General features: G+C 67.9%; 50 protein-coding genes and 1 pseudogene (2 of these 51 cut by a window edge). 28 read left to right on the top strand and 23 right to left on the bottom strand.

Going from position 1 to position 57671, the window contains the following annotated elements; all coding sequences use genetic code 11:
• Together AC56KW_RS17150 and AC56KW_RS17145 are read left to right on the top strand one after the other, a co-directional pair.
• Positions 1 to 806: the 3' portion of a hypothetical protein gene (locus tag AC56KW_RS17150; RefSeq protein ID WP_497171882.1), read on the top strand. Its footprint begins 766 nt before the window's first position; only the last 806 of its 1572 coding nucleotides appear in the window; its start codon lies beyond the left edge, outside the window; the stop codon is at positions 804 to 806.
• Between the two features lie 8 nt (positions 807 to 814).
• A complete protein-coding gene (locus AC56KW_RS17145) occupies positions 815 to 1294 on the top strand; it encodes an SH3 domain-containing protein (RefSeq protein ID WP_497171881.1) in 480 nt (159 codons plus the stop codon).
• 4 nt (positions 1295 to 1298) lie between these two features.
• Here the strand turns inward: AC56KW_RS17145 and AC56KW_RS17140 are convergent, their stop codons facing one another.
• The 3 genes from AC56KW_RS17140 to AC56KW_RS17130 form a co-directional block, all read right to left on the bottom strand.
• Positions 1299 to 2045, bottom strand: coding sequence for a hypothetical protein (locus AC56KW_RS17140; protein WP_497171880.1), 747 nt, complete (start codon positions 2043 to 2045; stop codon positions 1299 to 1301).
• A 45-nt stretch (positions 2046 to 2090) separates the two neighbouring features.
• Entirely contained in the window at positions 2091 to 2813 is a 723-nt protein-coding gene (locus tag AC56KW_RS17135) for a MarC family protein (RefSeq protein ID WP_497171879.1), read from the bottom strand.
• A gap of 452 nt (positions 2814 to 3265) precedes the next feature.
• Positions 3266 to 3751 carry a GNAT family N-acetyltransferase gene (locus AC56KW_RS17130; protein ID WP_497171878.1) on the bottom strand — a complete coding sequence of 162 codons (486 nt, stop codon included), beginning with the start codon at positions 3749 to 3751 and terminating at the stop codon, positions 3266 to 3268.
• A gap of 171 nt (positions 3752 to 3922) precedes the next feature.
• Between AC56KW_RS17130 and AC56KW_RS17125 the strand changes: the two genes are divergently transcribed.
• Positions 3923 to 4897: a PP2C family protein-serine/threonine phosphatase gene (locus tag AC56KW_RS17125; RefSeq protein ID WP_497171877.1), complete on the top strand. Its 975-nt coding sequence runs from the start codon at positions 3923 to 3925 to the stop codon at positions 4895 to 4897.
• A gap of 140 nt (positions 4898 to 5037) precedes the next feature.
• A complete protein-coding gene (locus AC56KW_RS17120) occupies positions 5038 to 6600 on the top strand; it encodes an FHA domain-containing protein (RefSeq protein WP_497171876.1) in 1563 nt (520 codons plus the stop codon).
• Between the two features lie 223 nt (positions 6601 to 6823).
• Here the strand turns inward: AC56KW_RS17120 and AC56KW_RS17115 are convergent, their stop codons facing one another.
• The 8 genes from AC56KW_RS17115 to AC56KW_RS17080 form a co-directional block, all read right to left on the bottom strand.
• Positions 6824 to 7714 carry a pirin family protein gene (locus AC56KW_RS17115; RefSeq protein ID WP_497171875.1) on the bottom strand — a complete coding sequence of 297 codons (891 nt, stop codon included), beginning with the start codon at positions 7712 to 7714 and terminating at the stop codon, positions 6824 to 6826.
• A 45-nt stretch (positions 7715 to 7759) separates the two neighbouring features.
• Positions 7760 to 10039, bottom strand: a complete 2280-nt coding sequence (locus AC56KW_RS17110; RefSeq protein ID WP_497171907.1) for a bifunctional serine/threonine-protein kinase/formylglycine-generating enzyme family protein — start codon at positions 10037 to 10039, stop codon at positions 7760 to 7762.
• A gap of 10 nt (positions 10040 to 10049) precedes the next feature.
• Positions 10050 to 12116, bottom strand: a complete 2067-nt coding sequence (locus AC56KW_RS17105; protein ID WP_497171874.1) for a coiled-coil domain-containing protein — start codon at positions 12114 to 12116, stop codon at positions 10050 to 10052.
• A gap of 144 nt (positions 12117 to 12260) precedes the next feature.
• A complete protein-coding gene (locus AC56KW_RS17100) occupies positions 12261 to 13274 on the bottom strand; it encodes a hypothetical protein (RefSeq protein ID WP_497171873.1) in 1014 nt (337 codons plus the stop codon).
• Complete coding sequence (locus AC56KW_RS17095) at positions 13271 to 14368, bottom strand: hypothetical protein (protein ID WP_497171872.1); 1098 nt, start codon at positions 14366 to 14368, stop codon at positions 13271 to 13273. The genes AC56KW_RS17100 and AC56KW_RS17095 overlap by 4 nt, the downstream gene beginning before the upstream one ends.
• A 27-nt stretch (positions 14369 to 14395) precedes the next feature.
• Positions 14396 to 14956 (bottom strand): hypothetical protein, encoded by a 561-nt coding sequence (locus AC56KW_RS17090; RefSeq protein ID WP_497171871.1) that lies wholly within the window; start codon positions 14954 to 14956, stop codon positions 14396 to 14398.
• On the bottom strand, positions 14953 to 16209 hold the full coding sequence (locus AC56KW_RS17085) for a hypothetical protein (protein WP_497171870.1): 1257 nt from the start codon (positions 16207 to 16209) through the stop codon (positions 14953 to 14955). Before AC56KW_RS17085 ends, AC56KW_RS17090 begins: the two co-directional genes overlap by 4 nt.
• 148 nt (positions 16210 to 16357) lie before the next feature.
• Entirely contained in the window at positions 16358 to 19498 is a 3141-nt protein-coding gene (locus tag AC56KW_RS17080) for a penicillin-binding transpeptidase domain-containing protein (RefSeq protein ID WP_497171869.1), read from the bottom strand.
• A gap of 224 nt (positions 19499 to 19722) precedes the next feature.
• On the opposite strand from AC56KW_RS17080, the gene AC56KW_RS17075 reads away from it, so the two are divergent.
• Positions 19723 to 19959: a hypothetical protein gene (locus AC56KW_RS17075; protein WP_497171868.1), complete on the top strand. Its 237-nt coding sequence runs from the start codon at positions 19723 to 19725 to the stop codon at positions 19957 to 19959.
• A gap of 198 nt (positions 19960 to 20157) precedes the next feature.
• Entirely contained in the window at positions 20158 to 20682 is a 525-nt protein-coding gene (locus tag AC56KW_RS17070; protein WP_497171867.1) for a YXWGXW repeat-containing protein, read from the top strand.
• A 23-nt stretch (positions 20683 to 20705) separates the two neighbouring features.
• Here AC56KW_RS17070 and AC56KW_RS17065 read toward each other — a convergent pair whose 3' ends face one another.
• On the bottom strand, positions 20706 to 22655 hold the full coding sequence (locus AC56KW_RS17065; protein ID WP_497171866.1) for a S9 family peptidase: 1950 nt from the start codon (positions 22653 to 22655) through the stop codon (positions 20706 to 20708).
• An 87-nt stretch (positions 22656 to 22742) separates the two neighbouring features.
• On the opposite strand from AC56KW_RS17065, the gene AC56KW_RS17060 reads away from it, so the two are divergent.
• The 3 genes from AC56KW_RS17060 (at position 22743) to AC56KW_RS17050 (ending at position 25410) form a co-directional block, all read left to right on the top strand.
• Positions 22743 to 23408: a ribonuclease HI family protein gene (locus tag AC56KW_RS17060; protein WP_497171865.1), complete on the top strand. Its 666-nt coding sequence runs from the start codon at positions 22743 to 22745 to the stop codon at positions 23406 to 23408.
• Positions 23405 to 24073: an HD domain-containing protein gene (locus AC56KW_RS17055; protein WP_497171864.1), complete on the top strand. Its 669-nt coding sequence runs from the start codon at positions 23405 to 23407 to the stop codon at positions 24071 to 24073. The genes AC56KW_RS17060 and AC56KW_RS17055 overlap by 4 nt, the downstream gene beginning before the upstream one ends.
• 74 nt (positions 24074 to 24147) lie before the next feature.
• Positions 24148 to 25410, top strand: a complete 1263-nt coding sequence (locus tag AC56KW_RS17050; RefSeq protein WP_497171863.1) for a TCR/Tet family MFS transporter — start codon at positions 24148 to 24150, stop codon at positions 25408 to 25410.
• Here AC56KW_RS17050 and AC56KW_RS17045 read toward each other — a convergent pair.
• Positions 25392 to 27560, bottom strand: a complete 2169-nt coding sequence (locus tag AC56KW_RS17045; protein WP_497171862.1) for a TonB-dependent receptor plug domain-containing protein — start codon at positions 27558 to 27560, stop codon at positions 25392 to 25394. The two genes, AC56KW_RS17050 and AC56KW_RS17045, sit on opposite strands and share 19 nt — an antisense overlap.
• Before the next feature lie 286 nt (positions 27561 to 27846).
• Here AC56KW_RS17045 and asd point away from each other — a divergent pair, with 286 nt between their 5' ends.
• Positions 27847 to 28701, top strand: coding sequence for an archaetidylserine decarboxylase (asd, locus tag AC56KW_RS17040; RefSeq protein WP_497171861.1), 855 nt, complete (start codon positions 27847 to 27849; stop codon positions 28699 to 28701).
• On the opposite strand, the gene AC56KW_RS17035 is transcribed toward asd, so the two are convergent.
• Positions 28691 to 29674, bottom strand: coding sequence for a LysR family transcriptional regulator (locus AC56KW_RS17035; RefSeq protein ID WP_497171860.1), 984 nt, complete (start codon positions 29672 to 29674; stop codon positions 28691 to 28693). The genes asd and AC56KW_RS17035 overlap by 11 nt on opposite strands.
• Before the next feature lie 110 nt (positions 29675 to 29784).
• Between AC56KW_RS17035 and AC56KW_RS17030 the strand changes: the two genes are divergently transcribed.
• The 3 genes from AC56KW_RS17030 to AC56KW_RS17020 all read left to right on the top strand — a co-directional run bounded on the left by AC56KW_RS17030 (position 29785) and on the right by AC56KW_RS17020 (position 31868).
• Entirely contained in the window at positions 29785 to 30381 is a 597-nt protein-coding gene (locus tag AC56KW_RS17030) for an FMN-dependent NADH-azoreductase (RefSeq protein WP_497171859.1), read from the top strand.
• Between the two features lie 43 nt (positions 30382 to 30424).
• Positions 30425 to 31294, top strand: coding sequence for a pirin family protein (locus AC56KW_RS17025; RefSeq protein WP_497171858.1), 870 nt, complete (start codon positions 30425 to 30427; stop codon positions 31292 to 31294).
• A 103-nt stretch (positions 31295 to 31397) separates the two neighbouring features.
• Positions 31398 to 31868: a hypothetical protein gene (locus tag AC56KW_RS17020; RefSeq protein ID WP_497171857.1), complete on the top strand. Its 471-nt coding sequence runs from the start codon at positions 31398 to 31400 to the stop codon at positions 31866 to 31868.
• Positions 31869 to 31935: 67 nt separating this feature from the next.
• On the opposite strand, the gene AC56KW_RS17015 is transcribed toward AC56KW_RS17020, so the two are convergent.
• Positions 31936 to 32226 carry a hypothetical protein gene (locus AC56KW_RS17015; protein WP_497171856.1) on the bottom strand — a complete coding sequence of 97 codons (291 nt, stop codon included), beginning with the start codon at positions 32224 to 32226 and terminating at the stop codon, positions 31936 to 31938.
• Positions 32227 to 32256: 30 nt separating this feature from the next.
• Positions 32257 to 32904, bottom strand: coding sequence for a hypothetical protein (locus tag AC56KW_RS17010; protein ID WP_497171855.1), 648 nt, complete (start codon positions 32902 to 32904; stop codon positions 32257 to 32259).
• Between the two features lie 169 nt (positions 32905 to 33073).
• Here AC56KW_RS17010 and AC56KW_RS17005 point away from each other — a divergent pair, with 169 nt between their 5' ends.
• The 8 genes from AC56KW_RS17005 (at position 33074) to AC56KW_RS16970 (ending at position 42020) form a co-directional block, all read left to right on the top strand.
• Complete coding sequence (locus AC56KW_RS17005) at positions 33074 to 34048, top strand: M14 family metallopeptidase (RefSeq protein ID WP_497171854.1); 975 nt, start codon at positions 33074 to 33076, stop codon at positions 34046 to 34048.
• A gap of 139 nt (positions 34049 to 34187) precedes the next feature.
• A complete protein-coding gene (locus AC56KW_RS17000) occupies positions 34188 to 34484 on the top strand; it encodes an ArsR/SmtB family transcription factor (RefSeq protein ID WP_497171853.1) in 297 nt (98 codons plus the stop codon).
• 9 nt (positions 34485 to 34493) lie between these two features.
• Complete coding sequence (locus AC56KW_RS16995) at positions 34494 to 35558, top strand: alkene reductase (protein ID WP_497171852.1); 1065 nt, start codon at positions 34494 to 34496, stop codon at positions 35556 to 35558.
• Between the two features lie 238 nt (positions 35559 to 35796).
• Positions 35797 to 38457 (top strand): aminopeptidase N, encoded by a 2661-nt coding sequence (gene pepN / locus AC56KW_RS16990; protein WP_497171851.1) that lies wholly within the window; start codon positions 35797 to 35799, stop codon positions 38455 to 38457.
• 13 nt (positions 38458 to 38470) lie between these two features.
• Complete coding sequence (locus AC56KW_RS16985; RefSeq protein WP_497171850.1) at positions 38471 to 39214, top strand: hypothetical protein; 744 nt, start codon at positions 38471 to 38473, stop codon at positions 39212 to 39214.
• Positions 39215 to 39631: 417 nt separating this feature from the next.
• Positions 39632 to 40069, top strand: coding sequence for an acyl-CoA thioesterase (locus AC56KW_RS16980; protein WP_497171849.1), 438 nt, complete (start codon positions 39632 to 39634; stop codon positions 40067 to 40069).
• A 122-nt stretch (positions 40070 to 40191) separates the two neighbouring features.
• Positions 40192 to 41388 (top strand): right-handed parallel beta-helix repeat-containing protein, encoded by a 1197-nt coding sequence (locus AC56KW_RS16975; protein ID WP_497171848.1) that lies wholly within the window; start codon positions 40192 to 40194, stop codon positions 41386 to 41388.
• 56 nt (positions 41389 to 41444) lie between these two features.
• On the top strand, positions 41445 to 42020 hold the full coding sequence (locus tag AC56KW_RS16970) for a hypothetical protein (RefSeq protein WP_497171847.1): 576 nt from the start codon (positions 41445 to 41447) through the stop codon (positions 42018 to 42020).
• Positions 42021 to 42024: 4 nt separating this feature from the next.
• Here the strand turns inward: AC56KW_RS16970 and arsC are convergent.
• Positions 42025 to 42369: pseudogene (gene arsC, locus AC56KW_RS16965) on the bottom strand (arsenate reductase (glutaredoxin)); the annotation flags it as partial.
• Between the two features lie 192 nt (positions 42370 to 42561).
• Here arsC and AC56KW_RS16960 point away from each other — a divergent pair.
• The gene (locus tag AC56KW_RS16960) at positions 42562 to 43197 is read left to right on the top strand and encodes a 1-acyl-sn-glycerol-3-phosphate acyltransferase (RefSeq protein WP_497171846.1); all 636 of its coding nucleotides are present in this window, start codon (positions 42562 to 42564) and stop codon (positions 43195 to 43197) included.
• 2 nt (positions 43198 to 43199) lie between these two features.
• On the opposite strand, the gene AC56KW_RS16955 is transcribed toward AC56KW_RS16960, so the two are convergent.
• From AC56KW_RS16955 to AC56KW_RS16940, 4 genes are all read right to left on the bottom strand, one after another.
• On the bottom strand, positions 43200 to 44888 hold the full coding sequence (locus tag AC56KW_RS16955) for a SulP family inorganic anion transporter (protein ID WP_497171845.1): 1689 nt from the start codon (positions 44886 to 44888) through the stop codon (positions 43200 to 43202).
• A 13-nt stretch (positions 44889 to 44901) separates the two neighbouring features.
• On the bottom strand, positions 44902 to 45375 hold the full coding sequence (locus AC56KW_RS16950) for a HupE/UreJ family protein (RefSeq protein WP_497171906.1): 474 nt from the start codon (positions 45373 to 45375) through the stop codon (positions 44902 to 44904).
• Positions 45321 to 45584 carry a hypothetical protein gene (locus AC56KW_RS16945; protein WP_497171908.1) on the bottom strand — a complete coding sequence of 88 codons (264 nt, stop codon included), beginning with the start codon at positions 45582 to 45584 and terminating at the stop codon, positions 45321 to 45323. The genes AC56KW_RS16950 and AC56KW_RS16945 overlap by 55 nt, the downstream gene beginning before the upstream one ends.
• A gap of 412 nt (positions 45585 to 45996) precedes the next feature.
• Positions 45997 to 47475 carry a diguanylate cyclase gene (locus AC56KW_RS16940; RefSeq protein ID WP_497171844.1) on the bottom strand — a complete coding sequence of 493 codons (1479 nt, stop codon included), beginning with the start codon at positions 47473 to 47475 and terminating at the stop codon, positions 45997 to 45999.
• A gap of 154 nt (positions 47476 to 47629) precedes the next feature.
• On the opposite strand from AC56KW_RS16940, the gene AC56KW_RS16935 reads away from it, so the two are divergent.
• The 4 genes from AC56KW_RS16935 to AC56KW_RS16920 all read left to right on the top strand — a co-directional run bounded on the left by AC56KW_RS16935 (position 47630) and on the right by AC56KW_RS16920 (position 51546).
• The gene (locus tag AC56KW_RS16935; protein WP_497171843.1) at positions 47630 to 48598 is read left to right on the top strand and encodes an SDR family oxidoreductase; all 969 of its coding nucleotides are present in this window, start codon (positions 47630 to 47632) and stop codon (positions 48596 to 48598) included.
• Between the two features lie 22 nt (positions 48599 to 48620).
• Entirely contained in the window at positions 48621 to 49709 is a 1089-nt protein-coding gene (gene ku, locus AC56KW_RS16930) for a non-homologous end joining protein Ku (protein WP_497171842.1), read from the top strand.
• 2 nt (positions 49710 to 49711) lie between these two features.
• Entirely contained in the window at positions 49712 to 49945 is a 234-nt protein-coding gene (locus tag AC56KW_RS16925; protein WP_497171841.1) for a hypothetical protein, read from the top strand.
• Positions 49946 to 50082: 137 nt separating this feature from the next.
• A complete protein-coding gene (locus AC56KW_RS16920) occupies positions 50083 to 51546 on the top strand; it encodes a catalase (protein WP_497171840.1) in 1464 nt (487 codons plus the stop codon).
• Positions 51547 to 51699: 153 nt separating this feature from the next.
• On the opposite strand, the gene ligD is transcribed toward AC56KW_RS16920, so the two are convergent.
• Positions 51700 to 54303, bottom strand: a complete 2604-nt coding sequence (ligD, locus tag AC56KW_RS16915; protein ID WP_497171839.1) for a DNA ligase D — start codon at positions 54301 to 54303, stop codon at positions 51700 to 51702.
• 224 nt (positions 54304 to 54527) lie between these two features.
• On the opposite strand from ligD, the gene AC56KW_RS16910 reads away from it, so the two are divergent.
• Positions 54528 to 54815 (top strand): hypothetical protein, encoded by a 288-nt coding sequence (locus tag AC56KW_RS16910; RefSeq protein WP_497171838.1) that lies wholly within the window; start codon positions 54528 to 54530, stop codon positions 54813 to 54815.
• Between the two features lie 159 nt (positions 54816 to 54974).
• Entirely contained in the window at positions 54975 to 55916 is a 942-nt protein-coding gene (locus AC56KW_RS16905; RefSeq protein ID WP_497171837.1) for a D-2-hydroxyacid dehydrogenase, read from the top strand.
• A 25-nt stretch (positions 55917 to 55941) separates the two neighbouring features.
• Here AC56KW_RS16905 and AC56KW_RS16900 read toward each other — a convergent pair whose 3' ends face one another.
• On the bottom strand, positions 55942 to 57671 hold the final stretch of the coding sequence (locus AC56KW_RS16900; protein WP_497171836.1) for a two-component regulator propeller domain-containing protein. Its footprint extends 2152 nt past the window's final position; the window shows 1730 of its 3882 coding nt (coding positions 2153-3882); its start codon lies off the right edge, out of view — the gene reads right to left on this strand; its stop codon occupies positions 55942 to 55944.

Below are 57671 nucleotides of genomic sequence, written 5' to 3'. Positions count from 1 at the left end.
CACCGAGCGTCCCGCCGCAGCGCAGCCCGGCCGTGTGGAAGGCGCGCACCGTGACGCCGCCCGCCGCCGACCTGACCGCGATGCCGCTGGCCGCGACCGCACCGACGGCGAAGGCGGCGCCGGTGTCCGAGCTCGACGCCACCTATGCCCCGGTGGCCCGCCACCGCATCACGCTGGCCGGATTGGCCCTGCCGCGCCTGAGCCGCTACCGCGAGACCGGCGCCCAGGCGCTGGAGGTCGGCCTGAACGCCCAGCTGCTGCCCAGCGCGCCGGGCAAGGACAACGTCATCCATTTCGCGGTCGACGACGCCGACGAGCTGCATGCGATCACCCCGGCCGGGCGCCAGCGCATCGCCGTGCCGTCGCAGTTTTCTCCATTGGACAACGCCTGCATCCGCCTGCTGGCGGTCCAGCAGCTACTGGCCGAGCGCTATAGCGCGCTGCTGGTGCTGCCCGAGGGACCATCGCAGCCGGCGGCAGCTGGCACGCGCCTGACATTCGGACGCGGCATGCCCTCGCTGGGCGCTTTGCGCGTGCTCGACACGCCGCAGTTCGTACGCCAGGGTGATGGCGGTCCAGGCGCCAGCGCAGACCGTCTCGGCCTGTCGCGCAACGCCTTCAGCTGGGAAGCCTCCGGCGACGGCCTGCGCGTGGCGCGCCTGTCGCCGACCCAGGCGCTGTACCACCTGGACGAAGAGCTGGCCCTGGTGGCCCAGATCGAGGCCGCGACGCCAGAGCAGCCCTATGTCATCCCGTCGGGCCAGCACCTGGTGGCCGGCCACTACGTGCTGCGCTTCGACGCCTGAGGACGACGATGCTCTCCCTCCATCAAGGGGCGGCCTACGGCGGCGCCCTGGTGCTGACCCTGTGCGCCTGCGCCTGGCTGACGCCGCGCGCCTGGTGGCGGCGGCCAACTGCGCGCGCCCTCGGCCTCCTTGGACTCGGAACGGCCGCCGGCGGGACGCTGTTGCTGGCTCTTATCGGGAACCCGGCACGGAATCCAGCAGCGGTCGCGCCGCCGGTGCAGACCGCCCGGGCGCAGGATGCGACCGGGACCGACCTGCCGGTAGCCGGCGCACGCTATCGCGCCCACGATGCGCTCAACCTGCGCGTCGCCGGTGGCGTCGGCGCCGAGCGTTTATTGGTGATGCCGGCGGGCGCGCGGGTGGAAGCGACCGGCCGGCGCGACGGGGACTGGTGGCAGGTCCGGGCCACGGTCGATGGAAAGCAGGTCGAAGGCTGGGCCAGCAGCCTGTGGCTGCGGCGCGCCGACGAGGGCCACGGCGCCGGCTAGGGAATCAGTCGCGTGCGGTGCGCCAGACTTGCTGCTTGGGCGGCGTCTCGTCCCTGGGACAATTGGTGAAGCGCTGCTTGCCGTGCATTTCGATCATCTCGATATTGGTCGTCGGCGCCCGTTCGGTGATGCAATAGGTGCCCCTGCCCGTGATGACGCGGGAGCGGCGCGCACCGTCGCCCGTGTTATTTACCAGCTCCTCGACCTTGGGCGCTTCCCACAGGCGCGGCGGTGCCATGGCGCGGGCGTGTTCCATGCCTTCGCGCATGCGGATCTGCGGGCTCTCTAGCGGTGCGACGATCAGGGGCTTGTTTTCCTTGCGCAGCGCGCGGTCGATCTCGCCGACGCTGCGCCGCGCACTGGCAAGGATGTCCGCGGCGCCAGGAAGCGCACGGGGCTGCTCTTCCATGGCCGCAGGCGCCGCTGCGGCCGCTGGTGCCTCCTCGAGCGCCGACACCGGCGCCGGTTCGGTCCGGGCCGGTCGGGTCGGCGCGGCCACCGCTGCAGGCCGTACTGCCTCTACCTGCAAGGGCGCCGCCGGTTCGATGCGCGGGGCGGGCCGCGCCAGCGGGGGCAGCAACAGCCACTGCATCGCCTCGTCGCTGCCTTCCTGCGGCAGCGAAGGAAGCTTGCCGGACATCTGCCAGCCGAGGACCAGGACCAGGTGGAACGCCAGGGTAACGGCAGCGCCGGTGAAGCGGTCATTGCGCGCAGCTAGCGGCGGCGCGAACCTTGGAGAGGTGGGGGACATGGGCCAGCAGTATAGCGAGCCGGCGCATCGACACGCTCACCAATTCTATCCATTGCCGGCGATGGCCCGGATGGCCGCCAGGTGCGTAGTGACCGATGTGACCTCGAGCAGCAGTTCGCGCAGGCCATCCCAGACGATCTGCACGCCGAGGCAGAGCAGGATGAATGCGGTCAGGCGCAGGAAGACGGCGGTACCCGCCTCTCCGATGAAGCGCAGGAAGTGCTCGCCATAGCGGAAGGCCAGGTACAGCAGCACGCCGATCAGCGCCAGCGCCACCAGCGCACCACCCATCCGCGCCAGAGAAAACACGATCTGCACGTCGTGCAGGGCCACGCCCACCGTGATGGCGACCGCGATCGAGGCCGGGCCGCAACTGATCGGGAACGTCAGCGGATAGAACGCCTGGCGCTGCGCATGGTCCGGCGTGAAGGCCTCGGCCAGCGAGGCTCGGCTGTCCGGCGTCGTCGGAGTTGCTCCCAGCAGGCGCCAGGCGACCGACGCCAGGATCAGGCCGCCGCCGACACGGACGATGGGCAGCGCGATGCCGAAGAAGTCGAGTACATACGAGCCGATGAGCATCGAGCCCGTCATCAGCCAGAACATATTGCGCGCGATGCGGCGTGCCAGCAGCGTGCGCGTCGCGGGCGACGCGCCTTCGGTCATGCTCAGGAAAATCGGTGCCGTGGCGGCCGGATTCAGGATCGGCAGCATCGTCACCAGAACGAATAAAAAACTCCTGGCCGCAGCCAGTATCAACTCGATTGTCATGACGTAGTGTGATCGATCCGCGCAAGCGCTTGACGCCCGCGCGGGAAGCAAGAAGCAGGAAGCAGGAAGCAGGACTCCAGGTTCGCCACTGTACATGATGCGCCGCGCAGGCGAACGCACCGCTGGCGAGAACCTGCCGTCCCGGAACGGCATGCCGCCTTGCCAGGCTGGCGCCGTGCCGCCAGGGCAGGCCGGCCCCACCAGCACACGGTGTATCCGGGTGGCGCCCAATACTCCTGTTCCACGAAGGCCAGGGCCAGCCAGGCCGCGGCGATCGCGGCGCCACCGCCAGCCATTGCCTGGGCTTGGACCGCACGCAGCAGGACGCCGCAGGCCGGCGACGCCACGAACAAGAGATCGTGCGCGACGATCACCGCAATGATTCCGTAGACCGCCCATGGCGCCGGTACCAGCAAGCCGCATGGTCGGCGGCATGCCGTGCCGCCATGCGCCTAGTCCTGGCAGTCGTTGGCCCAGCTCAGCCGCATCGGATTGAAAGACAAGCCTTTCGCGCACTGGGTCGGACCGACCCGGACGAAACCGAAGGCCTCGTACGCCGGTACCCCGTGGTTCGACGAGTTGACCGTGAAATTCCCGTCACCACCACGTGCGATGGCCGCGGCCCGGGCTACGTCCCATAGCTTGCGCGCCAATCCTTGCCCCTGCCAGCGCTTGCCGACAAACAGATGGAACAAATGGCTGTTGTCGCGGATCGCGATGAAGCCTGCCAGTTGTCCCTCGTCGAGCGCCACGTGGTACACATGCCCCAGCGCCAGGAACTTGCGCACGCCCATCTGGTCGTTCTCGGCCAGGAACGTCGCCGCGCCTTCACGCGTCGATTCGTGCACGATGAATTCGAGCGCCAGGTCGCGCAATAGCGACGCGATGGCGGGGGCCAGCGTCGGAATATCCGCGTTGGCCAGCGGTCGGATGTCCATGATGTATTGACACTGCAGTACGGGACACCAACATACCACAATGTTGATGTTCTACAAGGCAATTTCCGAGGATTGTCTTTGTGGCTGAAGGCAGGGCAAAAACCGTCCAATCGTGGCATCGACGCCCTAAATCAGTAGTACAGTGTCGGCATTCACCTGATCATTTTGCCAATGCCAGCCACCATCGCCGATTTCCGGTTCGCTCCCCTGTTCGATGTCGCTGTTGCCAGCCGGGTCGGTTGCGGTCCCACCACCCGCGCCGAGAACCAGGACAACTTCGCCATCATCGATTTTGATGGCCGCGCCTGCCGGCTGCAAGACCAGCACGCGCTCTGCACGACCGTCGACGGCTGGCCGGCCGGGCACGGGCGGCTGGCCGTCCTGGACGGCATGGGCGGTCATGGCCACGGGCGCGAGGCGGCCGAGGCGCTGGCGGCGGCGCTGCTCGACATGCCGGCCTGTACCACGGCGGACGAGCTCGCCGACCGGCTCGATGCCGTGCACGCCGGCCTGCAGGCGCGTTTCGCGCTCGACGCCGTCGGCGCTGCCCGGCCCGGCACCACGCTGACCCTGCTCGAGCTGCGCCCAGGCGCTCCGCCGCTGCTGTACCACGTGGGCGACTCGCGCCTGTACGAACTCGACCCTTTGCATGCCGCCCCCTTGACGATCGACCACGTGCCGGCCACCGCCGCCGCCCTCGTCGGCCGTCTCGACGAGGCACACTGGTGGCGCCAGGTGCATGCTCGCCACGCGCCCCAGATTGCCCAGGCTTTCATCCTGGGCAACGCGTTCGCCAATCCGGCGCGCCTGTCCGATCCACTGTTCGCGCTGACGCCGGAAAACCTGCCCTGCTGGCTGGGCCACCTGGCCGACCGCCGCCCGCTGGTGCTGCGGCCCGGCGCGGCCTATGTGCTTGCCACCGACGGATTCTGGTCGTGCGCGCAGCCCGACGGCTTCGTTGCCGGCTGGCCCGCGCTGATGGCCGATGCGCCAGGCGCGGCGATGCTGGTCGAGCGGCTGTTCGGCTTGCTGGAGAACGATCCGCCGCCCGGCCTGCAGCCGGACAACCTCACCGCCCTGGTCGTACGTCCGCTGGCGCGCCATGCCGATGAAACGGTGCTGCCGGTCGAGGCCGGCAGCAACTGAGCACCGCGCCAGGCCGCCAACCTACCTATTGCTTCTAGAAAATAATGTTGTTAATCAATGATCTTGGTGCGCCGTACGGTGCGAAAACAGCGTAAGCTACCAATGTTTATTTCGACCATCATTCAACTTGTCTCTCTGACATGAATCGCTGCCGCAACCCCGCGCATCCGCACTGCACCGTCTGGGTCCTGCCCGGCGACGCACTGTGTGCGCACGGGCATGCCCAGCCAGAGGACGGACCTGCCGCGCTGGCGGCGGCTGCGCCTGAGGCGAGCGCTGCATCCGGCCTGCCGTCGAGCTTTGACGTCATCACCGGGCTGCGCAGCCGGCGCAACACCGAGATCGCGCCGGCGCCGGTCGAGCGCGCCGTCAACCTGCAACGGCCCCAGCTGCACATCAGCGGTTTCGACCCGCGCGCCGCTGGCGGCCGCCAGGCGATCCGACTCGAACTGCGCGGCATGCCGATGGATTGCGCGCCCGAAGTGCGCATGCTGGTGCGCTCCGCGCTGCGCCTGCACGGCGGCGAAAGCTACGGCTTCCAGCGCACCTCGCGTGGCGACTGGCGTCCGCTATTTCTCGAGTTTTCGTCGCGCGGCCTGGAACACGGCCAGTACCGCATCGAGGTCGAGCTGCACAGCCGCCACCCGCAGGCGCCTGAATCGAGCCGTACCTGGACCTGTTCCCCCGTGATCCTGGTGCCGCGCCAGGACGCCAGCCTGGGCGAGATCCACCAAACCTTCCTCGCCACCCACAAGAACGTGCGGGTGACGGCGGACGACGCCGGCATCGCGCGCATGCATGCGGCCGGCGGTGCGCTCGGCGGTGGACGGATCGATATCGACGTCAATGCGCGCAACGCCTCGATCGCCCAGCTCAACCTGGATGGCGGCGGCGGCAAGATCGACCTCGGCATGTCGACCATCGCCTGGGACGAAGACCTGATCGAGATCGACATGCCGCTCGAGGCGGCGCCCCATCCCTGCCCGGCGAGTGGCGCCTGCCTGGTGTATGCCGAGGCCGACTCGGCCACCCAGCGCCACGTGCGCCTGTTCGCGCTCGACGAGTGCGTGCTGGGCCGCTTCGAGACCATCGCCCCCGAAGCCGACCTGCTGCTGGGCCACCATGGCGAAGCCGGCATGGAATACGGCGGCCTGACGCGGCGCCTGTCGGGACGGCACGCCATCATCCGCCGCAGCCGCCATGGCTTCGAGATCGAAGATGTATCACGCTACGGCCTGCTGCTGGACGGCGTCTGGCCGGGCAAGCACATGCCGGTGCAGCTGCGGCTCGGCATGCGGATCGAACTGACGGCCAGCATCAAGGGTATCGTCACGCTCGAGGTGACGGCCCTGATGGCCCACGCGGTGGTGCTGCACCGGCTCGACGCCGGGACGCGCGCCGAGTGTTTCTATCTGATGGCGCCAGATTCTGTCCCAGCCAGCCGTGCGCCGCAGCAAGCTTCCAGCATGCCGCGCGCCGCCGCGCTGCCGTTGCTGTTCCATCACGACGGCGGCTTCTGGCAGCGCGACCGCAACAGCGGCCGCGACACGCCGCTTGCGCCAGAGGCGGGTCTGGGCCGCCTGTGGCAATCCGGTCTTGGCATTGGGGCCCGTTTCGTGGCGCAGGCGTATCCCGAGGCGCACACCGCCCCCGGCGGCATCGGCGACAGCCGCAGCAAGATACTGTCCACACTCAGCGCCTGAGCCGCCTGCCGGCGGCGCAAGCTCAGCCGTGTGGCGGAATCAGTACCAGGAAGACCAGCGCTGCGCCGGCCAGCAAGGCAGCCTGCAAGGCGAATACGATCGCCGGCGCCCGCAGGTGTTCAGGAATCTTCATGACGTCACCTCCCGTATGCAACAAGCCCACGTTGGTGACAACAGCTTACGCCTTTCCGACGCGCCTTGCGAGCGCTGGCCATGCGGCAAGTCAGTCGTCGCGCCAGGCCGCCGGCACGGCCGGCAGCGGGATGCGTTCCGTTTCGCCGGGCACAGGCACGAAGCGGTCCGCCTCCCAGTCGTGCGCCGCCTGCTCGATGCGTTCGCGGCGGCTCGACACGAAATTCCAGAAGATGAAGCGCTTGCCGTCGAGCGGCGCACCGCCGATCACGACGAAGCGCGCCCCCGCACTCGAACTTACCCGTACCGCAGCGCCGGGCTCGAGCATGGCCATCGTGTTGGCGGGGATCGGCTCGTCGTCGACCTCGACGGCCCCGATCGGTGCATACAGCGCGGCCTCTTGCGGCAAGTTGTCGAGCGCGATCGTGGCACCGGCGGCCAGGTGCACGTCGAGGTACAAGGTCTCGGCGAAGGTCGGCACCGGCGACGCCTTGCCCAGCGCGGCGCCGACCAGCACCCTCACCTTGGCGCCCTCGAGCAGGATCTCGGGGATCTGGCTGGACGGCGTATGGCTGAAGGCGGCCGGCGTTTCTTCGTGCTCGCGCGGCAGCGCGGCCCACAATTGCAGGCCGTGGGTACGGCGCGAGCGTTCGAGCAGGTCTTCGGGAGTGCGTTCGGAATGCACGATGCCGCTGCCGGCGGTCATCCAGTTGATCGCGCCCGGCTCGATCCGCTGCTCGGTGCCCAGACTGTCGCGGTGCATGATCGCGCCTTCGAACAGATAGGTCACCGTCGCCAGGCCGATGTGCGGATGCGGACGCACGTCATGGCGCGTGCCGGGCGCCGCTTCGACGGGGCCCATATGGTCGAAGAACAGGAAGGGGCCCACCGACTGCCTGGCCGCTGCCGGCAGGATACGGCGCACGGTGAAGCCGCCACCCAGGTCTTTGTCGTGGGATTTGAACAGGTGTGCGATGGCCATGGCGAGGTCCTGGTTGAAAAGGCGATGCTCGACTGTACACCGAAGTCAAAGCTCGCGCACCACCCGGAAGCCCACGATATCGTTCGACAGCACGGCCGAGAAGCCGTTGCGCAGCGCCGAGCGCAGATAGCGCGGGTTGTACAACCAGGACCCGCCGCGCAGGATGCGCCGCACCTGGTCGCCGCCGAGTTCCCAGGCGCTGCCATCAACGGGCGCGCCTTCGTAGTTGTCGTGCACCACGTCCTGCACCCATTCCCAGACGTTGCCGTGCATATCGTGCAGGCCCCAGACGTTGGGCGGGAAGAAAGCGACCGGCGTGGTCCCATGGCGAAAGTCGCCGCGCGGGCCGCCGTTATACGTGAAGCTGCCGTCGAAGTTGGCCTGGGTGGTCGAAATGGTGTCGCCGACGTTGAACGCCGTCCTGGAGCCGGCGCGGCAGGCGTATTCCCATTCGGCCTCGCTCGGCAGACGATAGCGCTTGCCGGTCGCCTCGCTCAGCCAGGCCACGTACTGCAGCGCGTCGAACCAGGTCACGCCGACCACCGGATGCGTATCTTGCTGCGGGAAGCCGGGAGATTCCCAGTCCACTTCGCCATGCCGCTGCCAGCCGCTCGCCTGCACGAAGACGCGCCATTCGCCGACCGTGACCGGATAGCGGCCCATGGCGAAGGCACGCTCGATCCCGACCCAGTGCTGCGGGGTCTCGCGCGCGATCCAGTTCTTTTGCGAGCCGGCCGCCATCGCGATGCGGCGCTCGTGTTCGGGGGAACCCATCTCGAAGCGGCCGGCCTGGATCAGGACCAGGGCCGGGCCGGCGCCGCTGCCGTCGAGGAAGGGGTCGTGCAGGACGCCGTGCGCGTCGGCGGCCGGCATGGCGGGCGCTGGCGCGCACGGCGCCCCCTCTGCCGCAGCAGCAGGCGCCTGCTCCGCCGCGCGCGCCGTTTCTTCGTCGCGCGCCTTCTTTTGCTGCGCGACATACGCGGCGGCGGCCCTGGCCTGGGCCGCCTTGCGCGCTGCCTCTTCTTTCGCCGCCTGGGTCTTCGCGACCTCTTCGTCGCGCTTGGCCAGCAACTGCTGGCGCAGCAATTCCTTGCGCGCCAGGCGCGCTTCCTCGGCCGCCGCGCGTTCGCGGCGCTGCTGTTCGCGCAGCTGCAAGCGGCGCTGCTCGTCCAGCCTGGCCTGGACCACGGCCGCCGCCTCGGCCTCCACCTTGCGCCGTGCGGCCAGTTCGCGCGCCTCGTGCTCCTGTTCGGCGCGGCGCGCCGCCTCCTGCGCGGCCAGTTCCTCGGCCGACGGGCCGGCCGCGGCGCGGATGGCCTCGAGCAGCGCATGCACGGTGGCCGGGCGCGCGGCCGGTTCGCGGCCGAAGCCGGCGCGCAGCACTTCCCACTGACGCGCGCCCAGGGTCTCGGGCACTTTGCCGCCCGGCTCGCCCGGCAACACGCCGGTCAGCAGCTGATGGATCATCACCGAGACCGCGTACACGTCCAGCGTCGGTTCCGGGATCACGCCCTCGCTGGCCGCTTCCGGCGCGCGGTAGCCGGCGGTGCCGGAGGTCGTCGGCGCATCGAGCGGCGACATGCCGCCGCTGGCGCGGGCGCGTGCGGCGATGCCGAAGTCGAGCAGCTTGACCTCGCCCTTGTGGGTGACGAAGACGTTGCCGGGCTTGATGTCGCGGTGGACCAGGCGGTGCTTGTCCCAGGCGTAGTCGAGGGCGTCGGCCACCGGATCGAGCAGCGCCAGCACGCGCGCCAGCGGCAGGCGCTGGTCCCGTTCCAGCGCCCGTGCCAGCACGGCGTCCAGGTCTTCGCCCTCCAGGTACTCCATGATGATGAAGTAACTGGACGTGGCCGGATCCTGGGCCCATTCATACACGCGCACGATGTGCTCGTGGGCCAGGCGCCGCGCGCGCGTGGCTTCCTGGATCAGGAGCTTGGCGTGGCTCGCGGCCTGGGTCAGGTGCGGCGGCAGGATCTTGAGCGCGACCTGGGCGCTGTGTCCCAGTTCCGCATGGGTGGCAAGGTCGGTCGCCTGCCAGACCTGGCCCATGCCGCCATGGGCGATCAGGCGCTCGAGCCGGTAGCGGCGGGTCTGCGGACCGATTTCCTGGCCCGCCATCAAGCCGATTTCGGTACCCGGACGGGTCAATGCCGCGGCCGGCCCGGCGCCAGGCTCGGCACTGGTCGCCGGGCCTGCGGCGCGCTGCTCCGGGGTGTATGCCGCGTCCAGGATCGCGTTCTTGCGCAGGTCGAATTCCTGACGGCTCAACAGGCCGTCTTCGTGCAGCGCGCGCAGTTCGCGGATCTTGTCGATGGCAGTCTGCATCACGCTCGATTCAGGCAGGGAGCGTCGATCCGCAAGCGGCGCAGAAACGGTCTTCCGGCTTGGCCGGGTGACCGTGCACGCACTGGCGCGCGCCGGCCGCCGTCAGCGCAACGCGGCCCGCCAGCGCGGCCTGCGACGTCAGCGCCGACTTGTTGACATCGTTCTGCATGGCCAGCAGGTCGATCTGGTGGCGGCGGTCCTTGTCGACTTCGTGCTCGCGGCGAGCCTGCTCGGCGGCCAGGCGCGCCTCTGCCACGACCGCATCGATCTTGCCGACACCCGCTACGCCGGCCAGCGCCGTCAGCTGGTCGCCATCCATCGACGCATGCACCCGCGTCTTGAGGTAGTCGGCCAGTACCGCGGCGTTGGGCGGCTCGGCCAGGGCCAGCTTGGCGGTATCGTCCATGCCTCCCAGTGCTTCGGCGCGCGCCATCGCCAGCCGGGCCAGCTCGATCTCGTGGGCGCGGTCGGCCGCGCGTGCGCCCTCGAGAATACCGGCGCGGCGCGCGTCGGCATCGAGGGTGACATCCTGCATCCGCCGCGCATGGGTGGCATCGGCTTCGATCGTGCGCAGCAGCTTTTCGTGCTGGGCCTGGGCGTCGGCCCGGCTGGCGCCGCGGCGCACGCCGTGGATGCGCTGGCGCGCCTGCTCGTCTTCCCATTCCTGCGCCCTTTCGGCGTCGCGCCGGCGCGCTTCGTTGGCCAGGCACAGGGCCTGGTAGCGCGCCGCGTGTTCGGCCTCGTCGATGTCGCGCAGGCGCCGCGTCGCATCTTCTTCGCTCGCGCGCAGGCGTACGAGTTCGGCGCGCTGGCGCGATGCATCCTCGATCTGGCGCGCCTGCTCGATCTTGTTGCGGATCTGCTGCTGCAGCAGTTGCTGCGAGAAACGCTGCTGCGCCAGTTGGCGCGCCTGGGCCGCCTCTTGCTGGGCGCTGGCGACTTCGGCGCGCATGCGCACGCCGGCCAGCGCGCGCAGATGCTGCCACTCGGCGGCTTCGTCGGCGCGCTCGGCGTTCTTTTGCGCCATCTCGTGTTCGAGTTCGGCCAGCACTTCGGCCGCGCCATTGGCCAGCGCCTGCCTGCGCGACTGGGCTTCCAGGATGCGGCCATACAGCTCGATCTGGCGCGCCCGCACGCCGTGCGCGCGGTCGGCCCCCTGGAGGGAGAGTTCGGCACGTGCGATCGCGTCATCCTGGCGCAGCTCGGCGCGGCGTAGCCGCAGCCTGCCCTCCTCTTCGCTGCGCTTGATGCGCTGCCATTCCTCGGCCGTGTACAGTTCGTCGAGGTGGCGGCTGTGCGCCAACTGCACGCGCTGCTCGTCGGCCGCCAGCCACAGGCTGCCGATGCGGGCGCGGTTGGCGTCGTATTTGTCGTGACGAAGTTCGAAGGTCTCGACCGCCGTCACCGCCAGGCCGTAGCCGGCCAGCAGCACCTTGAGGCCGCCCTGCAGGCGTTCGTCGAGTTGGGCGCGCAATTCGCCATTGGCCGCCATCTCGCGGATCGAGCGCGCGCCGATGAACTCGAGCGCCAGCTGGCGCACCGGATGCGACAGCAGCTCGCGCAACTCGCCGGCGCCGACGGTGCCCGGCGTGGTCATGAAGTGGCGGGCAAAGGCCGGCACGTTCTCGATCCTGACGCTGACCGTGAAGCGCAGCGCGATATCGAGGTGCTCGCAAGTGGGAATGTCGTCGAACTCGAACGGCACCGGCAGGGCGCCGGTGCGGGTGACGAGGATCTCGGCATGCTGGTCGCGCAGCAGGTGGTTCAGGCGGGTGAAGAAGCCTTCGATCTCGTACTCGCCCTGCGGCACCTCGGTGGCCTTGTCACCCTGCAGGATGAAGCCGCGCGCGGTGGCCGGCACCCGCAGCGTCTTGACGAACAGGCCGGATAGTTCACGCACGCCGAAAAACACCGCCAGCTCGTCGGGACCGGGCACCCAGCGGTTCTCGACCAGTACCGGCTTGTTGCGCGGCGCGCCCAGGATGACGCCACAGCCGGCGCAATAGCGCGCCTCGGACGCATTCCTGCATTCGCACCGCGGGCAGCTGGCGCCTTTTACTCCGAACATCTGCAACATATCCGACTCCGTTCTATCTCGTACTGCTCGTCACTTCCAACGACGAACCTGCCGTCCAACCCGTGGATTCTAGCAGGGCCACGCGCGCGGCACGGATCGTTCCCGTGCGCGGGCGCGATCCGGTCAGATTTGCTGCCGCTGCCCCTAGATGATGCCGATCCGGTCGACGCAGGCGAGGCTGGCGCCGCGCGCTCGCAGTTCTTCGCGCAGGCCCTGCGGCAGCGCCGTTTCCCACTCCCTGGGCAGCAGGACGCGGTCACCGGGAGCGGCTTCGCGTGCGATCAGCGCGCATTTCGGCGCCAGCGCCTCGACCGCCTCGACCCGGCCCGCATGCCAGGCGCTCGACTTGCCGGTCGCGATGATGCGTCCGCGCGCCGCGAATTCGCGCCCGCGCGCCATGCGGTCGGCCATTACCAGCGCCAGCTGGTAGGAGTCGCCCGAAAAGCGTGGCTCGCCGAATCGCACCGTGGTGCGCCACTGGCCCTGGCCGCGGCCATCGAAATGGCGCGCGCCCGCCAGCACCGCCGCGACCTGCGCCTGGCGCACCGCATCGACATCCGGCACGCTGACCGGGTCTTCCTCGACCTTGTCCTCGCGGCCCGCCCGCGCCAGGGGCCGCACGCTGACCTCGACCCAGCCCAGGCCATCGTGCTCGCCGCCGCTGTGCATCGGGAACCATGCGCGCGCGCTCGAGAGCGCGGCGCCGGGATCCGGCCGGCCGTTCAGGGCGCCCAGGTGGGGCAAGGCGTCGGCGCCGCCCAGCAGCACCCCGCCGGGTGTGCCAGCCAGCCGGCGGCCGTCGATGCGGCCCAGGTGCCAGGCGTCCGACCAGCCATTCGCAACCACGTCGCCCTTCGGCGCGAAGACCCCGCGCACCATGCGGTCGGCCAGCACCGCGGCGAGCTCCCAATCACGGTCGCCCGCGCCCGGCGCACGGTCAAGGCTCAGCACCACCTGGTCGCGGCTGTCGAAGCGCGCCTCGGTATGGCGCGCCAGCCGTACCACCTGCTGCATGCGCTCGGCCACGCCGGGCGCCCCCGGCACGGCGCACTTGACGTCGGCGCGGCCGGCGCGTGCCCGGCGCGTCGCGGTAATCGTCAGCATGCCGCCGTCGACGGCGATGCTGCGGCAGGCGATCGTGCTCACCCCGGCGCTCACGCTTCCTCCCGTTCCACTTCACTGGCCGAGACGGCGCGCCTGGCGCCGGCTTCGGTCTCGAGATTGGCCACGATGCGGTCGGCCTCGTCGAACAAATCGTCGAGCGGGCCTTCGCCGGCGACCTTCAGGCGCGCCAGCAGGGCCCATGCCTCGTCGAGCGCGGCGGCGGCGCGGCCGCTGTGGCGCGCGCGCCGCAGTTGTTCATCCTGCGCCAGCGGCTGATTGGGGGCCGCGAGTTCGAGCGCCGGCATGGTGCCGACCGACAGGCTGACCAGGTCGAGCCGGCGCAGCAATTCCTGGTGCTGGCGGAAGCGCCCCTGGTCGGCCGGCATCACCGCCATGCGCACCGCGCACATCAGGCACGGCAGCTCGAGGAACAGGCGACGCAGCGCGCGCGCGTCTTCGCAAGCCGGCACGAATGCTTCCTGCGGCGCGGCGGCGCCGGCAAGCTGCGCGTGTGCTGCGGCAGGCGGCGGGGCCGCTTCCAGCCGCGCCTCAAGCGTGACCGCGTAGTCATGCGCGGCGCCCAGGTCGACCGGCACGCAGTCGTCGACCGTGACGCCAAAGCGCGTGTACATCAACTGGTTGAAACCGGAACGGAAGGCATTCCACTCTTCCAGCGTCGTGCAGGGCGGCAGCTCCAGGTTGCCCTGGGCCAGTTCGCGCTGCAGCGCGCTCTGCGCCAGCAGGGCGAAACCGTCCAGCGCCACCATGCCGCCGGCCTCGCTGGCCAGGAACAGGTCGAAGCGCTGATGGGTCGCGCGCGGGTCGCTGGCGTCGATCGCGAACTGCACGCGCAGGCCGATCTCGGGGGCGTCCGCGAACGGCACCAGCGTGCAGGCATAGGGCCCTGGATGGACGCACCAGGCGGCCTCTCCCTCGAGGACGGCGATGCGGCTGCCGGCCGCGAGGCGCCGGCTGCGTCCGCCCCGGTCGACCAGCACGGCGGCGCAGGCCGCGGGGACGGTGAGGCCGTTCGGCGCCGGCAGCGCGATCGCCACGCTGCCCAGGCCCGTCGCGTCGAAGTCGGGTTGCCGCAGCGGACGTCGCAGCGTGCCCTGCAGTGTGTTTTTGAACAGCGAACCTAGCATCATCGTCCTTCCGGGTAGTTCGGACCTACACTATGTAACCTGTGTCGCCCGAGGGATGACCTCGAAGCGCGCTCCTTGCTGCTGAAAATGCGCCGCCGGCAGATCCGCGAAAGGCCACGGGCCTTCGCACTCGCCGTCGGCGTCGAGGCGTCCTTCCAGGACCAGCGCGCCGCGACCGTCGCGTACCTGGATCGCCGGCCGCGCCGCCAACAGGTCGGCCGCCCCCGCCGCTTCCGGGTCGAGCTGCGCGATCACCGCCAGTGCGCCTCCGGCATCGACAAAGTGCAGGCGCCACATACCGTCGTCGGTGCGCAGCAGGTCGAGGGCCGCGCCGCTGTCGGCTGCGCGCAGCAGGCCCCGGCTGCCGCTCCAGGCGACTGGACCGGTCTGCCCGCGCCGGGCGGTGGCCAGGTGACGCAGGCGGCGCAAGGTAAGTGGCGACGCCTGCAGCGTGGCGCGCTCGCGGTGCGTCAACGGCCGGCTGCCGTCCAGCGCCTGCACCAGCACCTCGTCGGCCAGGACCAGGCGGTCGCCCTCCACCCGGCGGCCCAGCAATGCCCCGGCCTGCAGCTTGCGATCCAGTTCAGTCATGCCCATCGTCTTTCCTCCTCCATTCCCGCCATCTGGTTCAGGCGCGCGATCGCGGCGTCGCGCCGCTTGCGCAAAGTGGGCAGCGAGATCCCGTCCAGGCCAGCCAGCTGCTGCATCGTCGGCAGTTCGCCCTTGTCGGGATCCAGCCATTCGGACGGATAGCTGTCGTCGAATGGACCGAGCAGCTTGAGGTACACCGCCAGCCGGACGGGCAGCGATTCGTGCGCCATCCGGCGCGCCGCCCAGCTGCCGCGATCCTCGCCCAGCGCCGCCAGCAGAGAATAGTTGGGGGGGAGTGAAACCTGCTGCGCGACCAGGGCCAGGCGGGCCGCCTCTTGCCCGTCGGCCGGGGCCGGGTCGACATCGGGCGCCTCGGATTCGGCGACATCCAGTGCATCCTGGTGCGCTTCGAGGATCAGGTCGGGGCCGGGCGTGCTGCCCTGCTCCGATTCGCCCAGCACCCGCCAGTAGTCGTCCAGCCAGGCGGTCGCATCGCCGGCATCGTGCAGCCAGTCCTGGTCAAGGTTGGCCGACAGCAGTTCGTATTCGCCGATTTCACGCAGCATGGCGCCGATCTTGTCCGGGCTGTTCTTCAGGCTGGCGAAACGCTTGGATCGGGTATGGAGCGGCCCCGGCGCGCCGGTGTAGCGCTCCAGGCTCTCGCTCCAGCGCATGATCCATTCGCTCTTGCAGTCGCCGATGGTGCGCAGCTGGCGCGCCTCGATCGGCATCGCCGCCACCTCGCGGCCCAGGATCGCCCCGACCTGGGCCGCGTGCTCGCGCCAGCGCTCGAACAGGCGGGCGACTTCGTGGTAGGCGGTATCGAGCATGCGGTAGGCATACATGCGGTTCGGACTGCAGGGGCGGCCGCACGCGGCCTGGTAGTTATCACTGTCGACCTTGTCGCGCAGTACGGCGTAGAGGTCGTTGAATTTCTTGCGCAGCGGCGCTTCGCCGCCGGGTTGTTCCCAGAACCGGCCGATGCGGGCATGCTCGGCCGTGACCGCGGCGCACAGGGCAGCCCAGTCGGCGGGACGGGCCTGGAGTTCGTAGACCAGCGTCAGGGCCAGTTCGCCGCTGGTATCGCCGTAGCTGTTGCCCGCGGTACTGAACAGCTTTTCGGCGCGGGCGCCGGATGCATGCAGGGCCTGGCCCACCGCGTCGACGTAGGCGCCGAGCGATTGCTCCGTATCCGGATCGAGCAGCGTGGCCGGCCCGAACCGAGCGCACGCGTGCAGGGAGCATTGTCCCAACAGCTTGCGGACCTGCTCCCAACCATGCTCCTGATACCGGGTTCCCGGCAAACGCATACCTGCCCCATCCTCTGTTTCGCCCCGCTGCCGTAGCGGATTGAAATAGATGATGCCATACAAACACGCCCTTGAGGCGCGCAAGAGAGCGCTATTTGTCCCTCTTTTCCAACGACTGGACTTGCATCGATTGCAACAGCGCTGCAATGACGGGGGCGGCATGGCTTCCGCCGGTGGCCGGCGAATGGCTGACAAAGGCCGCGAACGCCAGCCGCCGCGCCTGTCCGGGCAGGCTGCCCGGCTCGAGCCAGCCCATGAACCAGACGGTCGCCAGGTCGTCCTGGCCGACGGGCGCCGTGCCCGTCTTGCCATAGAGGCCGGGCCGCAGCCCATCGAAGCTGGCGGCGCGGAAGGCGCCGGCGGCGGTGCCGCCTTCGATCACGCCCTTCATGCCGGCGCGTACCCGGTCGAGGCGCACATCGAGCGCCTCGCGCCGGCCGGCTTGCGCCACGCGGCCGTCGAGCGAGAGCAGCAGGCGCGGGGTCACGGTCCGGCCCTCCCCGACCGCCGCCGCGACCAGCGCCATCTGCAGCGGCGTGGTCTGCATGCGCAGGCCGATCGCCATCTGGCGCAGCTCATGGCGGCTGCTGACTGGATCGAGGCGCGCGGCGCTGGCCTGCAGCGCATCCCACTCGCCCCAGCGGTAGTCGGGCGGCAGCAGGCCGCCATCGAGCCGCAGCGGCTGGCCGAAGCCGAGCCGGCCCGCCATCGCCGCCACCGGTCGCACCGTGTCCAGCGCACCCGGCTCCAATGCGCGCGCGCCGGGCATGCCGCCATCGGGCTGCCCCATCAGGCTGCGGTCGCTCAGTTCTGCGCTCCAGGCAAACCAGGTGTTGACGCTGTGCGCCATCGCCTGCGCCAGGCCCAGGCGGCCGTCTTGTGCGCGGGTGCTGGTGATCTGGTCACGGAAATTGGTGATGCGGGCGCGCTTGCCGTCGAACGGATAGCTAGGCGCTCCGGTACGGAAGCCGTAGCCGCCCTGGCGCGCCAGCCGGTCCACGTCAAGCAGGGGCAAGCCTTGCAGCAGTCCATCCAGGCGGGCGTCGTCGCGCGCCGCCCGTTCCAGCCCCAGCGCGCTGATCACCTTGAAGGTCGAGCCGGGCGCCCGGTGCGCGCCGCCGTCGTGCTGGAAGGCGGCAATGCGCAGCGGGCTGCGGGCCGGATCGGCGCGGTCGAAGTCGCGCAGCTCGCTCCAGCGCGCCGGGTCGGCCTGGCCGGCGCCGCTGGAGGCCGCCGCCAGGATGTCGCCACTGCCGGCGTCGAGCAGCACCAGGCCGGCGCGCCGTGCTTCCACGGGTTCCGCTGCGCCGCTGCAGGCCTGGCCATCCCATCGGCCGCCGCGCAGGCCGATGCAGTCGAGCAGCAGCTGGGCCCGGGCCTGCAGGTCCAGGTCGATGCTCAGCTGGGCCTCATGACCGGCGCCGCCGAGCCGCGCCAGCATCCCGGCCACGCTGCCGTCGTGCTGGCGGTGCACGCCCAGCAGTGGCGCCAGGCCGGCGCGCTGCGCCGCTTGCGCAGGCGCGCCGTCCGCCCACAGCGTCGCGCCGTTGCGGTCGCGCAACTCGACCGGCGCCGCGGCCGGCCGCTTGTCCGCGCCGCCGGGAGGCAGGGCCTGCCAGGCCAGGCGGCCATGGTCGACAACCAGGTGGCGGTAGGCGGCGTCGGCGCCGCCTGCCATCGCCGCCAGGTCGAGTGGCTCGACCTCGACCGAGATCGACGCCGCACCGGCCAGGGGCGCCAGGACCAGTTGCGCCACCGCCTCGCGATCCGGACAGGCGCGGCCATCGCAGGCGCCCTGGGCCAGCACGCGCGCGCCGGTCACGGCGCGCACCCGGCCGGCCACCAGCAGTTCGACCGGGCGCCCGCCGGCCGACGTGTTCAAGGTCACCAGCGAGCCGCCATGGCCGCCTTCCCAGCCGCCGACCCGGCTCCACGGCTCCCACCCTTCCGGCAGGCGCGCAAACAGGCGCATCGCGGCCACCGGCAAGCCCGCTTCGCGCAGCGCCGGCGCACCGCCGACGAGCGCGTGCCAGACCCCGTCGGCGCCTGGACGGGTGCGCCAGGCCACCAGCCGGCGCTCGCTATTGAAGACGCGCACCTGTTCACGCACATAGGCGCCGTCGGCGCGCTGATGCAGCCGCTCAAGCAGGCGGCGGTCACCCGGCTCCAGCGCGAGATCCTCCCAGCCCGGCAGCGGCGCGCGCGCTTCCTGGCCGGCCTGTCGCCAGGCAAGCAGGTCGCGCGGCGCCAGCTCGACCAGGCCGTCGCGGCCCAGGCGCAGCAGGCCGCGCGCGCTGAGCGCTTCGAACAGCGCCTGGTCTTCCATGCCGGGGCCAGGCAGCAGGGGCACCTGCCAGGCACCCGGCGCAAGGCGCAGCGCGACCGGCTTGCCGTGCGCCGGGAAAGCCTGCACCAGGGCCGCGCCGCCGATGGCCCCGCCCTGCTGGAAATGGTGCAGCACCAGCTCGCCCGCCTGCGGACAGGCGGCGCTGGCCTGGCGCGTGAAGCGCAACGCCTCGCCACCCCACAGCAGCCAGCCGCTGTCGCCCAGCACGGCCTGGCCTCGGCGCGAGCGCGTCACATTGCCGCCGCTGGCGTCGCCGACCCAGCTGGCGGTGGCGGGGCCGGCATTCCAGGCGATCGCCAGCCCGGGCGTGCCCGCACCGGCGCCGGCATTGCCCGTGATGTCGATGCGCGGCATGCCCGAGCCGGAGCGCGCCAGCAGCACGTTGCGCGGCGGCGCGCTGGTGCTGCGCGCGATCCGCGCCGCCTCGTCGAAGGGATAGCCGATCCGCAGCGGCAGCATCCTGGGCTGGGCCGGATCGAGCATTTGCGTGCACAGGTCCACCCGCAGCGCCGGACCGGCGCGCATGCCGCTCGCCACCAGCAGGGCGATGCCGCCGTGCTGGGTGAGCGAGATGCCGCTGGCGCGCGGCACCACGAAGTCGAGTCCCGGGGCGATCCTCTGCAGGGCGCCCAGCGCGACCGCGCCCGGCGTCTCGTCCGAGCCGTCCGGCAGCGCGCGCGCATGCATCGCCAGCGCCACGCCGCCGCCCAGGACCGCGGCCAGCACCGCCCACACCCAGGCCGGGCCGATCGAGATGGACCAACTTTCGCCAACTGCTAGCGATCGCGCGCCGGCGCGCAGGTTGCGGGAGCGCCGCCGCGCCGTGCGCGAAGCGGCCAGTTGGCCGATCAGCGAGGCGAACATGGTCGTGAACATGCCTGTCATGCGCGAATCCGGTGGTTGACGTGGCGCCCACGCGCCGTTCGCACTCAGCTAGCTGGGGGAGGAAGAAAACCGCAGGGTATCGGCCGCATTCATGCAGCGCCTGATGCAGCTCACGCCCTGTTTTCTGCGGCTCGTCGCATCCCGCTGGAGACCATGCGGGCCTTGGCATACAGTGGATACATCGAGACACGAACTACCCATCAACCACCTCAAGGAGAACCGACATGAACGTCCTCAAACACATGGAAGCCGTCTTCATCGCCGCCGCCCTGGTCGCCGTCCCGGCAGGCTACATGGCCAAGGTCCCGAGCGCCAACGCCGACAGCTACGGCGCCAGCAACGCCGCCATCGCCAGCGGCGACAAGATGGCCGTCGTGACGGTCAGCGCCAAGCGCCTGGACGCCGCCGAGAAGTCGCAACTGCTGGCCCTGGACACCGTCACCGCCGGGAGCCGGATGTGAGCGCCGCACGTCGCCGACGTGCCGCACGGGAGCAGTCCCGCTGCGGTACGCGGCGGCCAGGACGGCCTTCGTCCACGTCCGGTTTCGCCCGTCAGATCTGCTGATCTGTTTCAAATGTAAGAACTTGCTTCAAACCTCACTTCCCATTTCCCGGATTGCTATATTCCACAGCATCCGCTCAAGGATCTGGAGACAAACATGAAATCCCCTATCTTGATTGCAGCCCTGCTCGCCATCGGCGCCGCTGCCTTCACCCCAACGGCCTCGCACGCCCAGCCGCACATCTCGGTCGTGATCGGCGCCGCGCCGCCGGCGCCCATCTATGAAGTCATCCCTGCTCCGCGCCGCGGCCATGTCTGGGCGCCCGGCTACTGGGAATGGCGCACGCACCGCCACCACTGGGTGCCCGGCCACTATATCGCCGCCCGTCCGGGCTATGTGTACGCCCCGCCGAGCTGGCACCATCGCGGCGGCCGCTGGGTAATGGAGCCGTCGCGCTGGAACCGCGGCCCGGGCCACCACTACGGCCCGCCGCCGGCGTATGTGCGCGACCATCGCGACCGCGATCGCTGGGACCGCGACCGTCATCACGACAAGCGCGATCGTCACCATGGGCGTGACCGCGACCGCGACGGCATCCGCGACAAACATGACCGCGACCGCGATGGCGACGGCGTGCGCAACAGCCGCGACCACCGGCCGGACAACCCGCACCGCTACTGACCCGATCGGGGCCGTGGGGCGCGTCAGCGCTTCAGGTGCTTGTCCAGGAAGGAGAGGATCTTCGCATTCGCATCAAGCGCGTTCTTCTTCTTCGAGAAACCATGGCCCTCGTCGCCGAACACGACGTACTCGACCTCGACCTTGTTCTTGCGCACCGCCTCGACGATCTCGTCGCTCTCGGCCTTGATCACGCGTGGATCGTTGGCGCCCTGGACCACCAGCAGCGGCTTGCGGATCTGGTGGGCGTGGAACAGCGGCGAGGTCGCGACCAGGAAGTCCCTGTCCTTGACCGGGTCGCCGATCTCGTCGTACAGCGCCTTGCGCTGCGCTTCCCAGTACGGCGGAATGCTCTCGAGCGTACGCACCCAGTTGCTGACGCCGAAGATGTCGATGCCGACCTTGAAGGCTTCGGGCCGGAAGGCCAGCGCCGCCAACACCATATAGCCGCCGTAGCTACCGCCCATGATGCCGATCCGCTCAGGGTCGATATACCCCTGGCCAGCCAGCCAGGTCTTGGCCTCGACGCAGTCCCACAGTGGTTCCATGCCGTGCTTGCGATCGTCGGCGCGGAAGAAGGTCTTGCCATAGCCCGAGCTGCCGCGGTTGTTGATGCCCAGGACCGCGTAGCCATGGTTGACCAGGTACTGGATCTGGGCGCTGTAGCCGAGCATGGTCTGGCCGCCCGGCCCGCCGTGCACGAACACCACCGCCGGCACCTTGGCATTCGGCGAGGCCCCCTTCGGTTTGTAGTAGATCGAAGGGATCACCATGCCGTCGAAGGACTTGAAGCGCACCACCTCGGCCTCGACCAGGTCGTTGGGGTCGATCTCGGGGTTCAGGCTGCGCGTCAGCTGGGTCGTCTTGCCGCTGCTGAAATCGTGCACGTACAGATTGCTCGGGGAACGGTCACCGTTCAGGTAGAACGCCATCAGCTTGCCGCTTTCGGAGAAGGTCACCTGGCGCATCTCGCCGCCCGGCAGCTTGGGCAAGGCGACCGGATTCCCTGCCGAATCGCCTGCGCGCATGTCGTACAGCCGCACCTCGATGCTGCCGTCGCGGTTGAGCAGGCTGACGCGGTGGCGGCCGTTGCGCGAGTAACTGGTGTCCAGCAGGTCCCAGTCGGCCTTCTCGACTTCCTCGATCTCGCCGCTGGCCAGGTCATAGCCCTTGATGCGCGCGAACTCGCCGTCGGCATTGGTCGTAAACAGCAGGCGCTTCGATTCCGGGTCAAAGGTGGCGGCCGAGTGGCTGGCCGGGTCCTCGTGCGGCGTGATGCGCTTCATCTCGCGCGTCTGCAGGTTGTATACGTAGACGTCGCTGTCCGAAGTGGTGCTGGGCTTGTCGAAGGCGAGCCAGTTACCGTCGCGACTGATGCTCGAGACGTTCATGCCGCTGTCGTTCTGGTACACCATCTTGCGCGCATAGGTGGCGGCGTCGTACAGGTACAGGTCGAAGAATTTCGGGTCGCGTTCATTGCTGGCGACATAGAAGCCGCTGCCGTCGGGCTTCCAGCCGGCGAACGAGGCCTTCAGCTTGTCGCCGGGCGTCAAATCCCGCTCCTTGCCATCGAGTTCGCGCACATACAGGTGGTTCTGCTCATTGCCGCCGCCGTCGCGCGTGAACAGGACGCGGTCGTCGGTATGGAAATACGCCACGGCATAGGTGGTGTCGCTGGAACTCGTCAGCGCGCGTGGCTTGCCGCCGGCGACAGGCACCGTGTAGGCGTTGAAGATGCCGGATTCGTTACTGCTGAACAGGATCTGCTTCTCGTCCTTGCTGAACGAGGCGCCGGTCAGCGAGGTCGTCGCCATGAACTGTTCGATGGTATAGCGCTTGACGGCCTGCTTTGCCGCGTCCGGCGGCGGCGCCTTCACGGGCTTGGCGGCTTGGGCGACGGCTTGCAACGGCGCCAGGCCGGCGCCGGCAAGCATGGCGAACAGGGACATACTGACAGCACGGCGATTCTGGCGCATTACCTTCTCCTGTGATTGAACTCGACAACGCAGTGTTTCAAAAGTCTTAACACCTGTCAACAATCTGGAATCGGTTATGCTCTCGCCATGAACGAGCTGAGTACCCTGCAAGCCGCCGCCTTCAAGACCGAACTGGCTGCCGCCCGCCAACTGGTGGCGCGCACCGGCGTGCCGGAGCGGGCGGCCCTGCAGCAGATATTGACACGCAGCGCAGGTATTGCGGGGCTGGCCCGGCTGCTGGCCGAGCGGCAGGCCCTGCGTGAACATGCGGAACAGCAGGCCGCGCGGCGCCAGGCGTGCGCCGCCGCCGCGCGCAACCGCGGAGCAGGCCCGGGCGACAGCGCCTGGCGCGCCTGGTTCGATGGCTCGGCGCGCCCGAACCCTGGCCGCTGCGGCCTGGGCGCCGTCCTGGAAGGCCCGGCCGGCCGCTTGATCGAGCTGTCGCTCGACGGTGGGTATGGCAACAGCAGCGAAGCCGAATACCGCGCCCTGAATGCGGTGCTGCGCGCGGCCATCGACCATGGGGCGACCGGACTGGTCGTGCTGGGCGACAGCCAGGTCGTGATCGATGACGTCAACGCCCCCGACTGCGCCAGCGCCCCGTCCCTGCGCCCGTTGCGGAACGAAGCGCTCGCCCTGCTCGTCCAACTGCCGCAGGCGCGGCTGCGCTGGATCCCGCGCCACAAGAACCTGCGTGCCGATGCCCTATCGCAGCGCGCCGTGCCGCCCCTCACCCTGGAACCCGAAGCATGACCGAAGCAGAACATACCGATCTCGCCGGCTGGCGCAACAAGCTGGCCGCCATGGCCGCCGGCAGCGCCGATACCGATGGCGCCCACGACAGCGCCCACCTCGACCGCGTCTGGCGCAATGCACGGCTGCTTCTCGAACCGCATCCCGAGGCCGACCGCCTGGTGGTGCTGGCCGCAAGCTACCTGCACGACCTGGTCAACCTGCCGAAGAACGACCCCGAACGCGACCAGGCGTCGCGCCGCTCGGCGCGCCTCGCGCACCACCAGCTGGCGCACCTGGGCTTCCCATCCGAGAAACTGGACGCCGTCGCCCATGCTATCGAGGCGCACAGTTTTTCAGCGGCGATCAAAGCCGAAACCATCGAAGCGCAAATCGTGCAGGATGCCGATCGCCTCGACGGCCTGGGCCTGGTGGGGCTGGCGCGCATGTTCTATATCGCGGGCCGCATGGAGAGCGCTCTGGCCCATCCCGGCGATCCGCTGGGCCTGGCGCGCGACTACGACGACCGCAAGTACGCGCTGGACCACATCATGGTCAAGCTGCGCAGGCTGCCGGACATGATGCAGACCGCGGCCGGGCGCGAGCTCGGCCAGCAGCGGCTGGACCAGTTGCTGGCGTTTCGCGCACAATTCGCGGCCGAATGGCGTGGCGCCGGGCCTGCTTGACACCGCCTCCGGGGGATTGCCTGCCGGTCTTGATGCAATGCTAAGATAGGCCACCCGTATTGACCGAGGTGTCCATGACCAGTTCGACCGCCTTACCGCAACCCGTCTCCGGCAAGCTCAATTTCGTCCTGGTCTGCATCTTCATCGACATGCTCGGCATCGGCCTGATCGTCCCGGTGCTGCCGCTGCTGCTCGACCAGTTCGTCGACGGGCCGGACAAGCGGGCCTTGTGGTACGGCGTGCTGGCGGCGACCTTCGGGATCCTGCAATTTTTGTGCATGCCGGCGCTCGGGGCCCTGAGCGACCGCATCGGCCGCCGTCCAGTGCTGCTGTATTCGATGGCCGGCATGTGCCTGAACTTCCTGGTCACGGCCTGGGCGCCCAGCCTGGCATGGCTGTTCGTCGGCCGCGTCATCGGCGGCATGTCCTCGGCCAGCATGTCGGTCGGCTCGGCCTATGCCTCCGACATCTCGACCCACGAGAACCGCGCCAAGGCCTTTGGCAAGATCGGCGCCGCCTTCGGGCTCGGCTTCATCTGCGGCCCGATGCTGGGCGGCGTACTGGGCGACGCCAACCTGCACCTGCCTTTCTACGTGGCGGCGGCGCTGTCGGCCGCGAACTTCGTCTACGGTTTCCTGATGGTGCCCGAATCGCTGCCGGCCGGGCGCCGCGAACCGTTCGCGCTGGGGCGCCTGAATCCCCTGTCGGCCCTGCTGCGCCTGGTGCGGCGCGAGGATATCCGCGGCCTGGTCATCGTCATCCTGCTTGCGACCTTCGCCCAGATGATGCTGCAGTCGACCTGGGTGCTTTACACCACCTTCCGCTTCGGCTGGACGCCCCGCGACAACGGCATCGCGCTGTTCTGCGTGGGCCTTGGCTCGGTGGTGGTCCAGGCCGGGCTGCTCGGCATCCTGATCCGACGCTTCGGCGAGGTGCGGCTGGCGCTGCTCGCGCTCGCCTCGGGCATGCTGACCTTTCTCGCCTACGGCCTGGCAACGCAGGGTTGGATGATGTACGTCTTCATCCTGAGCAATGTACTGGCCTACGCCACCGGGCCGGCGCTGCAGGGCCTGGTCTCGAAGTCCTCGCCGCCCGAGCAGCAGGGCGAGTTGATGGGTTCCCTGCAATCGATCGGCAGCCTGGGGGTGATCGTCACACCGCTACTCGGCACCGCCATCCTGGGCGCGGTCAGCCACCTGCCGCCCGCCGACTGGCGGGTCGGCAGCAGCTTCTTCGTATGCGCGGCCATGCAGGCATCGGCCTTGTTCGTGGCGTGGCGATACTTCCGCAGCCACGCCCGGCAGTCAAGCGTGCATGATCAGAACTTGATTTCGTAGTTCGCCTGCAGGCGCACCGCATCGGGATAATGAAAGCGCCGCTTCTCGACGCCGGCGACAGGGTCGGCGTAGGTCGGCTCGAAGCCCGAATCCTGGTGCAGCAGGTTCGACACCGACACCCTCAACTGCCGCTTCGGATCGAAGCGCCACGCCGCATAGGCCTCGAGGTCGGTGCGCGCCTCGGAATAGTATCCGCGATTGGCCGTCACCCGCACCTGCCCGTTGCGCTGGAAGGCCATGCTGCCGCCCAGCGACAGCGCCCCCGCCTTGTAATCCAGGCCGAGGTTGGCCGACAGCGGCGATTGCCGTTCCAGGCGGTTGTCCGGACCGGGCACCGACTTGACCCGTGACCAGTGGCGGTTGACGCCGGCGCGCACGTCGATCGCCGGCGCCTGCGGGAACAGTGACTTGAGCGGGAACCTGGTCTGCAGTTCCAGCGTGCGGGTCTCGGCGCGGCCGTCGTTCACCGGCGTGAAGATCCAGCGGTAGCCGTCGAAGTAGATCTGGTTGCTGGTGTAGTCCTCGATACGGCGCAGCGAGGCGCCGAGCGAAACCATGGCATTCTCGGCCCAGTAATGTTCATAGCTCGCGTCGAGCCCCCAGGCCAGTTCGGGCTTCAGGTTGGGGTTGCCCTGGAAGTCGGCCTCGGTGGCGCTATTGTTCTCATAGGCCTGGCGGCGCGGCAGCAGGGAATAGAGGTCGGGCGCCTTGTAGGTGCGGGTCACGGCGAAGCGCACCTGGTCACCCTTGCGGTCCGGGATCTTCCACAGCGTCTGCATGATCGGGCTCCAGACGTTCGAATCGGTGCGCGTCGCGTCGAAGGTGTCGCCATTCGCGCGGATGCGGATGCCTTCCCAGCGCAGGCCGAGGTACATCGACCACTGCGGCGTGATATGCCATTCGTCCTGGGCATACAGCGCCAGGCGGGCAATGCGCGCCTTGAAGGTTTCGTCGAGCGGCACAGCGGGAGGGAAGACGCGGATCGCATCGCGCTCATCGCGGCGCTCATCGCGCCAGCCGAGGCCGCCATCCCAGCCGGCCGCGATGGCATGCCCGCTCTCCAGCTTGCGCATGTATTTGCCGGTCGAGTTCGCGCCGCGGTCGCGCCAGGACGAATCGACCTGGCCGTCGGTGACGGCCAGGTCCCGGGCATCCCTCCCCTGGCGCAAGATCGTGTTCTCTGCATTCTCGCCGGTCAATCCCAGCTTGGCCTCCAGCGTCGCGCCGGACCCGAAGCCCATGGTCCAGGACAGGTCGCTGCGCAGGTCTTCGGCGTCGGCGCGCATCCGGGTGACCAGCTCGGGCACGGGCGGCGGCGGGCCGATCGCGGTAGCAACCGACAGGTGGGTCCGGTTGCGGAAGCGGTTGACGTTGATGAAGGTCTCGAAGGTGATCGTATCGCCATCGTCCAGTGTCCACTCGAGACGCGGGCTCAGGCTCATCCGCCGCATGCGGCCCTGTTCCGGCGCGCTCGTCAGGCGCGCGACGCCCACCGCGCCGCGCGGCGCGACCGTCTCTTCAAAGATGCTCCAGGCGCGGTCATAGCGTTCGCCGGTCGCGTCGCCTGCCAGCGACCAGGCGACGCCTTCGCCGCGCTCGCTCAGTTGCAGGGCTGCGTTCGGGCCCCTGAATTGCGACGATTGCAGCATGCCCAGCTTGACCTGGCGTTCGCCCTTCTTCGCCACATGGCGCAGGATGATATTGACCGTGCCGGCCACCGACTGCGTCGGCAGGTCGGCGGTGGCCGCGCGCATTACCTCGATGCGCTCGATAACGTCGGGCGAGAGCGAATCGAAGTCAAAGCTGCTTGGCGCGCGCTCGCCGTTGATCAGTATCTGGGTGTAGCCGGCGCCCAGCCCGCGCATCCGGATCGTGCCGCCGCGCCCCTGGTTGGCGTCGACGGTCACGCCCGGCACCCGCTTGAGGACGTCGAGCACCGTGCGGTCGCCGTAGCGGCCCAGTTCTTCGCGCCCGACCACGGTGCGGGTTGCCGTGTCGTCGCGCCGCGGGTCGTAGCTCGCGCTGCTGCCCTTGATCTCCACCTGTGACACCGCGGTTCCCGCCTGTTCCTGCTGTGCACAGACGGGGCCGGCGCAGGCCGCCAGGAGGATCAGGGACAGCGGGTGGCGGGGTCGCTTTGACGAAATCACAGGGAATCTCCTCGTTATTGGATATGTGTGGAGTAAATATATGCCCATTAGTAGCATAATGTAAACATCATTCTAGAAGTTTATGGCTCCCACTAAGAGAACTATTTACTTCCCTGTTGTGGAATTCTGGATTTCCACATCCAGGCAGTCCCTCCAGCGTTCGCCACTGCGCCATCACCTGGAGTACACTCGGGCATGCCAATGATGGGAAGGACAGTTTCCATTCGGCACGCCCGCTGTAATACGCCCGCTATAATGCGCACTTTTCGATGAAAGGCGATCGCCCGTGTCCCGTATAAAAGTCTTGCCCCAATACGTCATGCCGAAGCAGGCGATGACCAATTTCGCCGGCCGGGTGGCCGGCCACAAGGGCGGGTCCATGACGACTAGCCTGATCCGTTGGTTCGTGGGCAAGTACGGCGTCGACATGAACGAAGCCGCCAATCCGGACATCGCCAGCTACCCGAGCTTCAACGAATTCTTCACCCGCCCGCTGCGCGACGGCGTGCGTCCGCTGGCGGCCAGCGACTACGTTTGCCCGGTCGACGGCGCCATCAGCCAGTTCGGCGACATCGACGACCACCAGATCTTCCAGGCCAAGGGCCACAAGTTCACCACCGCCGAACTGGTCGGCGGCGACCAGACCCTGGCCGCGCACTTCCAGCACGGCCACTTCGCCAACGTCTACCTGAGTCCCAAGGACTATCACCGCATCCACATGCCGTGCGATGCACGGTTGACGCGCATGATCTACGTGCCGGGCAAGCTGTTCTCGGTAAACCCGACCACGGCGCGCGGCGTGCCGGGACTGTTCGCGCGCAACGAGCGCGTGGTGTGCGTGTTCGAGAACGATGAACTCGGGCCGTTCGTGATGACCCTGGTCGGCGCGACCATCGTCGGCAGCATGGCCACCGTCTGGCACGGCGTGGTCAACCCGCCGCGCATGCCGCGCATCTGCGACTGGAACTACGAACCAGGCCAGGTGACCCTGAAAAAAGGCGAGGAAATGGGCCGCTTCCTGCTCGGCTCCACCGTGGTGATGCTGTTCCAGCGCGGCGCGATCGCCTTCAATCCGGGCTGGGCGCCGGAGGGCAAGGTGCGCCTGGGCGAACCGATGGGCGAACGTCCGCTCAAGTCCTGAGTTCGGGGGCCTCGCCCAGTTCGGCGTCACGCTGGGCGCGCTCCCTGAACGCTGCCACCGCGGCCTGCGGGCTATGGCCTTTTTCGGTGCACGCCGATTCGATCATCTCCAGGAAGGCCCGGGTCTTGGCCGGCATCAGCTTGCGGCTCGGGAATACCGCCCAGCCACTCGAGGTTGGCATCTCCCACTCCGGCAGCACCCGCACCAGTTCTCCCGTCTGCATATAGGGCTGCGCGAATAGCGTCGAACTGAGCGCGATGCCGGCGCCACGCGACGCGATGCGCGCCAGCAGGTCGGGCGAATTCGCCGTCAGCCGCGCGCTCAGGACGCGCTCCCACCGGACTTTCCCGCGTGTCAGCGTCCACGGCGCGGCGCCGCCCGTGCGGCTCAGAATGCACAGCACGTCATGCTCGGCCAGGTCGTCCGGGTGCTCGGGGATGCCGCTGCGCGCCAGGTAGCCGGGCGCCGCGTACAGGCCGGGCTGCTCGAGGGTGATCGGGCGTGCGCTCAGGGTCGCGTCGTCCGGCAGGTCGCCCATGCGGATCGCGATGTCGAAGTTCTCCGCCACCAGGTCGACCCGGCGCGGCGTCAGGTCCATCTCGAGCTTGACCGCCGGGTAGCGATCGAGGAAGCGCGCGATGACGTCGTACAGGCCGGTGTTGGCGAAGTCGCCGGGCGCCGAGATGCGCAGCTTGCCGCTTGGCTCGCCCTGGCGGTGCTGGGCCAGCGCGCCGGCGGCATCGACTTCGTCGGCGACGCGGCGCGCATGCTCGTACAGGCTGGCGCCGAATTCGGTGACCACCAGCTTGCGGGTCGTACGCTGCAGCAGGCGCTCGCCCAGGGTCGTCTCGAGCAAGGCCAGGCGCCGCGAGACGGTCGACTTGGGCAGGTTCACGCGGCTGGCGGCGCGGGTGAAGCTGCCCGATTCGACGATTCGCGCGAACAGCAGCAAGTCGTTCGGTTCGACGTCCATGATTGTCCCATCAGCAGAATAATGTTATCCATTCTACTGGCTTCCGCATTGTTTTCGGTATTGCTAAAGTCTCCCCATCGACACTCCACACAACGAAGGGAACCCTGACCATGAACATCCTGCACATCACCACCAGCGTTCGCGGCGACGCATCGGAATCGACCCGCGTCACCCAGCAAATCGTCGACAAGCTGGCCGCCGCCAACCCCGGCGCGACCGTCGTGCGCCGTGACTTCGGCGCCCAGCCGCACCCACTGCTGGACGGCGCCGCCATCGGCGCCCTGTTCACCCCGGCCGCGCAGCGTTCGGTCGAGCAAGCCGCCCGCGTGGCGCTGGACGACGCCCTGATCGCCGAAGCACAGGCAGCCGACGTGATCGTGCTGGGCGCCCCGATGTACAACTTCGCGATGCCGGTGCAGCTCAAGAGCTGGTTCGATGCAATTGCCCGCGCCGGCGTGACCTTCCGTTATACCGAGACCGGTCCGGAAGGCCTGCTCAAGAACAAGAAGGTGTACGTGGCCGCTGCCCGCGGCGGCGTGTATGACGAAGCGGCCGATCCGCAAGTGCCGCAGATGCGCACCTTGCTGAACTTCCTGGGCCTGAACGACCACACCTTCATCTATTCGTCTGGCATGGCCATGGGACCGGAAGCCGTGGCCAAGGGCCAGGCTGCCGCCAACGAAGCCATCGAAGCGGCGCTGGCTTAACTACCCCGCCCGCCGGGCGGCGCAACCAAACCAGGAGAACAGCATGCGCATCACCGCAACCGACGCACGGATCGAGCAATCGCGCGGCGTCGAGAAAATCATCAACGGCCAGTTCGTCATGGACGGCGCTGGCGTGAAGATCAACCGCGTGCTGACCGGCCCCCTGCAGCGCCGCCTGGATCCGTTCCTGATGCTCGACGCCTTCGGCAGCGACAAGCCGGGCGACTACATCGCCGGCTTCCCGGAACACCCGCACCGCGGCTTCGAGACCATCACCTATATGCTGGCCGGGCGCATGCGCCACCGGGACAGCGCCGGCAACGAAGGCATGATCACCGATGGCGGCGTGCAGTGGATGACCGCCGGCCGCGGCGTGGTCCACTCCGAGATGCCGGAGCAGAACGAGGGCCTGATGGAAGGTTTCCAGCTGTGGCTCAACCTGCCCGCCAAGGACAAGATGATCGAGCCCTGGTATCGCGACATCCCGATCGAGGACGTGCCGCGCTTTACGCTGGACGACGGCGTGACGGTACGGGTGATCGCCGGCAGCACCCACGGGGTGGATGGGGCCGTGCGGCGCGCGCATACCGAGCCGCTGTATCTCGACCTGGAGATCCCGGCCGACGTGACCTTCGAGCAGCCGATCCCCGCGGGGCACAACGCCTTCGTCTATGTGTTCCGCGGCGAAGCGGTCATCGAGGGCAAAGGCGTAGGCGCGGGACGCATGGCGATCCTCGATAATGCGCCACAAGCCGACGGCGTGCGGATCAAGGCGAATGCGCCGGCCCGCCTGCTGGTGCTGGCGGGACGTCCGCTGGCCGAGCCGATCGCGCAGTACGGGCCGTTCGTGATGAATACCCAGGCCGAACTGCAGCAGGCGGTGGAGGATTTCCGGGCTGGGCGGTTTGCCTGAACCACCGGCATCAGGGCGCCCCCAAGCCGCCCTGCTGCCCCTATGCGCGCTTGCCGGCCATGCGCTACACTCGCGGGATGACACAAGCGCAAGATATCTCGTAATGGCACTGCTGGACACCCTCGGCGACCTGTGGTCGCGCGCAAGCCGGGCCATGGGCCTGGAAAACGCCGACCGTTTTCCGCCCGGCCACGCCTATCCGCACACGCGCTGGAACAAGGCGTATTTCGATATTCCGTCCGACTTCAAGGGCGACCGGATGGAGAGCGTCGTCTGCGCCGCCATCGCCAACACGCCCCATGTATTCGGCGAGATCCGCAATCCGACACCGCGCATGCAGCGCGCGCTGCTGGGCATCATCGAAGCGCGCCTGCGCCGCGCCGATGCGCCGGCCGACCTGGTGCATCTCTTGATCAAGGCTTACCGCCAACCCCATACACCGGATATCGTGCCCGGATTGCGCGCCGCCATCGCCGCCAATGCACAGTACGACGCCAACATCCAGGCGCATGCGGTGCTGGCTTACCTGGGCGATGCGCCGGCGGGCTTCGGCGTGATCGAGGCGCAGCGCTGAGCACCGCCATCCGCAAGGCTGGTCATGCGCGACTTGAAAAAATGGCGGGACGTTGCAATCGGTCTTGCTACCTTGTATTCAGAGAAATGGCTTGAACGTCGGCGAATTCGGGCGTCAGTCGACCGGGCGAGATACGTTGGATCGCGATCTCGCCTCGCAGACAGGCGTCACCGCCGAATGCGCGGGTCAGCCTGGCAATCGGGTCTTGCGCCAGCTGCTGCCGCACTGGCCACCGCACCGGCTGCAGCACCGGCTGCAGCACGGGTTGTGATCGCTGCCCGAGATCCGGGACGCGCAGCGCAGCCGCCAAATTGCCGCCCGCTGATCGAACATGCCGCCACGCCTCCATGATCGGCACCTGGCAGCGCCTGTTTCGCCTTCCTGCAGGTCAATCCACAAGCCGCGATTGCGCGCCTGGGCCGAGCGCCGCGTCGATGTAACGCAGCCACTTGTCATCGGGATTCGCCCGGCCTTCGATGGTCGCAACATGCTCGTAGCTGCGCGCGATGACCGGATTCCCGATGAAGACCAGGTATCGCTCGCCGACGATGAACCACGGCTCGATGGTGCACGCATGCAGCCGGCCGAAACGCCCGCCCCCATGGGCCCAGAATTCGTCGCGGCCCTGGTTGGCTTCCGGTCCCGGGTCGTGGAACGTCGTCGGCGGCGACACGCCCATGAGCGTAAAACTGTCGCGCTGTGTCCCACGCCAGCGTTTCTCGACCTCGAACGCGTACTCGACCGGATACTGGACCAGGTAATGCTGGTCGCCCCGGCTCGGCGGCGTACTTTGCCACAGCGCCGGATTCCAGCCCTGGTAGGGCACCATCCAGGCCGGCGTGTCGGGTGGGCGCGATGGCGGTGGATGCGGCCGCGGCGTCGCGCGCACCACCTTGACGAGCGCGACGTCGGTCGCTCGGGCGACCTGCTCTTGCGCGCTGAGCTGCTGCGGGAGAGAACGGCAAGCGTGGACTGGCTGGGCTGCGGCGACGAGCAGCAACAATGCAGATAGCGGGGCGGTCGTTAGTCGCGTCATCCAGTTCCCTTCGGATCGGGCGGCGGGACCGGTATCGATCCCGCTCCGGGGAACAGTATAACCAGACGGGCCCCGCATGCCGCCCAGGCCTGGCCAGCGACGCCTTTTTCTGCGCCCGCGCATTTACCGATAGAATATCGCCACCCTTTTTCTCCGGCCTACGCTCACCATGACTTCCCCCCGCCAGTATCAATTCAGATCCGTCAACTACACCGGCCTGCAGGCCGGCCCGCGCGTCATCATCATGGGCGCGACCCATGGCAACGAGGTATGCGGCACCAAGGCAATCAAACAGGTGATGGAGGAAATCGACAGCGGGCTTCTGCATATCGCGGCCGGCAGCGTCACTTTCGTCCCGATCGTCAATCCGCTGGCCTACGCCCAGAACACCCGCAACGGCGAGCGCAACCTGAACCGCGACCTGTTCCCGAAAGAGCATCCGCAAGACTTCGAAGACCAGATCGCCAACTGGCTGTGTCCCCTGCTCGGCCAGCACGACGTGCTGCTCGACCTGCATTCCTTCGCCGCCACCGGCGAGCCGTTCGTGATGGTCGGGCCGCTCGACAACGATGGCGCGCTGCAGCCCTTCCGCCACGCCGCCCGGGAACGCGCCTGGGCGCGCCGCCTGGGCGTGCGCCGCTTCGTCGACGGCTGGCTGGCGACTTATGGCGACGGCGTGCAGCGCCGCAGCCGCAGCGCCGACGAACTGGAAACCGTGCTGCGCTATGGCGTGGGCACCACCGAATACATGCGCAGCACCGGGGGCTACGCGCTGACGCTCGAGTGCGGCCAGCACGACGATCCGGCCGCGCCGGACGTCGCCTACCGCGCGATCATGAACACGCTCGCCCACCTGGGCTTGACCGTGGCGGCCGATCCGGCGCCGGTCGCGTTCGAGGAAATGGAAGCGCTGTCGATGGTCGTGGTGCACGACAAGCTGCATGCGGACGACAGTTTCGTGCGACCGTGGAAGAGCTTCGATCCGGTGAGCGAAGGTGAGCTCCTAGGCCACCGCGCCGACGGCACGCCGGTGGTGGCCGAATTCGGCGGCCGCATCCTGTTCCCGGCCGCGAACGCCGCCGCCAATACCGAGTGGTATTACCTGACCCGCCCGAACGCGACCTTCGGCCGCGAACAGGGTTAAATGCCGGCCGGGTGGACGGCTCGCCGCCCACCCGAGGGGAGCATCCCGTGATATTTCGAGCCGCCGTCAGCAAGCTTTTCGCGAATATCGTAAGATGACGATATTCGGATCGAAAGAACCCGATATAAGGAGCAGACCCATGGACTTCGACGCGATCCACAAGGCCCTGGCCAACCCGGTGCGGCGCCAGATCCTGCAGTGGCTCAAGGATCCGCAGCAGCACTTCATCGAGCAGGACCACCCGCTCGAGATGGGTGTGTGCTGCAAGCTGATCGACCAGAAAACCGGCCTGTCGCAATCGACGGTGTCGGCGCACCTGGCCACCCTGCAGCGCGCCGGGCTCGTGAACACACGCCGCGTCGGCCAATGGATCTTCTTCCAACGGAACGAGGAGGCGATCCAATCCTTCCTCGCACAACTGAACGACGGACTTTAGGAATACCCGATGACTACAATGTTTGATCCGATCAAGGTGGGCGCCCTCGAATGGCCGAACCGCATCGTCATGGCGCCGCTGACCCGCTCGCGCGCCGATGGCGGCGCGCGCGTGCCGAACGCGCTGATGGCCGAATACTATGTGCAACGCGCATCGGCCGGGCTGATCCTGTCCGAAGCGACCTCGGTCACCCCGATGGGCGTGGGCTATGCCGATACGCCGGGCATCTGGTCCGACGAGCAGGTCGAAGGCTGGAAGATCGTCACCGACGCCGTGCACCAGGCCGGCGGCCGCATCTTCCTGCAGCTGTGGCATGTCGGCCGCATTTCGGATCCGTCGTTCCTGAACGGCGACCTGCCGGTCGCGCCCTCGGCGATCCAGCCGGATGGCCATGTGAGCCTGCTGCGTCCGAAACGCCCCTTCGTGACGCCGCGCGCGCTCGACCTGGAAGAAATTCCCGGCATCGTCGCCGCTTACCGCAAGGGCGCCGAGAACGCCAAGAAGGCCGGCTTCGACGGCGTCGAAATCCACGGCGCCAACGGCTACCTGCTCGACCAGTTCCTGCAGGATTCGACCAACCGGCGCACCGACGCCTATGGCGGCCCGATCGAGAACCGCGCGCGCCTGATGCTCGAGGTGACCGACGCCTGCATCGAGGTATGGGGCGCCGACCGTGTCGGCATGCACCTGGCGCCGGCGCGCGATTCGCACGACATGGGCGACTCGACCCCGATCGATACCTTCGGCTACGTGGCGCGCGAACTGGGCAAGCGCAAGATCGCCTTCATCTTCACCCGCGAAGGCCAGGGTCCGGACGCACTGGGCCCGATGATCAAGAAACAATTCGGCGGCGTCTGGATCGCCAACCAGCAACTCACCCGCGAAAAGGCCGCGGAACTGATTGCCAGCGGCACCGCCGATGCGGTGGCGTGGGGCCAGCTGTTCATCGCCAACCCTGACCTGCCGAAGCGCCTGCAGCTCGGTGCGCCGCTCAACACGCCGAATACCGACACCTTCTACCATCCGGGCGCGGTCGGCTACACCGATTACCCTGCGCTGCAGGACGCGGCCTGATTATCCGTTTTCGCCGCCGCTTCGCTGCCAGTCGCCGGCGAAGCGCGGCGCCTCTTTCGACGGGACCCACGTGGTCCCGTTTTTCATGTGGTTTGATGCTGGCATCGCACGTGCATACAGCATGCATACGGCGAGAACACAATCTCTCCAATGGGTGTCCAGCATGGAACGTTAGTGCTATTCTTGCGCGATTGACATTTCGCGCACCCAGATGCGCCTACCCGAGAGAGGATTTTCAGTGAACTTTCCCGCACACCGCGTGGTGGCCCTTGCCATCGCTTCCACCCTCGTTGTCGGCGGCGTCGCCCAGGCCGCGCCGGCCCGGCAAGCCGCCCCGGCCCGCGCCGAAACCGCCTTCCTGTCGCAGGACGACGCGTTCGCCCGATCCGCCCGCATCGCGAACGTGGACTATGTGCTGGACTTCACCCTGACCGGCAAGGAAACCTTCGCCGGCACCACGACCGTCAGCTTCGACCTCAAGGACACGAATGCGGCCGTCACCCTCGACCTGAACAAGGCCACCGTCAAGTCGGTGAGCGTCAACGGCAAGCCGGTCAAGGCGAGTTATAACGACTGGTTCATCACCATCCAGCCTTCCGACCTGGCCAGGGGCCGCAACACCGTCACCGTCGCCTACGAGCGCCTGCACAGCACCAATGGCGAAGGCCTGCACCGCATGGTCGACCCAGCCGATGGCCGGGTGTATACCTATTCGCACTTCGAGCCGGCCGCCGCCCAGCAGATGTTCCCGCTGTTCGACCAGCCCGACCTGAAGGCCAGCTATACCGTCAGCGTCACCGCGCCGAAGGACTGGCATGTCGTCACCACCACGCGCGAGACCAAGATCGATGACGCCGGCGCCAACCGCCGCTGGACCTTCAAGCAGACCAAGCGCCTGAGCCCCTACAACTTCTCGCTGCACGCCGGCCCTTACCAGGTGTGGGAAGACAATAGCGGCAAGTATCCGATGCGCCTGTTCGCGCGGCAGTCGCTGGCCAGGCAGATCGTCCCGGCCGACTGGTTCCGCCAGACCAAGGCCGGCATGACCTTCTTCGAAGAATATTTCGGCATCCCCTATCCGTTCGAGAAGTACGACCAGCTGATCGTGCCCGACTTTTTATACGGCGCGATGGAAAACGCCGGCGCGATCACCTTCGCCGAGGCGCGTTACGCGGTGGCGAACATGACGGCCGACCAGAAGCAGTCGATGACCGAAGTGATCATGCACGAGATGGCCCACCAGTGGTTCGGCAACCTGGTCACCATGAAGTGGTGGAACGGCCTGTGGCTGAACGAAAGCTTCGCGTCCTTCATGGGCATCCTGGCCACCGCCGAATCGACCGAGTTCAAGGACTCGTGGCAGAAGTTCTACCAGACCGGCAAGCAGCGCGCCTACATCCAGGACCAGACCGCGAGCACCCACCCGATCGAGGTACCGGTGCCGTCGTCGGCGAATGCCTTCGACAATATCGACGCCATCACCTATTCGAAGGGCGGCGCGGCCCTCAAGCAGCTGCGCCACCTGCTGGGCGAGGAAGTGTTCCGCAAAGGCGTGCACAACTACCTGGTCAAGTATTCGTGGCAGAACGCCACCCTCGACGACTTCATCGATACCCTGGCCAAGACCGCCGGCCGCGACCTGTCGGGCTGGACGAAAGAGTGGCTGTACCACGCCGGCGTGAACACGATCGCCGCCAACTACAGCTGCAGCAACGGCAAGATCAGCGGCTTTACCCTGACCCAGGCGGCGCCGGGCAAGGAGCTGCCGACCCTGCGCGAGCAACGCGTGCAGGTGGCGGCGTTCAAGGTCGACGGCGGCAAGCTGTCGCTGATCAAGAACGTGCCGGTGACGTATAAAGGCGCCAGCACCGCAGTGAAAGACCTGGACGGCGCGGCCTGCCCGGACCTCGTCTACCCGAACTACCAGGACTGGGGCTATGCGAAGGTCCAGCTCGACCAGCGCTCATTCGACACCGCGCGCACCAGGCTGTCGCAGGTCGACGATCCGCTGCTGCGTGCGATGCTCTGGCAAAGCCTGTGGGACGGCGTGCGCGACGCCCAGCTGCCGCTGAACGACTTCATCACCGTGGCCCTGAACAACGCGCCGCAAGAGAAGGACTACACCCTGCTCGGCGACGTGCTGGGCAAGGTCGTCCAATCCAGGCACTACCTCGACGCCATGAACCTGGATTCGGCGTACGTCAAGCAGACCAATGCCGCCCTCGAGAAGATGGCGTGGGATGGCGTTCTGGCGCACACCGCCGACACCGACGTCCAGCGCCGCTGGTTCGGCCTGTACGTGAGCGTGGCGTCCAGCCCCGACGCGCTGGCGCGCCTGGCCGGCATCCTGGACGGCAAGGTCGACGTGGCGGGCCTGCAGCTCAGCCAGGAACTGCGCTGGGCCATCATCGCTCACCTGAACCGCTACGACTACGCGGGCGCGGACAAGCTGGTCGCGGCGGAGACGGCGCGCGACAAGTCCGACGCCGGCCAGGTCGCGGCGGTGGCCGCAACCGCCGCGCGCCCGGACCCGAAGGTCAAGGCCGAGTGGGTCCGGCGCATCGAGGACCTGAAGTCGCCGCTGCCGTTCTCGCGCATCCGCACCGCGATGGGCAGCGTGTTCCCGGCCGAACAGGGTGCACTGAGCGAGCTTGACGCCGACGCGCGCCTGGCGCGCCTGCCCGCCATCGACAAGGCGGCCGGTCCGGTCTATATGCGCGCCTACGCCGTCACCATGATCCCGACCGCCTGCACGCCGCGAAGCGTGGAGCGCCTGGGCCGCGCCGCGGACCAGATGAAGGACCTGTCGGCCTTCACCCGCCGCTCGCTGCTGGACACCCTGCAGAACGAGCAGCGCTGCGTGGCGATCAAGGCAGCGATGACGGCGCCGAAGGGCTGACCCGCAAGTGCGCATGGATGCCGGTGTCATGCCGCGCCGCGCGCCGGGCTGGCCGCTTGCGGCGACGCTCGGTGCGCACCTGTTGCTCGCATGGTGGTGGCTCAATGCCACCGGCGTGCGACTGCAGCCGTCCATCGCGCCGGCGCTGCGCGAGTTCTTCGTGGTGCCGGTGCTGGCGCCGCCCACGGCCTCGCCTTCCCGCACCGGTCCTGCCGCGCCGCCCTCCCGCGCCACGCCGCCGGCGGCGAGCCGCGCTCCTGCGCGCGATCGTGTCGAGCCGCAGGCCATCACGGTGGCTCCCGCCGATGCGCCCGCCGCGGAGCCTGCTCCTGAACCTGAACCCGATGCCGACCTACTTGCCATGCCGCCGTCGCAGGACGGCGCAGCGCTTGACGACGCGAGCCTGGCCGGACGCGCCCGGCGCGCGGCGGCGGGCACCGATCATGCACTGCGCAAGGGCAAGCCGGTGCCGCTCGCGCCGACCGACGCGCCCTGGAAGCGCTTTGCCAGTGCCGTCGAAGGCGCCCGCAAGGATGATTCGCTTACCCTGACCTCGGAAAGCTATACCGCCCCGGACGGTACCATCGTCTATCGCTTTCGCAAGAATGGCAGATACTATTGCCGCACGGGCGGCGGGGTGAAGCCCGGGCCGTTCGGTGCCGAAGGCGGCGGTGCGGCGCTGTTCGACAAGGCTGGCGGCGGCGGCGGCGCCGGCCTGATTCGCTGCCCCGGCCAGGCGGAATTCAAGCCCGACTGATCGGCGCCGGGCATGCATGGTTCCGCCACGCTGATCCATGCACCGTCGGCGCCGCCGCCGGCAAGCGGCGCGTGGCGCAGCAGCACGCCCAGGTGAGCGGCGCGCCTTGTTTTACTTTCATGCCGCGCGCGACCGGAATGCAGACCGCGTGGTGCCAGGGCGCGCATGGCTTTTTGGCGTCGGCAGCGCGCCGCGCAACTGGACAGCGGCGGCTTCGCAGGCGGCGCGGCTGGCGAATTCGCCGCGCAAGCTGCCACGCTCGAGCATGACGTCGAGGATCTGTCAGGTACAGCAAAAAAAAGATCGTAAACCTGACGCCCTCATGAGATCGTTGCTGGGCGCGGCCCGGCGCGTCGGCGCACGCTGCCGTACAATGCCCGGGTTCGCGGCCACGGCCGCGCTGCCGAGGAAATAGCATTGGACTGGGATTATCCGCAACCGTTCATCTTGCCGGTCGTGCCGCACGCCGGCGACATCGATGGCCTGAACCACACCAATAATGCCGTCTACGTGCGCTGGTGCGAACAGGCCGGCTGGGCCCACTCGGAAGGGCTCGGCCTGTCGCTGGACGATTACCGGCGCCTGGACCGCGCGATGGCAATCCGGCGCGGCAACTATGATTACCTGTTGCCGACGCTCGAGGGACAAGCGCTGAGCCTGGCCACCTGGCTGGTCGGCGGCGACGGCAAGCTGTCGATGGAGCGCCGCTTCCAGCTGGTGCGCGACAGCGACGGCGCCACCGTGCTGCGCGGGCGCTGGGAACTGGTCTGCATCGACATCAGTAGCGGCCGCCCGCGCCGCATGCCGAAGGAGTTCCTCGACACCTATATGCCTGTGGTGGTCGCGCCCGCCTGACCTCGCGGCCCGCATCCATGCGTGCATTGCGCATGTTCAAGGAGGAGTTTGACCGAACCGGCATCGCCCGCGTTCAAGAGAGTCAGACTGGTCTCGTCACCCGACCCGATGACGAGGATGCGATGTCCCGGACACTGCCCAAGATCCCGATCGATGTGCGCCTGCTCCTGTTCTGGCTGCTGGCCTGCCCGTTGCTGGCGGGGCCATTGCTGGCCGGCTGCCGCCTGCGCGACGGCGGGCACCAAGAGCTCGTGGTGCCCGAACTGGTGCGCACCCATCTCTACCTCGCGCCCAGCGGCTCCGACAGCAATCCAGGCACGCGCGCCGAACCCTTCCGCACACTGGCGCGCGCGGCCCAGGTGGCCACGCCCGGCACCACGGTGCACGTGGCGCCCGGCATCTACTCGGGCGGCGTCCGTACCGCCACCAGCGGCACGCCCGAGGCGCGCATCGTGTTCCAGAGCAGCGAGCGCTGGGGCGCCAGGATCGTGCCGCCGCTTGACGCGCGCCAGAGCGCGGCCTGGGACAACCGCGCCAACTACATCGACATCACCGGCTTCGAGATCGACGGCACGCAGTACCAGAGCGGCATGAAATGGCTCAGTGGCATCTACAACGGCGGCTCGCACAATACCGTGCAAGGCAACCGCATCCACCATATCGGCAACGACGTGCCGTGCGAGCCCAAGGGCGGCGCCGGCATCGGCATTGACAGCTACTACAAGGGTACGGACGTGGCCGCCATCGGCAACCACGTGCACGATATCGGCCCGCCCGGTTGCCGCTACATGCACGGTATTTATGTCAGCACCAGGGCGAGCGTGCGCAGCAACGTCATCTATCGCGTATCGGGCGCCGGCATCCACCTGTGGCACGACGCCAACCGCGTGACAGTGCGCGGCAATACGGTGGCCGCCTCGGGCAGCGGCATCGTCGTCGGCGGCGGCGAGTTTTATCACAGCAAGGGACCCAACGACCATACCCACGTGAGCAACAACATCGTCTATGACAATGGGCACGGCATACTCGAACAGGGCGCCATTGGCGAGCACAACAGCTTCCGCAACAACCTCGTCTACCAGAATGCCGGAGACGACTGGAAGCTCTCACCGGGCCGTGAGCATACGGGCAGCATCAGCGAACCGCCACAATTCGTCGATTACACCACGACCGGCACGCCGGACTTCCGCCTGAAGCCGGGGTCGCCTGCGATCGGCCAGGGCGTGCCGGCGGAATCGCCGCCGGCGGAGAGCGCCAGCACCGGGACCAAGCCGGTGCGCAAGGCGGATATCGGGGCGCTGCCGGTGGCGCCTCCCTGATGCCCTCCTGGCGCCTTCCCTGAAGGCCTCCCTGGCACCTATCCGGATGCCGTGCAGTGCGTTGCGCACTTGCAACTGCAGGTCTCGATCATTTCCACACATCAATTTATCTTGTTACCATTGCTGCGGTCATCGACTCAGCGCGTGCCAGCGCCGTGAACATCCAGTCAGCCATGCACCCAGCCCTCAACCGTTTTGGCGCCGAGCTGCTGCTCTCCGCCGTCCTTGCGATTGCGTCCGGCGTCGCCGCCGCATCCGACGATGCCGTCGATGTCGCCGCGCAGCGCGCAGGGGCGCGGTCCGACGGTTTTGCATTCGGCATGCCGGTCCCGGAGGACTTCATGCTCGCCACCTTCGCCGGCACGCCTTCTTCGGGACCGGGTTTCAAGCATCCTGACGGCGCGCCTGCTGTTGCACAGTCGGGTGCGGCATCCTCTCGGCCATCCGCATTCAGCGCGCCGGCCCGTATGACGGTGAGTGCGCCGGATGGCGGCGGGCCGTCGGGCTTGAATGCCACGGTGTCGATCATCCTCACCTCGACCAGCATGAGCGATGCGGCGGCCCGCGCCGTGCCGCGGGCGGCCATGTCCGGCGTCGTCAGCGTGGTTAGCGTAGGCTATAGCGTCAGGTAATTCAGAGGATCTCGCGCACGCGCTCGAACGGCCGGCACAGGCGCACGCCTTTCGACGTGACCACGAAGGGCCGCTCGATCAGGATTGGATGGGCGACCATCGCGTCGAGCAGAGCCGCGTCGGTCACCTCCGGCCGGTCGAGCGCCAGCCCGGCATACAACGCTTCCTTGCGCCGCACGGCATCGCGCGGCTGCAGTCCGGCAGCGGTGATCATGCCCGCCAGGGCCTCGCGCGTCGGTGGATTGGCCAGGTAGTCGATCACTTCCGGTTCATGGCCCGTTTCGCGAATGGCGGCCAGGGTGTTGCGCGACGTCCCGCAGCGCGGATTATGGTAGATCTTGATAAGCATTGTCATAACGGATGGTGTCGGGTTGCTATTGGCTTGTCGTTCGAACAGCGGCATGATAACCACAGCACATACCTGGCACCAGTATTTTTGCTTGTCCCCCCTACCCGCTCCGGCTAGAATCGCACGCTCGATTTTCTTCCGCGTAATGAGAATTCCCTTGGCAACACTTCATGATGCCGCACCGGAGACCAGATGACCGATTACCTGCAGCATCCCGAAGCCCTGCCCACCCTGCGCCAGCGTACCGCGCTGCGTGTGCTGCAACTGTTCGGCTGGAAAGTCTATTTCAAGCCACTTCCCGGTCCGCACGGCATCGCCGTGGTCTACCCGCACACCTCGAACTGGGACTTCCCCATCGGGCTCGTGGCCAAGTGGGCGTTGGATACGCCGTTTCGCTGGCTGGCCAAGGACTCGCTGTTTCGCGGTGCGGTAGGACGCCTGATGCGCTACTGGGGCGGGATCGCGGTCGACCGGCGCGCGCCGATGGGCGCCACGCGCCAACTGGCGCAGCAAATGCTGCAAGAAAACTGGTGCTGGGTCGGCATCACGCCGGAAGGCACGCGCGGCTACCGCCCCCACTGGAAGAGCGGCTTTTATCACCTGGCGCGCATCGCCAACGTGCCGCTGCTGCTGGTCAGTTTCGACTATAAGAAAAAAGAATTGCGCGTGACCGAGACGCTCGAACTGTCGGGCGACATCGACCGCGACATGGAGGCGATCCGCGCCGTGTACAAGGACGTCACCGCCCTCTACCCCGAGAATGCGGCGCCGATCGAACTCGCCCCCAAGGACAAGGACGGCGCCGCCGCCCAGCGCAAGCGCGCCTGATGCTAAGCGGCGGGCGACGGCCGGCCCGCCGCGCTCGATCCCGCCAGCCTGTCCCAGGCATTCGCCGCACTCAGGAACACCTGCCCGTTCAGCTGTCCGAGCAGGTCGCTGTCCCTGAGCCGGTCCATCACCGGCCCCTTCACTTCGGCCAGATGCAGCGTCACGCCGCGCTGGCGCAGCGACGTATTCAGCTCCTGCATGCCGAACATGGCCGAGGTATCGATCGCATTCACCGCCGACAGCACCAGCACCAGGTGCGCGGTCGCAGGATGCTGCCCGAGTTCCTCGTCGATACGTTCGGTCACCGCCTCGACGTTCCCGAAGAACAGGCCGGCATCGACCCGCAGCATCAGTAAACCAGGCGTGGTCTCGGCCGAATAGCGTTCGACGTTGCGGAAATGTTCGGAGCCGGGGATGCGGCCCAGCACCGCGATGTGCGGCCGGCTGGCGCGCCAGATCAGCGCCCCCATCGACAGCACCACGCCCACCAGCACGCCCGCTTCCACCCCCAGCACCAGCACGCCGCCGGCCGTCGCCAGCAAGGCCAACGCATCGGCGCGGTCATAGCGCCAGGCGGTGCGCAGCGTCGACCAATCGAGCATGCCCAGCACCGCCACGATGATGGTCGCCGCCAGGGTCGGCAGCGGCAGCAGGGCCAGCCAGCCGGTCGGCGCCACCAGGGCCAGGGCCAGCAGGCCGGCCGTGATCATGCTGGCCAGTTGGGTATTGGCGCCGGCGGCGAAGTTCACGGCCGAACGCGAAATGCTCCCGGTGACCGGGAAGCCGCCCGTCAAGGCGCTGCCGAGATTGGCCGCGCCCAGGCCCACCAGCTCGCGGTTGCTGGCGAGCTTCTCGCCGCCGCGCTTGAGCGCCAGCGCCTGCGCGCCCGACATGCTGATCAAGAACACCATGAAGCCGATCAAGAGCGCCGGCTGCAGCAAGGCCTGCCAGTGGCCGCTGGACGTGGCGAGGTTCAGCCCCGGCAGTCCGGCCGGCACCGCCCCGGTGGTGGCCACGCCGAGCCGCTCCAGTCCCAGTAGCGGCACCAGCACCGTGGCGCCGAGCACGACGAACATCGGCGCCAGCTTGGCGCCGATGTCGGCCACTACCGGATTGACGCGCAGCCAGCGCAGCAGTGGCGCGAGCCAGTTGCGCGCCGCCACCAGCAGCACCAAGGAACCGAGGCCCAGCGCGAGGCTGGGCAGATGCGTGGGCCAATGCGCCACGAAGTCGAGGTCGAGCGGACCGCCGGCCAGGGTCGCCAGCTGCCCCCATGCGATGACGATCGCCGAGCCGATGGTGAAGCCGCTCATCACTGGACGCGAGAAGAAATTGGCGAGAAAACCGATGCGCAGCAGGCCGCAGGCCAGCAGCACCAAGCCCGACATCAGCGCCAGCTGGGCCGCCAGCACGCCATACAGTCCGGAGCCGGGCGTGGCCAGCGGCGCCAGGGTGGACGCCGTCATCAGGGAAATGATGGCCATCGGCCCGACCGACTGGGTGCTGCTGGTGCCGAACAGGGCGTACAGCAGCGGCGGGAAGATGCTGGCGTAGATCCCGACCACCGGCGGCAGCCCGGCCACCAGCGCATAGGCCATGCCCTGCGGGATCATCATCATCGCCACCACGATGCCGGCGCTGATATCGCCCGGCAGCGCACCGCGCCGGTATTGCCGCAACCACTGAAGCATGGTTCTTGCCTGGCTAAATGCCTGATTGAAAGACCGCTAGCGTAGCATATTTACCGCATATCGATATGCGCTCAGCGAGCTTGCCAAGCACCTGCCCGCCTCCGCCCGCCAGCCACCAGCCATACCCTCGCCACGCCGATGCCCGCGCCCAGCGCGCGCCGCATGCGCTCGGCCGGCGCCGCGCCCAGCGGCTTCCGCGCCAGGCTCGCCAGGAGAAAGCCGGCGCCGCTCGCCAGCCGCCAAATTCATCGCCATGCGCCAGCCCGTGCACGAAGGCGCAGGCGCCGACCGTCACTACCGCCAGTTGCGGCGGCACCCGCCGCTGCAGGCGTGGCGGGCATGCGGCCAGCAAGCCCGGCAGGACCAGGGTGGCGACGATCGACAGTTCCAGCGCCCGGCATCCGCCGCTGCCGGCGGCGCCAAGCGCCATCATCACCAGGAAGCTCGGGACCAGCACCTCGCCGTGGCGCGGCTGGCGGCTCCGCAGGCCGACCGCCAGCAGCGCCAGCAGCGCCAGCAGATGGTCGACCCGCTCGCCGGATGCAGCAGGCCGGCCAGGAAGCCGCTGCCGCCATGCTCGTGTCCGCGGTGGGCGGCCGCGGGCAGCGCCACGGCCAGCGCGGCGGCGGCCAGGCCGGCGCGCGCCTGCAAGGACAGGGTGTGCGCCAGCCGGGTGAGTGAAGGGCCGGGTTCCAAGGATCGGCTTGCAAGGGTCGGGCTTGTAAGCCGGCGCCGGCGCCGAGCGCGATCTCGAGGCTGTCGACACCGACCACGCCGCCGGGTGGATGGACGAGGATCACATGGCAGGTGGCGGGACCCTTGGATTACAGGGCCTTCCGGGCCCGCGGTGGGCGCGCCGCACCAGGCGCGTGGTGGCGCCGCCGCGCGCGAAGCCCAACGCGAGGCTGGCGTGCCAGGCGGGCATGGTGGTGGAAAGATCGCAAGGGGTCGGCATCGCGCATGCCTGTTCAAAAAGCGCGATGCGCGCCAGTCGGGGATGCCCCGCTTGGGCGCCCGATCTGCCCCCGTACCGGCTGCGCTGCAGAGCGGATCGGCGGCGCAATGGCGGCGCGCCCGCACCGGCGCGGTCCAGCCGCACCGAAAGCGCTCAGGACATCGCCAGCTCGACGCAGTTGCGGCCGGCGCGTTTGGCGCGGCCCAGCGCGGCATTGACCCGCACCGCCAGCGAATCGCCGCTCTCGCTCTCGCCGAGCTGGGCCACGCCCAGGCTGATCGTCACATGGTCGCAGCCCGGGATCTCGACCTGCTCGATCGCGGCGCGCAGCTTCTCGGCCAGCTTGAGGCCGTCGATCGCACTGGTATGCGGCGCGATCACCTGGAATTCCTCGCCGCCCGCGCGCACCAGCACGTCGCTCGAGCGCAGCAGCGCGCGCGCGGTCTCGGCCACGGTGCGCAGCACGATGTCGCCCACCGGATGGCCAAAGCTGTCGTTGACCTGGCTGAAGCGGTCGATGTCGAAGGCCACCAGCGCCAGTGGCAGGCGGTAGCGGCGCGCGCGCTTGATTTCCTGCTCCAGCAGGTGCTCGCCGTGGCGGCGGTTGGCGACCTCGGTCAGGGCGTCGGTGGTGGCCAAATGCGTCACGCGCGCCAGCAACGCCTCGTTCTCGCGCGTGACTTCGGCCACGCGCAGGCCATGGCCGGCCAGGTGGGCCAGGTCGCCGAGCGCCTTCAGCTGCGCGTGCGAAAAAGTGCGCGCGTGGTCGAACAACAGGCACAGCGAGCCGCGCGGGCCACCCGGTCCCTGTCCCGGGATCGGCAGGCCGACCACCATGCGCGCACCGAAGCGCTCCAGGCCCGCCGCCAGCTCGGGCTCGCCGGCCTTGTCGGGTGCGTCGAGGAGGGTGAATTCACCGCTGGCCGCGGCCAACAGGCCGGGGAAGGCATGGCGTAGCGGCGACTGCAGCAGGCGGCCCTCGTACTTGAGCAGCAGCATCAGGTGCAGGCCGGCCACGCCCTGCTCGGCTTCCAGGTGCAGGTCGCCGTCGCGGTGCTGGAACAGGGCAGCGTGCACCACGCCAGGCCAGCGCGAAAGCACCGCGCACAGGCGCTCGGCGAAGCGTACGCTGTCGTCGGCGTCGCCCAGCGCCTCCTGGCTGGCGGCGCGCAGCGCCAGCAGCATGCGCAACTCTTCCTCGGCGGGGCTGGGCGGGCCAGGCGGCGCGAAGCCGGCGCGCAGGCGGGCGTCGAGCAGCGCGCGCGTCTGCTGCGCGCGCAGCGGACCGATGGCGTAGTCGATCGGGCCGAAATCCATCAGGGCCGGCAGCCAGCGCGCATTGGTGAATGGGCACAGGACCAGGGTCGGCTTGCCTTCGCGCTCGGCCACCAGGGCGCCCAGCGCCGCCAGGTCGATGCCCAGTTCGCAGCGCTCCAGGTCAAGGATCAGGAGGTCAACCGGTTCGCGCGCCAGCAGGCCGCGCGCCTGTTCGGCGCCGGCCGCCACCCGCAGCTGCGCGAACACACCGGCGCAGGCGCTCTGGAAATCGGCGCGGCGCTGGCCGACCGGGTTGACGAACAGGCAGCTGTATTCGTCGACCACCGGGTCCCTGCGTGCGCCTTCTGCTCCCATCCCCATCCTCCAAAACGTTTCCAGAAATTATCGATACGGCATGTTTCCCTCGCGAGTGTGCCATAACCGCAGCGCTGTGTGTGGGACCGCACCGAAGCCTGGATGCGTGCGCCCAATACTCTCCAGATCGATTGTACATTCATGGGAGAGCACGATGGGACAGCAAGACGACGTGGCGAACAAGCAAAAGGCCATCCAGAGCCGCCAGGACCAGTTGGATGGCAGTATGCAGAAGGGCGGCGATGACGACAAGGGCGCGGTGCAGACCGGCGTCAACCAACCCGAAACCCCGATGCCCGACCAGCACCTGGCCAAGCCCGGCATCGAGGCCCAGATGGAACTCAAGCCCAAATTCATGGCCGAGGGCTACAAGGGGAGCGGCAAGCTGGAAGGGATGAGCGCCATCGTGACCGGCGCCGACTCCGGCATCGGCCGTGCGGTCGCGGTGCTGTTCGCGCGCGAAGGCGCCGACGTGGCCGTGATGTACCTGAACGAACACGAGGACGCCGAGGAAACGAAACGCTGCATCGAGGCCGAGGGCCGCCGCTGCGTGACCATTTCGGGCGATGTCAAGGACGCCGCCTTCTGCAACGATGCCGTCGAGAAGGTGGTCGCCGCGTTCGGCCGCGTCGATGTGCTGGTCAATAACGCGGCCTTCCAGGAGCATGCCGAGTCGCTGCTCGACATCACGGAGGAACGGCTGGAAGAGACGTTCCGCACCAATATCTTCGGTTACTTCCATATGGCGCGGGCAGCCCTGCCCCATCTGAAGCGCGGCGCGGCGATCATCAATACCGGCTCCGTCACCGGCCTGCAGGGCTCGAAGAAGCTGCTGGACTATTCGGCCACCAAGGGCGCGATCCACGCCTTCACGATGTCGCTGGCCTCGAACCTGATCGAGCAAGGCATCCGCGTCAACGCGGTGGCGCCGGGCCCGGTCTGGACTCCGCTGAATCCGGCCGACCAGCCGCCCGAGCAACTGAAGGAATTCGGCGCCGCCACCGACTACAAGCGCCCGGCCCAGCCTGAAGAACTGTCGCCGGCCTATGTGTTCCTGGCCTCGCCCGTATGTTCGAGCTATATCACCGGCATCGTGCTGCCGATTACCGGTTCGGTCGGCTGATCACAGAAAAGGGAGGGCAGCCATGCGCAGCATGTGGAAGGGAGCGATCAGTTTCGGGCTGGTGCACATTCCGGTCGATATGTACACCGCGGTCGAGAGCAAGGGGCTGGACCTGACGATGCTCGACCGGCGTGATTTTTCGCCGGTCGGCTTCAAGCGCTACAACAAGGGCAACGGCAAGGAAGTGGCGTGGGACGACATCGTCAAGGGCTACGAATACGAAAGCGGCGAATACGTCGTGCTGTCCGACGAAGACCTGCGCCGCGCCAACCCCGAGGCGACCCAGACGATCGACATCCAGGCCTTCGTCGACGCCGACCAGGTGCCGCTGATCTACTATGACCAGCCCTATTACCTGGCGCCCGGCAAGGGCGGCGCCAAGGTCTACGCCCTGCTGCGCGAGACCCTGCGCGAGGCCGGCAAGATCGGCATCGCGCGCGTGGTCATCCGCGTCAAGCAGCACCTGGCGGCGCTGGTGTGCGTGGGCGACACCATCGTGCTCAACACGCTGCGCTATCCGGACGAGATGCGCGACGCGGGCGAACTCAAGATTCCCTCGCCCGACTCGAAGACCGCCGCCGTCACCGTCAAGGAACTCAAGATGGCGATGGCGCTGGTCGAGGGCATGAGCGAGGACTGGGAGCCGGAGCAGTACCACGACACCTACCGCGAAGACGTGCTGGCCATGGTCAAGAAGAAGATCAAGGCGAAGCAGACCAAGACCATCACCCAGCCCGAGCCCGAGAAAGAAAAGCGCACGAGCGGCAAGGTCATCGACCTGGTCGCCCTGCTCCAGGCCAGCCTGGGCAAGAAGCCGGCCAGGGCCGCGCTGGCGGCGCTGCAAGATGACGACGACGATGACGACGATCCGCCGCCACGCAAGTCGCGCAAACCCGCGGACGACGACGACGACGACGAGGTCCATGCACCGCGTGCACGCAAGGCGTCGGCCGGTTCAGGCAGCCGCACCAGCGCCGCCAAGTCGGGTCGCGCGACGGCCAGCAAATCCGCGGCCAAGCCGGCTGCAAAGCCGGCCGCCAGGAAGGCGAGCGCGAAGAAGGCGCCCGCCAGGGCCACCGCGAAGGCTCCGCCGCGCAGGAAGGCGGCGTGAGAATGGATGGACTGATCGACCTTCTTCAATGGCCGGCCATGGTGGTCAGCCTGTACGCCGCCTTCCTGATCGGCTCCCAGCGCGCCGAACGGCGCGTGTTCGGCTTCTGGATGTTTATCCTCAGCAATGTGATGTGGATCGCCTGGGGCTGGCACGACGAAGCCTGGGCCCTCATTACGCTTCAATTGGCGTTGATGGCGATGAACATCCGGGGCATCTTCAAGAACGGCAACTAACTGGCAACCCATGGATCGCTATCGTTTTTGCTGGATTTATAAAAACTATCACAGCAATAAATTCAAAAACTTTCGTATTTGCTAGATTTTGGATAGAATCTCCTTATTGATGTTTCGTCAGCAATAAGGAGATTCCTATGACTCAACCACGCTTCACCACCGCTTCCGGCATCCCGGTGGCCGACAACCAGAATTCACTGAGCGCCGGCCCGCGCGGCCCGCTGCTGCTGCAGGACTTCCACCTGATCGAAAAGCTCCAGCACTTCAACCGCGAACGCATCCCTGAGCGCGTGGTGCACGCCAAGGGTTCGGGCGCCTACGGGAGCTTCACCGTCACCCATGACATCAGCGGCCTCACGGCGGCGAAGCTGTTTGCCAACGTCGGCAAGCAGACCCCGGTGTTCCTGCGCTTCTCGACCGTCGGCGGCGAAAAAGGCAGCGCCGACACCGAACGCGATCCGCGCGGGTTCGCCTTGCGCTTCTATACCGAGGAAGGCAACTGGGACCTGGTCGGCAACAACACGCCGGTCTTCTTCATCAAGGACCCGATCAACTTCCCGGACTTCATCCACACCCAGAAGCGCGATCCGCAGACCAACCTCAAGTCAGCCAATATGATGTTCGACTTCTGGAGCAATGCGCCCGAAAGCCTGCACCAGGTGACGATCTTGTTCTCGGACCGCGGCACGCCGGATGGCTACCGCCATATGGACGGCTTCGGCAGCCATGCCTATAGCCTGATCAACGAACAGGGCGAGCGCGTCTACGTCAAATGGCATTTCAAGACCCGCCAGGGCATCAAGAACCTCTCCGCGCCCGATGCCGCGCGCATCGCGGGCACCGACCCCGACCACGCCCAGCGCGACCTGTTCAATGCGATCGCCAACCAGGATTTCCCGCAGTGGGACGTCCAGGTGCAGGTCGCCACTGCCGAGGAACTGGACGCCTGGAGTGCCCGCACCGGCTGGAATCCGTTCGACCTGACCAAGGTCTGGCCGCATGGCGACTTCCCGAAGCAGCCGGTCGGCGTGCTGGAGCTGAACCGCAATCCGCAGAACTACCATGCCGAAGTCGAGCAGGCCGCGTTTTCGCCGGCCAACGTGGTGCCGGGCCTGGGCTACTCGCCGGACAAGATGCTGCAGGGACGCCTGTTCGGCTACCACGACGCCCAGCTGTACCGGGTCGGCACCAACCACCAGCACCTGCCGGTGAACGCACCGCGCTGCCCGGTCCACAACCACCAGCGTGACGGCGCGATGGCAATCGCCAATGGCGGCGCGGCGCGCAACTACCACCGCCTGAACAGCGTAGGCGCCGGCGCCACCGGCATGGGCCACGGCGAGCGTGAACTCGCCCTGGACGGCGATGCCGGCCGTTTCGACTTCCGGGGCCGGGAAGACGATTACACGCAAGCCGGCAACCTGTTCCGCCTGATGGACGCCCAGGCGCGCCAGAACCTGTGCGACAACCTGGCCGGCCCGCTGAGCCAGGTGGACGAGGACATCCTGCAGCGCCAGCTGCGCCACTTCGACCTGGCCGATCCGGCCTATGGCCGCGGCGTGCGCGCCGCGCTCAAGGCGCTGGGCCGCAACATCGACTAAGCCATAGGCGCCGCCCCCTTGCCGCCACCCGGACCGCCAGTTCCGGTGTGGCGGCTTTTTTCCAGGCGCTGTTCGCATTGGTATGCGAACCTTTTCCATTCGCGCCGGTCTCGGCCACTGTCGGGTTAACTCATCAGATCGGCGCCTTTTTGCTCAGTACTCGAAGCCAAGCGCCTTCATCGCCTTGGTCAGCGTCTTGGCCGCCTTGGCATAGCCTTCCCACGGTGCATTGCCCTCGTCCAGCCGCGTGTGCACATTGGCCACGGTCCACTGCGTGCTCGATTTCAGGCCGGCCAGCTCTTCCCAGCGCAGTGGCACCGAGATCCCCAGCCCCGGCCGCACCCGCGCCGACCAGGCCGCGACGGTGGTGGCCCCCTGGCCGTTGCGCAGGTAATCGATGAAGATCTTGCCGACCCGGTTCTTCGGCCCGCTCTTGAAAGCGAAGCGCTCGGGCAAGGTGGCCGCCATATGGTGCACGATCGCCTGCGAAAACCCTTTTACGGTATCCCAGTCGTGGCCACCCTTGATGGGCACCACGACGTGCAAGCCCTTGCCGCCGCTGGTCTTCAGGAAGGCCGGCAAGCCCAGCTCCTCGAGGAAGGCGCGCATCAGTTGCGCCGCTTCCTGCATCGCCGGCCAGTCGACGCCCTCGCCCGGGTCGAGATCGAACACCATGCGGTTCGGCTTGTCGTACGTGCCCTTGAGCGCGTTCTGGGTATGGATTTCGACCACGTTCCACTGCGCCGACGACAGGATGCCTTCCACACTCGCCACTTCCAGCATCGGCGGGTGATCGGGGTCGAGCGCCCCGTCCAGGTGGCGCAGGCCGGGCATCTTGCGCACGTCGGCATGCTTCTGGAAGAACAGCTCGCCGCCCACGCCCTCCGGCGCGCGCACCAGCGATACCGGGCGCCCCTTCAGGTGCTCCATCATCAGCTCGCCGACCAGCGCGTAATAGCGGATCAAGTCGAGCTTGGTGGCGCCGCTCTCCTTGTCGATCACGCGCTCGCCGTTGGTGACCTTCATCGTCGCCGGCAGCTTGCCGGGCGCCGCGACCGGTTCTGCTTCGTCCTTGCCCGCCATCTCGTCCATATGCTGTGCCTTTTCACGGGTGATGCCCTTGGCCGGCTTGTCGTCGCGCAGGCCCTGGAACACGGGGTGGCGCACCGCGCCGGCGCTGGTCCACTCCGAGAAGCTGACCTCGGCCACCAGCACCGGCTTGACCCAGTGGTGCTTGCGGCCCGGGACGGCGCGCGGCGGGAACGGGCTGTCGGCGCTACGCAGCTTGTCCAGCTTCTTGGCGATCGACGCCAGCGACGAATGGTTGAAGCCCGAGCCGACATTGCCCGCGTAGCGCAGCACGCCCTGTTCGTCATAGGTCCCGAGCAGCAGCGAGCCGATGCCGGTGCGCGAGCCCTTGGGATCGGTGAAGCCGCCGATCACGAATTCCTGGCGCAGCCCGCATTTGAGCTTGATCCAGTCCGGCGAGCGGCGCGACACGTAGCGTGAATCGCGGCGCTTGCCGATCACGCCTTCCAGGCCGATCTTGCAGGCGGCAACCACCAGTTCATCCGGGTTGCTGCCGAATTCGGCCGAGAAGCGCACCTTGTCCGATGTTTTTTTCGCCAGCAGCTGCTCGAGCAGGCCGCGGCGCTCGACCAGCGGCAGCTCGCGCAGGTCGTGGCCGTCGAAATACGGCACGTCGAACAGGAACAATTCGATGGCCTCGGCATGCTTGCCATCGAAGGCCAGCTGCAGCTTGCCGAAATCGGGCTTGCCGCTGTCGTCATGGACCACGATCTCGCCGTCGTACCAGCCGTCGGGCAGCTTCATGCGCTCGAGCTCGAGCTTGAGCGGCAGCAGCTTGTCGGTCCAGTCGTTGGCATTGCGCGTGATGAGCCGCGCCGCGCCGGCCTCGATACGCGCCAGCATGCGGTAGCCATCGAACTTGACCTCGAACACCCAGTTCTCAGGGTCGGGTGGCGGCGCGTCGACGAGCGTGGCCAGCTCGGGCGAGAACGTCTCGGGCAGCGCGGCCTTGCCGGATGCCGCCGCAGCGGCCTTCGCCTTGGCGGCGGGCCTGCTCTTGCCGGCCGCCGCAGGCTTGGCCGCCGCCTTCTTTGCCGCCGTGCCCTTTTTCGGCCCCGGCGCCTGTTCCTGTTCTTCCTCGCGCAAGGCCTCGACCTTGCGCTGCGCCCGTTCCGGCATCGGCAGGTTCTTGACACTGTCCGGCATCTCGTCGACCAGTGAGAATTCTTCGGACGAGCGCGCGTACTCGTCCTTCTCCTTGATCAGGAGCCACGGCTCCTGCTTCTCGTCGCCGCGGCCCTTCATGCGCACCAGGGTCCAGCGTCCGCGCATCTTGTGGCCATGCATCTCGAACTTGATGCTGCCCTTGGCAAAGCCCTTGTGCGGATCTTCCAGCGGTTCCCAGGTGCCCTTGTCCCAAATAATGACTTTACCGGCGCCATATTGCTTCGCCGGAATCGTGCCCTCGAAATCGGCATACGAGATCGGATGGTCCTCGACATGCACCGCCATGCGCTTGTCGTGCGTGTCATAGCTGGGCCCTTTCGGCACGGCCCAGCTTTTCATCGTGCCGTCGAGCTCGAGCCGGAAATCGTAATGCAGGCGGCTGGCCCAATGTTTTTGGATGACAAAGGTCAAGGCATCCAGGCCTGGCGAACCACCCTCGGCCGGTTCGGACGTGATCGCGAAATTGCGCTTGGCTTTATAGACTTTGAGTGCGTCTGGCATGGAGAAACTCCTGAAACCCATTAACCACAGCCTATTACCGCCTCGTCTCTCACACTGTACGGCAGCGAACGCTGGACGTGGTGGAAACGACAAATGTAAGCGGATGTAAATCGCGTCAACTGGGCCGTATCGCCACCCGTTATCAGCTCAGTAACACGGGGAACACTCACGAAAGCCCCATCCGAGATCGACAGAGTTTCAAACCACCATAAAGGAATGACACCATGAGCAAAATCGCCGCTACCCTGATCGCTGGTCTGTTCGCTACTTCCGTGTTCGCCCAGACGCCTGCCGCCACCACCGGCGCCCAGGTCGAGGCCACCAAAGACGCCGCCAAGGCCGACGCCAAGCACGCGAAAGAAGTCGCCAAGGCCGACGAGAAGGTAGAGAAGGCCAACGCCGAAGCCAAGGCCGACGTGGCCAAGGCCGAAGCAAAAGCGTCCGAGAAGAAGGCCGAAGCCAAGGCCGACCAGGCCGAAGCGAAAGCCGACAGCGTCGCCAAGACCAAGTAATCCCCGGCTCGAGGCCCTCGTCAGAAGCCGGCTCGAGCCCCACCATATCCGCACTACCGCGGCGCCGCATGCGGCGCCGCTCCCATGCAAAAGACAGGCCTTCCTGTCTTTTGCCACGTCTGCTCTACAATAAGGTTTTGCCTGCAGCCAAAGGACATCATGGACCGTATCGTCTTCCTCGACCGCGACAGCCTGCAAGCCAATGTGCGCGTACCCGGCTTCGCACATGACTGGCACGATTACACGGGCACCGGCCCGGACGAGGTCGTGGAACGCCTGGCCGGCGCCACCGTCGCAATCACCAACAAGGTCCCGCTGCGCGCCGACGCCATCGCGCGGCTGCCCGACCTGAAACTGGTCGCCATCGCCGCCACCGGCACCGACAACGTCGACCTGGCCGCCTGCCGCGAACGCGGCATCGTGGTGTCGAACATCCGCGATTATTCACTGGTCTCGGTGCCCGAACACTGCTTCACCCTGATGCTGGCGCTGCGCCGCAACCTGCGCGCCTACGCCCTCGACGTCGAAGCCGGCAAATGGGAAACCTCGAGCCGCTTCTGCCTGCTCGACCACCCGATCGGCGATTTGTCCGGCAGCCGGCTCGGCATCGTCGGCTACGGGGCGCTCGGCAAGCAGGTCGCGCGCATCGCGCGCGCCTTCGGCATGGAAGTGGTCGCCACGTCGCGCTCGCCGATCGGCGAGCCGGGCGTGACCGAGCTCGCGCTGGACGAATTGCTGGCGACGTCGAGTGTCGTCAGCCTGCATCTGCCCCTCACCGAGCAGACCCGCCACCTGATCGGCGCGCGCGAACTGGGCCTCATGAAACCAGGCGCGCTCCTGATCAACACCGCGCGCGGCGGCCTCGTCGACGAAGCGGCGCTGGCCGACGTGCTGATGGAGGGCCGCATCGGCGCCGGCTTCGACGTCTTGAGCAAAGAGCCGCCCTCGTCCGGCAATCCATTGCTCGGCCTGCGCCTGCCGAACTTCATCCTGACCCCGCACGTGGCCTGGGCCAGCGCCGGCGCGATGCAGACCCTGGCCGATATGCTGGTCGATAATATCGAGGCCTGGCGCGCTGGCGCGCCGACGAACGTGGTCTGATGCGCGGCGCCTGAATCGGACCGGCTCAAGCCACCCCTGCAGGCGCATCCGGCGCCCGCAGCGGCAGGTCGAGCACGAATACCGTGCCGGCGCCTACCGTGCTGTCGACGCGGATCGTGCCCCCTAGCAAGGTGGTGACAATGTTGTAGACGATGTTCAGGCCCAGGCCAGTGCCGCCCTGCCCCATGCGGGTGGTGAAGAAGGGATCGAAGATGCGGCCGAGATGGGCCGCGTCGATGCCGCGTCCGTCGTCACGGAAGGAAATGGTCACCCGCCCCTCGAGCGCCACGGCGCCGATCGTCATCGTGCCGCCCGGCCCCTCGAAGGCGTGCAGCATCGCGTTGTTGACGAAGTTGATCAATACCTGGCCCAGCGGACCCGGGAAACCATCCATCACGATCCCCGCCGGCACCTCGAGCACCAGGCGGTGCTCGGCCAGGCGCACCGTGTTCATCAGGGTCGCCGCGATCTCGTGGCAGGCCTGGGCCAGGTCGAAGCGGCGGCGCTGGGCGCTGGCCTGGTCGACCGAGACCTGGCGGAAGCTGCTGACCAGTTCCGCCGCGTTGTGCAGGCTGCGCACGATCAGTTCCGAGGCTTCGCGCGAGGCCGCCATATAGTCTTCGAGGTCGGAGCGCTTGAGCGTGGCCTGCGCGAAGCGCGCGCCCACCGCCCTGGTGCGTTCCTGGAGGGTGCTGGCCATCAGCAGGCTGTTGCCGATCGGGGTGTTCAATTCGTGGGCCACGCCCGCCACCAGCGAGCCGAGCGAGGCCATCTTCTCCTGCGCCGCCAGCTGGGCCTGGGTTTCCTTGAGCCGGTGGTAGGCATCGGCATTGTCCATCGCCACCCCGACATAGGCGGCCAGGGTGCCCAGCATGTCGAGGTGGACCTGGCCGTAAGCCCCCGGCTCGCGGCTCTGCACCGTGACCGCTCCCAGCACGCGGTCACCGGCCGTCACCGGCACGCACAGCAGCGAACGCGGCGGCTGGGCGGCGGCAGCCTCGACCGCCACCGCGTCGAGCGCGCTCACCAGCTGCGCCAGGCAGCCCGGCAGTTCAGCCTCCACGTCGGCCATGAGGAAGTCACGGCCCTCGGCCACGCAGCACGACAGCAGGTGGCGCGCGGGATCGAAGCGCAGTTCGCGCGGCGCCAGGCGCCGTCCGACCACCACCGCATACGGCAGCTCGAGCGTCTCGCGCTCGGGGCGCCATAACGCTACCGCGAATACCGGCGCATCCATCAGCGCCGCCACGTGCTGGTACAGCGTGCCCATGATCGCTTCGTTGTCCAGGTTGGCGGTCAGGACCCGCCCCATGTCGGACAGCAGCGCGATGTTGCGGTGCGCCCGCTCGACCGATTCCTTCTGGCGCTCGACTTCGCGCTTGTCGCGCTCGGCCGCTTCTTTCTGCAGCAGTAGTTCGGCGGTGCGGGCGTGGACCTCGCGCGCCAGCAGCCCCTTCTGCTCGACCAGCGCGCGCACCCGCATCCGATAGGCCAGGTAGGACAGCGCCAGCACCGTCGCGGCGACCAGCGTGCGGAACCACCAGGTCTTCCAGTACGGCGGCGTGATCGTGATCGCCAGCGCGACGGGCTCCTGGCTCCACAGCCCGTCCTTGTTGCTGGCGCGGACCCGGAACACGTAGCGGCCCGGATCGAGGTTGGTATAGGTCGCGAAGCGGCGGCTGGCATTGGTGTCCACCCAGCTCTGGTCGAAGCCTTCGAGCTGGTAGGCATAGCGGTTGCCGAGCGGGTCGGCGT

The sequence above is a fragment of the Telluria sp. RT2P19 genome (genome assembly GCF_059685725.1).
This window is presented reverse-complemented; position numbering and strand designations above follow the sequence as displayed.

Coding starts and splice junctions, on each gene's coding strand:
- AC56KW_RS17145 (WP_497171881.1), top strand. CDS start 815: ATGCTCTCCCTCCATCAAGGGGCGGCCTACGGCGGCGCCCTGGTGCTG.
- AC56KW_RS17140 (WP_497171880.1), bottom strand. CDS start 2,045: ATGTCCCCCACCTCTCCAAGGTTCGCGCCGCCGCTAGCTGCGCGCAAT.
- AC56KW_RS17135 (WP_497171879.1), bottom strand. CDS start 2,813: ATGACAATCGAGTTGATACTGGCTGCGGCCAGGAGTTTTTTATTCGTT.
- AC56KW_RS17130 (WP_497171878.1), bottom strand. CDS start 3,751: ATGGACATCCGACCGCTGGCCAACGCGGATATTCCGACGCTGGCCCCC.
- AC56KW_RS17125 (WP_497171877.1), top strand. CDS start 3,923: ATGCCAGCCACCATCGCCGATTTCCGGTTCGCTCCCCTGTTCGATGTC.
- AC56KW_RS17120 (WP_497171876.1), top strand. CDS start 5,038: ATGAATCGCTGCCGCAACCCCGCGCATCCGCACTGCACCGTCTGGGTC.
- AC56KW_RS17115 (WP_497171875.1), bottom strand. CDS start 7,714: ATGGCCATCGCACACCTGTTCAAATCCCACGACAAAGACCTGGGTGGC.
- AC56KW_RS17110 (WP_497171907.1), bottom strand. CDS start 10,039: ATGCAGACTGCCATCGACAAGATCCGCGAACTGCGCGCGCTGCACGAA.
- AC56KW_RS17105 (WP_497171874.1), bottom strand. CDS start 12,116: ATGTTGCAGATGTTCGGAGTAAAAGGCGCCAGCTGCCCGCGGTGCGAA.
- AC56KW_RS17095 (WP_497171872.1), bottom strand. CDS start 14,368: ATGATGCTAGGTTCGCTGTTCAAAAACACACTGCAGGGCACGCTGCGA.
- AC56KW_RS17090 (WP_497171871.1), bottom strand. CDS start 14,956: ATGACTGAACTGGATCGCAAGCTGCAGGCCGGGGCATTGCTGGGCCGC.
- AC56KW_RS17080 (WP_497171869.1), bottom strand. CDS start 19,498: ATGACAGGCATGTTCACGACCATGTTCGCCTCGCTGATCGGCCAACTG.
- AC56KW_RS17075 (WP_497171868.1), top strand. CDS start 19,723: ATGAACGTCCTCAAACACATGGAAGCCGTCTTCATCGCCGCCGCCCTG.
- AC56KW_RS17070 (WP_497171867.1), top strand. CDS start 20,158: ATGAAATCCCCTATCTTGATTGCAGCCCTGCTCGCCATCGGCGCCGCT.
- AC56KW_RS17065 (WP_497171866.1), bottom strand. CDS start 22,655: ATGCGCCAGAATCGCCGTGCTGTCAGTATGTCCCTGTTCGCCATGCTT.
- AC56KW_RS17060 (WP_497171865.1), top strand. CDS start 22,743: ATGAACGAGCTGAGTACCCTGCAAGCCGCCGCCTTCAAGACCGAACTG.
- AC56KW_RS17055 (WP_497171864.1), top strand. CDS start 23,405: ATGACCGAAGCAGAACATACCGATCTCGCCGGCTGGCGCAACAAGCTG.
- AC56KW_RS17050 (WP_497171863.1), top strand. CDS start 24,148: ATGACCAGTTCGACCGCCTTACCGCAACCCGTCTCCGGCAAGCTCAAT.
- AC56KW_RS17035 (WP_497171860.1), bottom strand. CDS start 29,674: ATGGACGTCGAACCGAACGACTTGCTGCTGTTCGCGCGAATCGTCGAA.
- AC56KW_RS17030 (WP_497171859.1), top strand. CDS start 29,785: ATGAACATCCTGCACATCACCACCAGCGTTCGCGGCGACGCATCGGAA.
- AC56KW_RS17025 (WP_497171858.1), top strand. CDS start 30,425: ATGCGCATCACCGCAACCGACGCACGGATCGAGCAATCGCGCGGCGTC.
- AC56KW_RS17020 (WP_497171857.1), top strand. CDS start 31,398: ATGGCACTGCTGGACACCCTCGGCGACCTGTGGTCGCGCGCAAGCCGG.
- AC56KW_RS17010 (WP_497171855.1), bottom strand. CDS start 32,904: ATGACGCGACTAACGACCGCCCCGCTATCTGCATTGTTGCTGCTCGTC.
- AC56KW_RS17005 (WP_497171854.1), top strand. CDS start 33,074: ATGACTTCCCCCCGCCAGTATCAATTCAGATCCGTCAACTACACCGGC.
- AC56KW_RS17000 (WP_497171853.1), top strand. CDS start 34,188: ATGGACTTCGACGCGATCCACAAGGCCCTGGCCAACCCGGTGCGGCGC.
- AC56KW_RS16995 (WP_497171852.1), top strand. CDS start 34,494: ATGACTACAATGTTTGATCCGATCAAGGTGGGCGCCCTCGAATGGCCG.
- AC56KW_RS16985 (WP_497171850.1), top strand. CDS start 38,471: ATGGATGCCGGTGTCATGCCGCGCCGCGCGCCGGGCTGGCCGCTTGCG.
- AC56KW_RS16975 (WP_497171848.1), top strand. CDS start 40,192: ATGTCCCGGACACTGCCCAAGATCCCGATCGATGTGCGCCTGCTCCTG.
- AC56KW_RS16960 (WP_497171846.1), top strand. CDS start 42,562: ATGACCGATTACCTGCAGCATCCCGAAGCCCTGCCCACCCTGCGCCAG.
- AC56KW_RS16955 (WP_497171845.1), bottom strand. CDS start 44,888: ATGCTTCAGTGGTTGCGGCAATACCGGCGCGGTGCGCTGCCGGGCGAT.
- AC56KW_RS16940 (WP_497171844.1), bottom strand. CDS start 47,475: ATGGGAGCAGAAGGCGCACGCAGGGACCCGGTGGTCGACGAATACAGC.
- AC56KW_RS16935 (WP_497171843.1), top strand. CDS start 47,630: ATGGGACAGCAAGACGACGTGGCGAACAAGCAAAAGGCCATCCAGAGC.
- ku (WP_497171842.1), top strand. CDS start 48,621: ATGCGCAGCATGTGGAAGGGAGCGATCAGTTTCGGGCTGGTGCACATT.
- AC56KW_RS16925 (WP_497171841.1), top strand. CDS start 49,712: ATGGATGGACTGATCGACCTTCTTCAATGGCCGGCCATGGTGGTCAGC.
- AC56KW_RS16920 (WP_497171840.1), top strand. CDS start 50,083: ATGACTCAACCACGCTTCACCACCGCTTCCGGCATCCCGGTGGCCGAC.
- ligD (WP_497171839.1), bottom strand. CDS start 54,303: ATGCCAGACGCACTCAAAGTCTATAAAGCCAAGCGCAATTTCGCGATC.
- AC56KW_RS16910 (WP_497171838.1), top strand. CDS start 54,528: ATGAGCAAAATCGCCGCTACCCTGATCGCTGGTCTGTTCGCTACTTCC.
- AC56KW_RS16905 (WP_497171837.1), top strand. CDS start 54,975: ATGGACCGTATCGTCTTCCTCGACCGCGACAGCCTGCAAGCCAATGTG.